Source organism: Bacillus sp. ok061 (assembly GCF_900108285.1).
GTDB lineage: Bacteria > Bacillota > Bacilli > Bacillales > Bacillaceae_G > Bacillus_A > Bacillus_A thuringiensis_S.
In genome coordinates, this window is sequence record NZ_FNUW01000001.1 from 163,215 (window position 1) to 219,924 (window position 56,710).

The window sequence follows — 56,710 nt, forward strand, 5'->3', positions numbered from 1 at the left end:
TCATCTTGCTTAGAGTTTTGCTGTTTATCTTGAGAAGAATCATCTCGCTCGTTATTTTTACCTTTAGTATGTTTCATACTTCTAGTCTGTTCGTTGTTATCGTCATCTGGATTGTTAGACTGCTGCTTCCAGTTATCGGCTTCTTTTGCCTCTGTTGTATTTGATTTTTTTTTCTTACGTAACCAATTCCAAATCATATGTATGCCCTCTTTAATTGTGTAATATAGTGCTATTTTGTGGCTAATTTTGTATATTATTCATTTATTTATGAAAAGAAGAAGGAGATTAGTTTGCATAGAAAAAAACCTTTAGTAAGCAGTTCATACTATAACGGGGAGAGGGAGAGGCTGTGCAAATTGTAAAAAAGGAGAAGTTTGTTTTAAAAGAGTTTACGTTTGAAAATGGCAGGGAAATGCCTGTTCAAATGGGATATGAGACATATGGTACGTTAAATAGAGAAAGGTCAAATGTGATTTTGGTTTGTCATTATTTTAGTGCAACAAGTCATGCGGCAGGAAAATATACAGTGCATGATGAGGAGTCTGGTTGGTGGGATGGGCTCATCGGACCTGGAAAAGCAATTGATACAAATAAGTATTTTGTTATATGTACGGATAATTTTTGTAATGTGCAGGTGAGAAATCCATATGTGATTACAACAGGACCGAAATCAATTAACAAAGAAACTGGAGAAGAATATGCTATGGATTTTCCGGTTTTTACATTTCTTGATGTGGCTCGTATGCAATATGAGTTAATAAAAGGTATGGGAATTTCAAGGTTACACGCTGTAATCGGACCGTCGGCGGGGGGAATGATTGCACAACAATGGGCGGTTCACTATCCATATATGGTAGAGCGGATGATTGGCGTTATTACGAACCCACAAAATCCAATTATTACGTCAGTAAACGTAGCACAAAATGCGATTGAGGCAATTCAACTGGATCCAAGTTGGAAAGATGGAAAATATGGAGAAGAGCAGCCGATAAAGGGGCTTCATTTAGCAAATAGAATGATGTTTATGAACGCGTTTGATGAGCATTTTTATGAAATGGCATTTCCTCGTAATAGTATAGAGATAGAACCTTATAAAAAGTTTTCTACACTAACATCATTTGAAAAAGAGATAAATAAAGCGACATATAGAAGTATAGAGTTAGTAGATGCAAATTCGTGGATGTATACTGCGAAGGCAGTTTTATTGCATGATATTGCATATGGGTTTTCTTCACTAGAAGAATCTCTTTCTAACATAGAAGCGAATGTACTTATGATTCCGTGTAAACAAGATTTGCTTCAGCCGTCTCGTTATAATTATAAAATGGTAGATATTTTGCAAAAACAAGGAAAATATGCGGAAGTGTATGAGATAGAAAGTATAAATGGGCATATGGCAGGAGCATTTGATATTCATTTATTTGAAAAAAAAGTTTATGAATTTTTGAATCGGAGAGTATCTAGTTTTGTGTAGAAGACAAATGATGGGGAAAAGGTGCAATGTTTGTAGTAGGCACCTTTTTTTACATAATTTGTAGACGGAAAATATATGTAGCGATTGCTATACCGAAAAACGCTATGCTAAGCAATAGAAATAAGAATGACATTTCTTGTGGGGATTTTATTTTTCTATTATTTTTCATACTAAGGGCAATAATTGCAGCGAGTAAGAACACAATGCCCATAATGAAAAGAAAAAGCGTCATTTTAATCGACTCCTTTCATAAAACAAGTATATTGAGGATACAATGTGCTAGTTATGTTTGTAAAGAATAAGTTTTGCGAGAAAATTGAGAAATAGCTTTTCGATTCTTTGCGTTCTTTCTTTTGCATGCTAAAATTGGTAGAGAATGTTTGTGGAAAAGAAACTAAAGGTTTTATTGTATATAAGGAGGAACTACATATGACAGAAGTTAAAACAATTACTACAGAAGAGGTACAAGAGCGTTTAGAAAATGGAGAAACGTTATTTCTAGTAGACGTAAGAGAAGATGAAGAAGTAGCGGCAGGAAAGATTCCAGAAGCTGTACATATTAAAATGGGCGATATCCCACATAAAGTAGAGTTCTTTAATAAAGAGAATGAATATATCTTTATTTGTCGTTCAGGAATGCGCAGTGAAAATGTATGTCATTATTTAAATGAGCAAGGATTTAAAACAGTGAACATGGTTGGCGGTATGCTTCAATATGAAGGTGAAACGAAATAGTTAATAGTTAAAAACTTGAAACGAGTCTGTTTCAAGTTTTTTTTTTTTGCATACAGTATAAAAAAGGAGGAGGGGTAAATGGGGATTAATTTGCGTAAAGTAAAAATTATTAATAATACAGGAGCTGTTAATGTCGGCGACTGCTATGATATCTCGCCTTTAGCTGTGGCGAAAGTATATGCAGGTGCTGGAGGATCGAGTGCTGCTATTTTTTTAAATGGAAAAAGGCAGCCAGAAGCGGTGATTAGAACATCGGTATTCCTTCCGCCTTTGGCAACGAGTACACGTACATTAGGTTCGTAAAGGAAAGGTAGAGTGTAATTATGCCTGCGCATATAAAAGAGTTTGTTATTGTGAATAACACTGGGAATATATTTACAGGTGATAATTTGAGTGATACTTCATTTACTGCTTCGAAATCATATAGTGGTTCAATGGGGTGCACCTGGATTGATGTTGTTACAGTAATAGGGACGGAGACAAAACTTTGTTTACAACCAGGAGATTCGGTGACGACGACATATACAAGGGGCACCCCTGCTGGTACTGTAACAGGAACAAATATGGGGCAAAGTGTAAATACATCGGGTATAGCGCAAGCTGTCCCTAATACAGATAATATGGATTCAATTGCAGGACTCCCTTAAGGAATTAAGGGAGTTTTATTTATTTGAAATAAAAATAGTCTTGGAGATTATTTTTGTAAATAGATTAAGAAGAGGTTTATTTATTATGAAAAAGACGTTTTGTAGGTGGTGAAAGTGTGAAGAATCGTGATAATAAAGGGAAACAACAATCTAATTTTAGAATCCCACCAGAACTTATTGGTCCTACTTTTCCTCCTGTTCCAACTGGATTTACGGGTATAGGGATTACTGGTCCAACAGGTCCACAAGGTCCGACTGGACCGCAAGGACCGAGAGGATTTCAAGGTCCAATGGGAGAGATGGGTCCGACTGGACCTCAAGGTGTGCAAGGGATTCAAGGTCCAGTTGGACCAATAGGTGCAACTGGACCAGAAGGGCAGCAGGGACCACAAGGATTAAGGGGGCCACAAGGGGAAACGGGAGCGACAGGTTTACAAGGTGTGCAAGGAATACAAGGTCCGATTGGTCCGACAGGAGCGACAGGAGCGCAAGGGATACAGGGAGTACAGGGATTACAAGGGCCGATTGGAGCTACTGGACCTGAGGGAACTCAAGGAATCCAAGGAATACAAGGGATACCGGGAGTAACTGGTCCTCAAGGAATTCAAGGAGTCCAAGGAATACAAGGGTCACAAGGACCAAGTGGAAGTACGGGATCAACGGGAGCAACAGGTCAGGGGATAACTGGCCCGACTGGAATAACAGGTCCAACAGGGATAACTGGACCATCTGGAGGACCTCCTGGTCCGACAGGGCCAACTGGTGCGACAGGGCCGGGTGGTGGACCGAGTGGAAGTACAGGCGCGACTGGAGCAACAGGTGCAACTGGAAATACTGGAGCAACAGGTCAGGGGATTCCTGGTCCGACGGGAAGTACAGGAGCAACAGGTGCGCAGGGGCTACAAGGAATTCAAGGAATCCAAGGGCCAATTGGCCCAACAGGTCCAGAAGGTCCGCAAGGAATTCAAGGTATTCCTGGTCCGACGGGAGTAACTGGTGAACAAGGAATCCAAGGGGTTCAGGGTATTCAAGGGATAACGGGAGCAACAGGAGATCAAGGTCCACAAGGTATACAGGGGGCTATAGGTCCTCAAGGGGCCACAGGAGCAACAGGAGATCAAGGTCCACAAGGAATACAAGGAGTACCAGGGCCATCAGGAGCAACAGGACCACAAGGAGTTCAAGGGATACAGGGTCCAATGGGTGATATAGGACCAACAGGTCCAGAAGGCCCAGAGGGACTTCAGGGCCCGCAAGGAATACAAGGAGTACCAGGGCCAGCTGGAGCAACGGGTCCAGAGGGGCAACAAGGGATACAAGGCATTCAAGGACCGGTAGGAGCAACGGGTCCAGAAGGTCCACAAGGAATTCAGGGAATTCAAGGTGTGCAAGGGATAACGGGAGCAACAGGAGTACAAGGAGCAACTGGAATTCAAGGGATACAAGGGGAAATAGGAGCAACGGGTCCAGAGGGTCCCCAAGGAGTGCAAGGTGCTCAAGGGGGGATTGGTCCAACAGGTCCGATGGGTCCCCAAGGAGTGCAAGGAGTACAAGGCATTCAAGGAGCGACGGGCGCACAAGGAGTGCAAGGTCCACAAGGAATTCAAGGAATCCAAGGTCCGACGGGGGCAACAGGAGATACGGGAGCAACTGGGGCCACAGGGGAAGGCACTACAGGCCCAACAGGAGTAACAGGTCCAACAGGGGTAACAGGCCCATCTGGAGGACCAGCAGGACCGACCGGCCCAACGGGGCCATCAGGTCCGGCGGGAGTAACAGGTCCATCTGGTGGACCACCTGGCCCGACAGGAGCAACCGGGGCGACAGGAGTAACAGGAGATACTGGGGCGACAGGCTCAACTGGAGTGACAGGAGCGACAGGAGAAACGGGAGCAACCGGAGTGACGGGTTTACAAGGTCCGCAAGGAATCCAAGGAGTGCAGGGAGAGATAGGTCCGACGGGTCCCCAAGGTGTTCAAGGTCCTCAAGGAATTCAAGGAGTAACGGGGGCCACTGGAGATCAAGGTCCGCAAGGGATTCAAGGCCCACAAGGCGACATAGGTCCAACCGGCCCACAAGGAATTCAAGGCCCACAAGGTTCTCAAGGAATCCAAGGAGCGACAGGGGGAACAGGAGCACAAGGCCCACAGGGAATCCAAGGTCCGCAAGGTGACATAGGTCCGACTGGGCCACAAGGTCCAACTGGAATCCAAGGGATACAAGGAGAGATAGGTCCAACAGGTCCAGAAGGCCCAGAGGGACTTCAGGGCCCGCAAGGAATACAAGGTGTTCAAGGGCCAGTTGGAGCAACGGGTCCAGAGGGTCCTCAGGGGATACAAGGCATTCAAGGACCGGTAGGAGCAACAGGCCCACAAGGTCCACAAGGAATACAGGGAATACAAGGTGTGCAAGGGATAACGGGAGCAACTGGAGCACAAGGAGCAACTGGAATTCAAGGGATACAAGGGGAAATAGGAGCAACAGGTCCAGAGGGGCCCCAAGGAGTGCAAGGTGTACAAGGGGCGATTGGTTCAACAGGTCCGATGGGCGCACAAGGAGTGCAAGGAATTCAAGGAATACAAGGAGCAACTGGAGCACAAGGAGTGCAAGGACCACAAGGAATTCAAGGGATACAAGGTCCGACGGGAGCAACAGGAGATACGGGAGCAACCGGAGCGACGGGAGAAGGACCGACCGGTCCAACAGGAGTAACCGGTCCAACAGGGGTGACTGGCCCGTCAGGAGGACCAGCAGGACCGACCGGCCCAACGGGGCCATCAGGTGCGACGGGAGTGACAGGTCCATCAGGTGGACCACCTGGCCCGACAGGAGCAACAGGTGCGACAGGAGTAACAGGAGATACCGGGGCGACAGGCTCAACTGGAGTGACAGGTGCGACAGGAGAAACGGGAGCAACCGGAGTGACGGGTTTACAGGGTCCGCAAGGAATCCAAGGTATTCAAGGAGAGATAGGTCCAACCGGTCCACAGGGTATTCAAGGTCCGCAAGGAATCCAAGGAGTAACGGGGGCAACCGGAGCACAAGGTCCCCAAGGAATTCAAGGCCCACAAGGCGACATAGGTCCAACCGGCCCACAAGGAATTCAAGGTCCACAAGGTCCTCAAGGAATTCAAGGAGCCACGGGGGCAACAGGAGCACAAGGCCCACAGGGAATCCAAGGTCCGCAAGGTGACATAGGTCCGACCGGCCCACAAGGCCCACAAGGAATTCAAGGCCCGCAAGGAATTCAAGGTCCAGCGGGAGCTACAGGAGCAACGGGAGCGACAGGTCCCCAAGGAATTCAAGGCCCACAAGGAATTCAAGGCCCGCAAGGAATTCAAGGTCCAACGGGAGCTACAGGAGCAACGGGAGCTACAGGTCCCCAAGGAATTCAAGGCCCACAAGGAATTCAAGGCCCGCAAGGAATTCAAGGTCCAGCGGGAGCTACAGGAGCAACGGGAGCGACAGGTCCCCAAGGAATTCAAGGCCCCCAAGGAATTCAAGGCCCGCAAGGAATTCAAGGTCCAACGGGAGCTACAGGAGCAACGGGAGCTACAGGTCCCCAAGGAATTCAAGGCCCGCAAGGAATCCAAGGTCCAACGGGGGCTACAGGAGCAACCGGTTCCCAAGGTCCAACTGGAGATACAGGTCCTCAAGGAATCCAAGGTCCAACCGGAGCTGGAGCCACTGGAGCGACTGGAGTCAGTACAACTGCAACGTATGCGTTTGCGAATAATACATCAGGAAGTGTTATTTCTGTTTTGTTAGGTGGCACGAATATTCCGTTACCAAACAATCAAAATATTGGACCAGGAATAACCGTTAGTGGTGGAAATACTGTATTTACAGTTGCGAATGCAGGAAACTATTATATAGCCTATACAATTAATTTAACGGCAGGATTACTTGTAAGTTCCCGTATAACTGTAAATGGCAGTCCGCTTGCGGGAACGATAAACTCCCCGGCAGTGGCTGCAGGTTCATTTAGTGCAACAATAATCGCTAACTTGCCTGCTGGAGCTGCAGTTAGCTTACAATTATTTGGAGTAATTGCGTTGGCTACATTATCTACAGCGACGCCAGGGGCTACTCTAACTATTATTAGATTAAGTTAATAAGCAGAAAACCTTGAAACTTTTATGTTTCAAGGTTTTTTTATCCTTGTATCTGGAAGTAAACCTCGTTAACCATGGGGAGTGGATACCCTTTAATTATTTAAAGTTTCACTTTATCCCTCGAGCTGCCTGTAAAAGCCCGATTGGTGAGGGCTAATAATCAGTGGGGGATGAACAAAACCCCCCACTGATTAAAGTTTCACTTTATTCACTTGAGCAAAAACATCGCAGTTCGAAAATATATTATAATAGAATGAAAAGAGAGAAATTTGGCAGAAAGGGAGGGTGGCGATGCAGGAGATGGTTACAGATTTTTTTGGACGCCCACTTCAAGATTTGCGTATATCTGTCATTGATCGTTGCAATTTTAGATGCACATATTGTATGCCAGCGGAAGTTTTTGGGCCAGATTATGCTTTTTTGAAAGATGAGTTTTTATTGACGTTTGATGAAATTGAACGTTTGGCAAAACTATTTGTTAGCATCGGTGTACGAAAAATTAGACTTACTGGTGGCGAGCCACTGCTGCGTAAAGATTTAACAAAACTTATTGCACGTCTCGTAAAAATTGAAGGGTTAGTAGATATAGGGTTAACGACAAATGCAATTCATTTAACGAAACAAGCAAAAGCATTAAAAGAAGCTGGATTACATAGAGTAAATGTTAGTTTAGATGCAATAGATGACGATGTATTTAAGGACATTAATGGCCGGAATATCAATACGAAACCTGTTATAAAGGGAATTATGGCTGCAAAAGAGGCCGGGCTTGATGTAAAGGTAAATATGGTTGTGAAAAAAGGGATGAATGACCATCAAGTACTTCCGATGGCTGCTTATTTTAAAGAGCAAGGAATCACACTTAGGTTTATTGAGTTTATGGATGTTGGTAGTACAAATGGATGGAACTTTGACCAAGTCGTTACAAAGCAAGAATTAATTGAAATGATTCATAGCGTGTATCCACTTGAGCCAGCTGAAGCGCATTATTTCGGTGAAGTTGCGAAGCGATATCGTTACGTTGGAACAAATGTCGAAGTCGGTTTTATTACTTCCGTTTCAGAGTCATTTTGTTCCTCTTGTACGAGAGCAAGAATTTCGGCAGATGGAAAGTTTTATACTTGCTTATTTGCGACAGAAGGATTGGATGTAAGGGAACTTCTTAGAGGAAATCTTTCAGATGATGAGTTAGTAAGCGTTATACAAAATGTATGGATGCATAGAAAAGACAGGTATTCGGATGAACGGACAGAAGAAAGTGCAAAGAATCGTCCGAAAATTGAAATGTCTTATATAGGAGGATAAGAAAGGGGGCTATCGTATGCAGGAGCGATATTCAAGACAAATATTATTTTCTGGTGTTGGAGAAGAAGGACAGAGAAAAATTAGAGAGAAGCATGTGCTTATTATCGGCGCTGGTGCTCTCGGTGCAGCGAATGCAGAAGCAATTGTTAGAGCAGGTGTTGGCAAAATAACAATTGCGGATCGTGATTATGTAGAATGGAGTAATTTACAAAGACAACAATTATATACAGAAGAAGATGCAAAGCAATACAAACCAAAGGCGGTAGCAGCGGCAGAGCATTTACAAGCGATTAATTCTGAGGTGAAAATAAATCCGGTTGTGACTGATGTAACAGTGCAAGAAATGGAAGAGCTAGTGAATGATGTAGATTTAATATTAGATGCGACAGATAATTTTGAAACGCGTCTTCTCATTAATGATATTTCACAAAAGTATAATATTCCGTGGATATATGGTGGTTGCGTCGGGAGTTACGGAGTAACGTATACAATTTTACCAGGAAAAACACCGTGTTTTCGCTGTTTAATGGAGCATCCGGCGAGCGGAGCAACATGTGACACAGCAGGTATTATACAACCGGCAGTACAATTAGTAGTTGCGCATCAAATTACGGAAGCGCTGAAAATATTAGTAGAAGACTTTGGGGCGCTTCGTGAAACGATGTTATCGTTTGATCTTTGGAATAATCAACAGATGGCATTTAAAGTGAATAGGCAGAAAAAAGATACTTGTTTATCTTGCGGAAGGTTACGTACATATCCGAGTTTAACATTTGAAGCACAAACAAAAACAGAAGTGTTATGTGGGCGAAATACAGTACAAATTCGCCCAGGTGTGCGGAAGAATTTTAATTTAGAAGAAATTAAAAAGCGCTTACAAAGAAGTGTAGAGATAAAGGCGACACCTTATTTATTATCATTTCTGGTAGAAGAATATCGTTTTGTTTTATTTACAGATGGCAGGGCGTTTATTCATGGGACGAATGATATGAATGTAGCGAAAAGTTTATATGCAAGATATATAGGTTGAACCTAAAGAAAATCCTTTAGGTTCAACGGAGAGAGGATTATGAATTTCTCGTATAATCTCCACTTTTTCCACCTGTTTTTTCAAGTAAGTACGTTTCGCCGATAATCATACCTTTATCGACAGCTTTACACATATCATACACAGTAAGAGCGGTAGCGGAAGCAGCTGTTAAAGCTTCCATTTCAACACCGGTGCTACCTTCTGTTTTAACCTTTACTTCAATGAGTAAACGATATTGTTCTTCTGATTGTTTCCAATCAAAAGAAACGTCAACACCTTTTAATAATAAAGGATGGCACATTGGGATAATATCAGAAGTTCGTTTCGCAGCCATAATGCCTGCGATTTGCGCAACTGCTAGTACGTCACCTTTCCCAATTTCATTGTGAGAGATTTTATCGTAAATTTCTTTTGTAACGACAATGCTAGAGCACGCAATTGCTGTTCGAACGGTTGCTTTTTTGTCACTTATATCAACCATCTTTGCGCGTCCTTGGTCATTAAAGTGTGTGAATGAAGACATGGAATTCCTCCTTGAAGTAATTTCTATTTAATATATAAAGTTTAATCGAGATAAAAAAAATTGCAAATATGAGGTGAGAAACGATGATAGAAAAACGAATTCCGATTCAAGTTGCTGAGGCAGTAGAGAGAGTAATGGAATATGCGAAGAATGGTGAAGTAGAAGAGGTTTCTATTACGGAAAGTTATGGGAGAATTCTTGGGGAGGATGTTGTCTCTGATCATGACGTTCCTCATTTTGATCGGTCTCCTTACGATGGTTTCGCAATTCGAGCAGAAGATACGGAAGAAGCGAATCAAGAGAATGCGATTGAGTTTGAAGTAATAGGGGAAATCGGGGCAGGATCTGTTTTTTTAGATGAAGTAGCGCCTTTTAAAGCGGTTCGTATTATGACGGGAGCAGCTATTCCAGAGGGTTGTAATGCAGTCGTAATGCTAGAGCTGACGGAGGGTTTTGAGAAGAACGGAAAAACATATATGAAGGTAAAGCGTCCGTTTAATAGTGGTGACAATGTGTCATTTAAAGGGGAAGATATAAAACAAAATCAAGTTCTCGTTAAGAAAGGCGTTGCAATTAATCCAGGTGTTGCGGCATTACTAGCAACGTTTGGATATAGCACTGTAAAAGTTGTAAAACAGCCTGTTGTCGGTATTGTAACGACAGGAAGTGAATTATTAGAAGTACATGAGCTGTTAGAACCAGGGAAAATTAGAAATAGTAACTCGTATATGATCGCAGCTCAAATTATGAAAGCTGGCGGGAAAGTTCGTTATTATGGTCAACTCGCGGATGAGTTAGATGCATGTTTTACAGCTGTTCAATCAGCGATGGATGAGGTCGACATTTTAATTACAACAGGCGGTGTATCAGTAGGAGATTATGACTACTTACCAGCTATTTATGAAAGATTACAGGCGAATGTACTCTTTAATAAAATAGCGATGAGACCAGGAAGTGTAACGACAGTAGCTGAAGTTGATGGAAAGTTACTTTTCGGCTTATCAGGGAATCCATCAGCTTGCTACGTAGGCTTTGAGCTATTTGTGCATCCGGTTATAAAGACATATTTGTATGTGAAAGAACCTCACATATATATAGCAGATGCTATTTTACAAAAAGATTTTCCGAAACCAAATCCGTTCACTCGTTTTGTAAGAGCAAAGGTAACAATCGCGGAAGGGGTATTACAAGCGATGCCGGTCGGTTTAGATAAATCGAGTGCGGTCTCTTCACTTGCCGATGCGAATGCTTTTATTGTATTGCCTGGAGGAACGAGAGGATTTGAAGCAGGGATGAAAGTATCTGTATTGTTGTTAGAGCACTCTGAGGGATGTGATTGGCCATGGGCAAAGCCCCTTCAATCTTACAAATAGTAGGGTATCAAAACAGCGGAAAAACGACACTTGTAGAGAAAATTGTGCATGTGTTAGCTGAAAGTGAAATGAAAGTTGCTACAATTAAACATCACGGGCACGGAGGTTTTCCGGAAGTAGCGCAAAAAGATAGCGAACGACACCGTAAAGCTGGTGCTATCGTAAGTGGTGTAGAAGGTGCTGGATTGCTTGCACTTTCTTCACTAAGAAAGAAATGGTCCTTGCAAGAAATTATTCGCTTATATGAGTTTTTTGAAGTGGATACAATTTTAATAGAGGGTTATAAAAAAGAGAACTATCCAAAAGTAGTGTTACTTCGTTCTGCGGAAGACGTTGAGCTTTTACATAAAGTAGAAAATATAGTAGCGATTATTACGTGGTATGATGCCCCGGCAAATATACGAGAAGAATATAAAGTATTTCATATAACAGAAGAAGAGTTGTACATAGACTGGTTTTTACAAACGGTTAGGAGTGCGAAATGACAAATATATATTATGAAGTAATTGATACAGAGATCTCGATTGAAGAGGTAACGAAGAAAGTAATTCGACGTGAATGCGGTGCTGTTACAACATTTATTGGAACGGTTAGAGAGTTTACGAAAGGCCGTCGTACATTATACTTAGAGTATGTTGCTTATAAGACGATGGCAGAAAAGATGCTAGAGAAAATTGGTCTGGAAGTGAAAGAGAAATGGCCAGGTACATATGTTGCGATTACACATCGCATCGGTACGTTGCAAATTTCTGATATAGCGGTTGTTGTTGCTGTTTCAACACCACACCGTAAAGCGGCTTATGAAGCGAACGAATATATTATGGAACGCATAAAACAAATTGTTCCGATTTGGAAAAAGGAGTTTTGGGAAGATGGTGACTCATGGATTGGTGATCAATTAGAAAAAACACCATATCCGGCGGGAGAGCCTGGGAAGGAGCTATAAGCATGATTCGAGTATTGTTATTTGCGCACCTGCAAGAAGAAGCAGGGACAAGTGAATTACGAATAGAGAAAGAAAATATTACGGTTGCACAGTTAAAAGATGTTGTTGCGAAAGAATATAATGTACCAGTTTCAGAGCCAATTATGGTTGCGATTAATGAAGAATACGCAAATGAAGATGACAGGGTCCAAGATGGTGATGTTGTTGCACTTATACCACCAGTGAGCGGTGGTTAATATTGGATTCATTAAAACGACTTTCCTACATAGGGAAAGTCGTTTTTTTATGGCAGTTTTGAGAACACTAATCTATAGAACAAGGAGGGAACTATGAAAAAAATATGTGTAGTTATCATAATGCTATGTGCGGCCTTTTTCTCTTCTCCAAGTGATTCTCTCGCGAAAGAATCAAGAGAACAGCTTTTAGAGAGTGCATTATCAAATAGGTACTATTCAGTTATTAGACAAGTGACAGAAGATCAATATGAATGTGTTTCAGTTATAAATATAAAGCGTCTCGGCAAGAAAGATGAATTTGTTCCTAGGTATGAAGTGAAGCTACAATTTCTTACATTTCAAGGAGCGCATAATCCGCCGAACGATAAAGTTACGCTTACTTTGGAAGATCATTTAGATCACGTAAAGATAAAGAAAGTGGAGCGAGAAAAGAAGGTTTCTGACGCTATTGCAGAAAAAGTTTGTGAACGGGAAAAAGAAAAAATAAAAGCTCACTCTAATGACTTAGAGTGATAACCTATGGCATTTAGTAAAGAAAGGTAATGAGTGATGGATATATTTTTAGCAATTTTACCAGCTATATTTTGGGGAAGTATTGTGCTATTTAACGTAAAACTGGGCGGGGGACCGTATAGTCAAACGCTCGGAACAACGTTTGGAGCACTTATTTTCTCAATTGTTGTTTATATTTTTATGAAGCCAGTATTAACACCTACCGTTATCGGAGTTGGAGTTGTGTCAGGTTTATTTTGGGCGCTTGGTCAGGCGAATCAATTGAAAAGTATTGATTTAATGGGTGTTTCGAGGACGATGCCAATTTCAACAGGACTTCAATTAGTCGCGACGACTTTATTTGGTGTTATCGTATTTCATGAATGGTCCACGACAATATCGGTCGTCCTTGGGATTTTAGCGCTCGTTTGTATTATTATCGGTGTTATTTTAACATCGCTTCAAAGTGAAGAAGAAAAGAATGCAGAGCAAGCAGCAAACTTTAAAAGAGGTATCGTAATTTTATTAATTTCAACAGTCGGTTATTTAGTTTACGTAGTAGTGATTAGGTTATTTAACGTAGATGGTTGGTCGGCTTTGTTGCCACAAGCAGTTGGTATGGTGTTAGGTGGGATTTTGCTTACCTTTAAGCATCATCCATTTAATAAATATGCAATTCGAAATATTATTCCAGGATTAATTTGGGCAGCTGGAAATATGTTTTTATTCATTTCGCAGCCGCGTGTTGGAGTCGCAACAAGTTTCTCGCTATCGCAAATGGGAATTATTATTTCCACGCTTGGTGGGATCCTTATATTAGGTGAAAAGAAAACGAAACGCCAATTAACGGGTATCGTTGTCGGTATCGTTTTTATTATCGCAGCCGGAATTATGTTAGGTATAGCCAAAAGTTAAAGGAGGTATGGAAATGTATAGTGATTTAGCAGGGAAAGTTGTCGTTATTACAGGATCAGCAACTGGTCTCGGAAGAGCGATGGGAGTGAGGTTTGCTAAGGAAAAAGCGAAAGTGGTTATTAATTATCGCTCACGAGAATCAGAAGCGAATGATGTGTTAGAAGAAATTAAAAAGGTAGGCGGAGAAGCGATTGCTGTAAAAGGTGATGTAACGGTCGAATCAGATGTGGCGAATCTCATTCAATCTGCTGTGAAAGAGTTTGGTACGCTTGACGTTATGATTAATAATGCAGGGATAGAAAACGCGGTACCGTCGCATGAAATGCCGCTTGAAGATTGGAATAGGGTAATTAATACAAATTTAACAGGTGCTTTTTTAGGAAGTCGTGAAGCGATTAAATATTTTGTAGAACATGATATTAAAGGGTCTGTCATTAATATGTCTAGTGTTCATGAGAAAATTCCGTGGCCACTATTTGTGCACTATGCAGCAAGTAAAGGCGGTATTAAACTGATGACAGAAACGTTAGCGCTAGAATATGCGCCAAAAGGTATTCGAGTAAATAATATTGGGCCAGGTGCAATTAATACGCCGATCAATGCAGAAAAATTTGCTGATCCTAAAAAACGTGCTGACGTAGAAAGTATGATACCGATGGGCTATATTGGAAAACCTGAAGAAATTGCAGCAGTAGCAACTTGGCTTGCTTCATCAGAGGCGAGTTACGTAACTGGAATTACGTTATTTGCAGATGGTGGAATGACTTTATACCCATCGTTTCAAGCTGGGCGTGGGTAATATGAAAAGGACAAAGAGTTTATCTCTTTGTCCTTTTTTTACAAAAAAAATAGCGTTTGGCTATTTAAAATTTAATGATTAATTGTATCTTGAAGAAATTCTGTTGCTTGATGTTCAGTAACATTTTGTACGAGCGCGACTTCGCTGATCATCATCTTTCGTGCATTATCTAGCATTTGTTTTTCGCTCGCATTTAATGCTCTCTCTTTATTACGGCGAAGTAAATCCCGAACCACTTCTGCGCTATCTTGTAAATTGCCATTTTTCATTTTTTCCATATTCATTGTATATCTTTGTTTCCATGAGAGTGATGGGTCTGCCTCCCCGTTTTGAAATTCAAGAAGTATATCATCTAACGTACCTCGATCAACGATATAACGAATACCTGATTTTTTTAATTGATCCATCGGAAGCATTACTTGCATATCTTTACTAATGATGCGTATCACACAATATTGACGTGAAGTACCTAATATTTCTTTCTCTTCAATTGCTTCGATGATTCCTGCACCGTGCATTGGATAAACGATTTTATCACCAATTTGAAACAAATCATCCACCTCCATATGTGGTAACCACTTTTAATGATAGCACACGTATGTAAAAATGTCAAATTTTATATAATAACATAATATTTATATTCGAGTCAATAATGTAAATTGCTTTTTTTATGTTTTTTTGGGATTTTATTTATAGTGATTTTTTTAGAAAAATAGTACAGGTGAAGAAAGAAGGCATATCCACTTATTTTTAAGCATAAAATGTAAAAGCGCTAATACAATATACCTAAATCCGTTCTTTGCAAAGGAGGGAGAGAAGGTGGGGCGCACAATAAAAATTGATATTACAAATAAAGTTGTAGCTAAATTTAGACCAAATTATTTGGAATTATATACGAGTAAATTTATGATAGGTAAGTTTTATGTCTATACTGAAGATAAAGAATATGTGTTAGAAGACGGATATATATATGAGAATGGAAAGTTTTATCGCATCATAGATACGCACCGTGGCAATAATCAAGCGGCGGAGGGCTGCGATCTAGGACGGTGTTAACATGATTCGTGTGAAAGTGTTTGATGAAAGTCACGAAAAAGACTTAGAAGATGCTGTAAATGTTTTTTTGAAAAAGATTGATGATAGCAACTTTGTAGATATTAAATATCAAGTTGGTGTTTCCATTAACGACGATGAAAACCAAATTTATTGTTTTTCAGCAATGATCGTTTATAAAGCATAAAAAAGAGCTGGGTGAGCCAGCTCTTTTTTATGCTTTATGTTGGGACAACATGTGTCGGTAATACGTTCATAATAGATTGGGTTGCGCCTAATTGCTTGGTCGTTAAAAGAGGCTCCCCTGTTTCGTGATTTTGGGCATCTTTACACATACCAAGGTGATAACGATCACCTAAAAATGGATCAATATAAAAACCATTTTTGAATACTTTATCATTTGGATGTTTTTCATGGTGAATATCAGAGCAGTTAATGCAATAGAACATAGCGTTCAACCCCTTTTTATTTTGTTTGAAAAAAGTGAGTTGGTAGTCATTTCGCTCCTAAGGAAATGTTGAGGAGAAGAGAAATAACTACCTACTCAAATGGTGGGCATATTCCTTCTGATTTGTCATATCTCGCGTATTGTCCCTGAGGGAAGGAGGAGAGACGAAGTACGCATGATATAAGTAAGGCGCTTCTTTCAATATGAATGATGGAGTTTCATGTTGAGAGAAGTTTTTATTTTGTATTGCCTTTGTGAGTATATTATGAGGAAATGCTAAGAGGGTGTTTGTCCTGTTGAAAAAATGTTGAGAATTTCTCAACAGTAAAAGAATTAGCGTTGACATGAAACTAAAAGGTGTTATATTATCAAAGTGTAACCAAAAGGTGTTATGTTATAACGCCGAGTAAAGGAGAATGAAAATGGAACAACAAAATACATTAAATGATATTAAACAAACAATCGTTTTTAACGCGTCTATTCAAAAGGTATGGAATGTAGTATCAACTGCAGAAGGGATCGCGTCATGGTTTATGCCAAATGATTTTGTATTAGAGGTAGGACATGAATTTCATGTGCAATCACCATTTGGGCCATCACCATGTAAAGTGTTAGAAATTGATGAGCCAAACCATTTATCTTTCTCATGGGATACAGATGGCTGGATTGTTTCATTTAATTTGAAAGACTTAGGAGATAACAAAACAGAATTTACGTTAATTCACGGCGGCTGGAAACATCCTGATGAAATTCTTCCGAAAGCAAATGCGAAGAGTTCTATTATTCGCGATAGAATGAGCGGTGGTTGGGTAGCGATTGTAAATGAAAAACTGAAAAAGGTTGTCGAAGGCTAAGTGTCCTCGTCAGCAGCGAAATATGATGTATTTCAAGCAATTGCTGATCCAACCCGCCGAGAAGTAATACGGTTATTAAGTGACAAAGAGTTACCGATTTCCAAAATAACGGATCATTTCCCGATGAGTCGTACTGCGGTTGTAAAGCACCTTCATATTCTTTCGGAAGCGAATTTAGTAAGTGGAAGAAAAAGCGGAAGAGAGAAGATATATCGTTTGCATCCAGAACCATTAGAAGAATTACAACAGTGGCTCTCGTATTATGAACGTTTTTGGGATAATAAATTATCCATGCTGAAACATATTGTGGAGAATGAAGAATAAAAAAAGGGTGACCAAAATGGTCATCCTTTTTATTGTTGCTCACTTGTTTGTGTAGCTGGCTTTAATAAAAGCCAAGCGATAATTAATGTAAATACTGCTAATACGAAAGTGCTCATATAAATGACGTGTACGCTTGATGCTAATGCGGATTGCGATTCGGTTACTACGTTTGCTGTAGTACCGCCATGTCCACCAGATACAAGATCAAGATTTTTAATACCACGTGCGTGAATCATCGTATTGAAGATTGTACCGAATATTGCAGCACCTAACGTTTGACTAAATGTATTAATAAATGTGTTTAAACCAACAGCTGTTCCGCGTGTATGAGCTGGTACGGCTGCTTGAATTGTTACCATGTAAATTGGTGTCACAAGCCCCATGCCTAAGCCGAATAATCCGACTGCTACATAAATAAGGAACGATGGTGAATTGGTTGATAGTGTAAATAATAAGAAGGTAGCGACTGATAAAATGCTAGCCCCAAGTAAAATGATTTGTTTCGTTTTTAATTTGCCTACTAAGTTACCAGAGAAAATAGCGCCAAATGTCCACATAACAGGGATTGGCATTAAAATAAGTCCAGCTTCTGTAGCATTTTTCCCTAATACACCTTGGCTCCAAATTGGAAGGTACATTGTAATACTAATAATCATTGCGCCAGCAATAAGAGTTAATATATTTATCGTAGATAATGTACGGTTAGAGAAAAGTGTTAAAGGAATTAATGGTTCCGGAGATTTTTTCTCGATGAACAAGAAAATAATGAATGAAATAGCGGCAAAGATTAATAGGCCGATAATTGTCATGTCTCCCCAGTTTTGCTTACTGCTACCTGTTAATAATGCATATAGTAGAGCGATTGTACTTAATGAGAAGACTGTTGCACCAAGATAATCGATATGATGTTTAGCAGGTTTAATAGATTCTTTGTAGTAAATTACAATCATTAAGCAAGCGATAATTCCGAATGGGACGTTTAAGAAGAAAATATAACGCCAAGAAAGAGAATCAACTAAAAATCCACCTACTAACGGTCCGATAACACCGGATACACCCCAAACGGCACTCATCCAACCTTGTGCTTTCGCGCGGTCTTTCGCTTCGCTATATAAGTCTCCAATAATCGTCATTGTGATTGGCATAACAGCACCAGCACCGATACCTTGAAGCGCGCGGAAGAAAATTAATTGTTCCATCGATGTAACGACTCCGCAAAGTGCAGAACCGACTAAAAAGATTGTAGCCCCGATTAGTAAAACCTTTTTACGACCGAATAAATCAGCGAGCTTTCCGTATATTGGAGTCGAAACAGCTGTTGCAAGCATATAAATTGCATATACCCAACTAACAAGTTCGACGCCTGACAAATCACTCGTTATACGAGGGATTGCTGTACTAACAATCGTTCCTTCTACCGCAGAAAGAAACGTCATTAACATTAAAGACATCATGACTTTTTTTCTCATTTGTTTTCCCCTTACCCTTTTTTAAATATTCAACAATATAAAATATAAAGGTACTAAGGTAAATAAAGCAACAAAAAAGCAATGGAAAGTTACATGGAGCAGATATTTGTCGCTTCTTGTCGGTAAGTCGATATATTTGAGAAATCGCTGATAAATTTGGAAAATCGCCGATATAATTACAGAATCGCTGATATATCTGTGGAATCGCCGATAATGATTTCATGGCAGTATTAAAAAAGAAACAGGAATCCCTGTTTCTTTTTTAATACTGCATTTTCGCGTTTTCTCCAGCAGTCGTTCCAGCAATTCTACCAGTAACAAGGGCTGATGTAATATTATAGCCACCAGTATAACCGTGAATATCAAGAACTTCTCCGCAGAAATATAAGCCGTTCGTGAATTTAGAAGACATTTCTTTCGGATTAATTTCTTTCACGGATACACCTCCGCCAGTAACGAATGCTTTTTCAATTGACTGCGTACCATTTACATTTACAGTAAACTCTTTAAAGTCTTTTACAAGTGCACGAATCTTTTCGTGAGAAACTTGTCCAGCTTGTTCACTACCGTCAATTTCATTTTTTTCCAATAAGAATAGGAAGTAACGTTCAGGGACATAACCTTTTAAAACGTTTTTAATTCCTTTTTTCGGATCTTCTTTCATTTGTTTCAGCATGCGCTGAAATAGTTGTTCACTATTTTCCTCTGGCAATGCATCAATACTCATTTGTATTGTATTCGTTTTAAACTTTTTCAGTGCTTTCACGACGAATTGACTACAGCGAAGAGCAGCAGGACCAGATAGGCCGAAATGAGTGAAGAGCATGTCCATTTTGTGAGAAATGATAGCTTTTCCTTTCGGGTTTAATACGCTTAAGTTTATATCACGTAAAGCAAGACCTTGTAATGAGCGATCACGTATAAACGGCTCGTTTGAAAGAATAGGTACTTCTGTTGGGAATAATTCTGTAATTGTATGACCTGCTTTTTCAGCCCAAGCGTATCCGTCTCCAGTGGAACCAGTTTGAGGAACGGATTTTCCGCCAACAGCGATAACGACGTGATTTGTTTCTAACACTTCGCCTGTTTGCAGTACAACTGCTTTCGTTTGACCATTTTCATATTCAATCGTTTCAACAGGCGTATTTGTACGGATTTTTACACCTAAGTTTTTTAATCGTATTAAAAGTGCGTCTACAACAGATTGCGCTTTGTTTGACACGGGGAACATGCGACCGTGGTCTTCTTCTTTCAATTTAACACCAAGATTTTCGAAGAATGTAATAATATCTTCATTATTAAAAATAGAAAAAGCGCTGTATAAGAAGCGACCGTTTCCTGGTATATGTTTAACAATTTCATCAAGTGGTAGACGGTTCGTTACGTTACAGCGCCCGCCACCAGAAATTGCAAGTTTACGCCCGAGTTTATTTCCTTTATCAAGAAGCAAGACATTTGCGCCTTCTTCTGCAGCACCAATTGCAGCCATTAGCCCAGAAGGACCGCCGCCGATGACAATAACATCATAATGCATAATATATCGACCTCATTTTCTACATTTCCTGCCTAAAAGAATAGCATGTTTTCCCTTAAAAGAAAAATAGAGTGAAGTACTGCTTAATGAGAGAATTGTGGTACAATACAAAAGTTAGAGTTCAGCACTATCCTGCTATTTGTAGGCGATAAGACTAAAACCTCAAGATTTAGGAGAAGTAAATAGGGAGTCTGTTAGCCTGTAAATGCTCGAATGGTTCAACTAATAAGGAGTAGGAGAGAAGTCTCCAACTAATTATAGTTTCACTTTATGTAGATGTAGGAGGATTTTTGTATGTCCGATTCGAAATTTCTGCGCGGAACGCTTATTGTTACGCTAGGGACATTTTTAGTAAAGTTCTTAGGCATGATTTACGTCTTTCCGTTTCATGCATTAGTAGGCACAGAAGGCGGAACGCTCTATACATATGGATACATTCCATATACGATCTTTTTAAGTATCGCAACGGCAGGTGTGCCGCTTGCTGTTTCAAAATTTGTTTCCAAATATAATGCGCTTGGCGATTATAAAACGAGCCGGAGAATGTTCCGCTCGGGAATGGTTATGATGATAGTAACAGGAATTCTTTCGTTCCTAGTACTGTACATGACGGCACCGTTGTTTGCAGAAGCGATGCTTGGTAAACAAAGTATACACAATAATGTAGGAGAAGTTACGACGATTATTCGTCTTGTAAGTTTCGCACTTATTGTTGTACCAGCAGCGAGTTTAATTCGTGGTTATTTCCAAGGTCACCAGTCTATGGGACCAACTACCGTTTCACAAATTATTGAACAAATTATTCGTATCGTCTTTTTATTAGCAGGTAGTTTTATCGTTATTAAAGTACTTGGCGGTACAGTTGCAACAGCAGTTGGAGTAGCAACATTTGCTGCGTTCGTTTCAGCGGTTGGAGCACTCGGTGTGTTAATTTGGTACTGGTTAAAACGTAAAAAATATTTGGATCAATATTTAATTGAACAAACTGTACCAGAATCAACAGTAAGTACTGTTCAATTGTTTAAAGAGTTATTCGCATATGCGATTCCTTACGTTGTAATTGGGTTAACAATTCCTTTATATCAACAAATTGATACATTGACATTTAACTCAATTATGCAGGCGATTGGTCAAGGGGATATCGCAGAGCGAGCGCTTGGTATTTTCACAATGTGGACGCATAAGTTAATTATGATTCCTGTATCACTTGCAACAGCGTTTAGTTTAACGCTTGTACCAGCAATTACAAAATCATTTACTGAAAAACAATACCGCTATTTGAAATTACAAATTACACAAACATTCCAGGCAAATATGTTTTTAACATTGCCAGCAGTTATCGGTATTTCAACACTTGCATATCCAATTTACACTGCTTTCTATGACTCAGATCCATTAGGTGGACAAGTATTAATGTGGTATGCACCAGTTGCATTGTTATTTGCTTTATTTACTGTAACAGCGGCAATTCTTCAAGGGATTAATCAGCAAAAGCATGCGATTGTCGCGCTTGTTATGGGTGTTATTTTGAAATTTGTATGTAACGTAATCTTTATTCGTTATTTCGGTACAGTAGGAGCAATTCTAGCGACCGCAGTTGGTTTCTTAGCTTCTGTTTGGTATACAAATCGACAAATTAAAAAATACGCACACTATTCATTCGGTGTTGTATATAAAAGAACATTCCAAATTGCAGTACTGACACTTATAATGGTCGTTGCTGTAAAACTATCACAATGGCTTCTATCCTTCATGATTTCGCCTGATGGCCGTATTGGTGCTCTTATAACAGTTGCGATTTGTGCAGGTATTGGTGGTCTTGTTTACGGATTGTTAGCAATTCGCACAGGAGTACTTGAAAGAGTATTTGGCGGAGAAGCATTAGATAAAATTCAACGTAAACTTGGTAGTAGATTTAAAATAAAGTTGAAATCAAGAGGGGCGTAATTACGTCCCCTTTTCTATGATAAATAAAGAAGGTGAAAAGCGTGAGATTAGATAAATTATTAGCGAATATGGGATATGGAAGTAGAAAAGAAGTAAAGAAATTATTGAAGGATGGCGTTGTGAAAATTGATGGAACGCCAGTAAAAGATGCGAAAGTTCATGTGAATGTAGAAGAGCAAGAAGTTATGATTCACGGTGAAGTTGTGGAATACAAAGAGTTTGTTTACTTAATGATGCATAAACCACAAGGTGTTATTTCAGCGACGGAAGATGATAACCATGAAACAGTAATAGATTTATTAGAATTAGAAGATGCAATCTTTGATCCGTTCCCAGTTGGACGACTTGATATCGATACGGAAGGTTTCTTATTGATAACAAATGATGGGAAGTTATCACATCAATTATTATCTCCGAAAAAGCATGTGCCGAAAAAATATTATGCACACGTTGCAGGAGTAGTAACAGAAGAGGATGTAAAAGAGTTTGCTAAAGGTGTTATCTTAGACGATGGCTATGAAACAAAGCCAGGTGCGCTTACAATATTGAAAAGCGATGATATTTCCGAAATTGAGCTTGTGATTACAGAAGGGAAATTCCATCAAGTGAAGCGTATGTTTGAAGCGGTAGGGAAAAAAGTAGTCTATCTAAAGAGAACAGAGATGGGTCCGTTAGTATTAGATGAAGAACTAGAACTTGGACAATACCGAGAGCTAACAGATGAAGAAGTAGAAATGTTAAAAACATATCAAGTAGATACTGAAAAGTAGTACTTTTATAGGCGCAGAAAAGACCCCTTTCTAATAGTTAGAAAGGGGTATGTATTTATTTACATACAATTATTTTTCGTTATGAGGTCATTCTCACTTTCTTTCCTGTTGTTGTCCACTTACCGCGGCAAGGGCTATACACGAGTTCATTAAACTGCAACACATTTAGATCACGTTGTATCGTTCGCGGTGTGATCCCGAACTCATCTACAAGGTCTTTCGTCGTTACCGTTCCGTTTTCATTGATGTACATATAAATTGATTTAATGCGTGTTAGCATACGAGTAGTTGTAGGTTTCAAGAGAAAACCACTCCTCTACTAGTTTTTTTGACCCCATTCAGGAAAGAAGGTCGTTACTACCATTGTACTCTACATGATAAAATTCATGCTTTAATCTACTTAAATTTTACAAAAGTTTAACAAAAATTCATATAGAAAAATATTGGTAGTTGACATTGTATATATGGTCAGTCAACTAACACATAAAATTCTACGTAAAACGCCAAATTCCTGCAAAATTTTTTGAAAAAACAAAAGAAAAACTAATAAGAAATGTCTGAAATATTACAATTGTTCGGTATTTATTTTTCGTGTATGGCATAAGGGATTTCGGTTTGCTATGATGAAAGAGATAATATAGTGAAGGATGGATGCGTGATGTCAGCGATTAATTGGACAGAAGAAGTGGCAAAACGAAAAGATGATTTAATTCGTGATACACAACAATTTTTACAAATTAAAAGTGTATGGGAAGAAGAATCGGCGAAAGAGGGCGCACCATTCGGTGAAGGTGTAGAAAAAGCGCTATCTTTCATGTTATATAAAGGAGAAGCTGAAGGTTTTGCTTCTAAAAATTTAGAAGGATACGCAGGTCATCTTGAAATGGGACAAGGAGAAGAATTAGTAGGTATTCTTTGTCACGTTGATGTTGTACCAGAAGGAGATGGCTGGACGACTCCCGCATATAGTGCGGATATTCGCGATGGAAAGATTTTTGCACGTGGTGCAATTGACGATAAAGGCCCAACGATGGCAGCATATTATGCGATGAAAATTGTGAAAGAATTAGGCTTACCTCTTTCAAAACGTGTTCGTATGATTATAGGAACAGATGAGGAAAGCAATTGGAAATGTGTAGATCACTACTTTAAAAACGAAGAAATGCCAACAATCGGTTTTGCACCAGATGCAGACTTTCCAATTATTAATGCAGAAAAAGGAATTTCTGATATACAAGTTGTGCAAAATGGAAGTGAAGAGAAAAAAGGTACATATGAACTTGTTTCATTTGATTCAGGGCGCCGTTTAAATATGGTTCCTGATTTTGCAGAAGTGGTTATTACAGGAGAAGATGTAAATGCACTTACAGTAGCATATGAAGAATATTTACAAACTGCTAAAAAAATAGGGAAATCGACTATAGAAGGAAATACAGTGACATTGCAAATAAAAGGAATTTCAGCGCACGGATCTACTCCTGAAAAAGGAGAAAATGCAGGTTTATTATTAGCAAACTTCTTAACTACAGTTTCACTTGATGGAAAAGCAACTGCATTTGCGACATTTGCAACAGAAACATTTACTGGTGATATTTTTGGTGAAAAAGCTACTATTGCTTATAAAGATGAAATTAGCGGTCCGTTAACAGTGAATGTCGGTCGCCTTTCTTATACGAAAGAAAATGGTGGTAACTTAGGTCTAAACGTACGTTACCCGGTTACAACTAACTTTGAAGAAACAATTGCGAAGTTGAAAGAGTATGTTGGTACGCATGCATTTGAAGTAGCTGACTATTCTAATTCACGCCCGCATCACGTTGATAAAGACCACGTATTAATTCGTACGTTGCAACGTGTATATGAGGAACAAACAGGTGAAAAAGCAGAACTATTAGCAATCGGCGGAGGTACTTATGCTCGCTCATTAAAAGCTGGTGTGGCATTTGGACCGCTATTCCCTGGAAAAGAAGAACTTGCGCATCAAAAAGATGAGTACATTGAAATTGAAGACTTATTAAAAGCAACAGCAATTTATGCGCAAGCAATTCATGAACTAGCGAAGTAAAGTGAAACTTTAATCGCCGATATATGAATAATGACCGCTCTCTACTTTAGAGGGCGGCTTCTTTTTAATTGAATGAGATAAGAAAGAAAAGCAACAATAGAAAGAAGGAGACGGTGTACATGGATAGGCATTATTTTGTCGCAATTACGTTACCAAATCATATAAAAGAAGTGCTGTCTAACTATAAAGAGGATACGAATGAGGAATTACGATTTCGCTCGTGGGTACATAAGGAAGATTATCATATTACCCTTTCCTTTTTAGGAGGTGCGACAGAAGAACAGTTAAAAGGGATAAAGAATGGATTACAAACACTTACAAAAACAAAAGAACTATCGTTCACGTTACAAGGTTTTTCAACGTTTGGTAGAGAAGATCAGCCCCGTATTTTTTGGGCGAAGGTAAGTGAGAATCACGATTTGTTTCAGTTGCAAAAGCAAGTACATGCCATTTGTGAAGAAAATAGTTTTTCTCTAGAAACACGCCCATATCATCCACATATTACTGTTGCTCGTAAATGGATAGGAGAAGAAAAGTTTCATTTAGAAAGTATAAAAGAAGTACCTGAAATATCATTTCAAGCAGATACAATTACTTTATACGAATCCCACGTGAAAGAAACCCCGAAGTATAAATCGATTGCTGAAATAAAATTACAAAAATAGAATGGTGAAAACGTTTTTTATGCAGGTGAATATACTATAGAGAAGAATGGAGTTACTGTATAGAGTCTTGTTGATAAGAAAAGCCTTATCATTTGCAGCTCATTTTATCTCGCTCATTAAAGTTTCACTTTATTTTAACTTTGAGAATGATGGTGATTTTTTTATGTTGAAAGTAAAACGTCCATTTGATGCCTATTTAGATGAAATGAATAAAATTACAATTTTGCTCCCACATGCGTATGGAACAAGTCGGACATTTCGTTTGCAAGAAGGAAGTAATGTGAAAGATTTACCGATTGCTCATACTATTGCGCTTCCAGATGCAACGAAGTATGAGTGCTTTATAGAAGAGCCGCTAGATGTGGGTAAGTATTATACAGTACGAGATGAACGGAATGAAGAAACGGATTTACAAATAGGTGCTGTTATTCGAACAACAATTTTCGATGAAAAGTATTATTACGAAGGTACAGATTTAGGTGCTGTGTATCAAAAAGAAGAAACGACATTTAAAGTATGGGCTCCAACCGCAAGGCTTGCGAAAGTAAGAATTTATAAGAGTGATAAAGAATATACCGATCATGAAATGTACAGAGAAGAAAACGGAGTTTGGATTCAAACATTACAAGGTGATTTAGACGGAGCACGCTATACATTTCTTGTTTGTATTAATTTAATATGGAACGAAGCTGTGGATCCTTATGCAAAGTCGGTGACGGTAAACGGAAAACACGGTGTTGTTATCGATTTAGAAAAAACGAATGTAACAAGACGAGAGCAATTACCACCATTACACGCAATGACAGATGCCATACTGTATGAACTGCATATTCGTGATGCCACTATTCATCAGGGCAGTGGAGTGAGTAAAAAAGGAACATATAAAGGGCTAATGGAAGAAGGGACAACAGGGCGAAATGGGACGTTAACAGGGTTGTCTCATATAAAAGATTTAGGTGTTACACATGTTGAACTATTACCTTTATATTGTTTCGGTGGTGTAGATGAGGCGAATCCTTCGTCCGCCTATAATTGGGGGTATAATCCATTATATTACAATGCACCAACAGGATTTTATGCTACAAATCCCTCTGATCCGTATAACAGGATAGTTGAGTGCAAACAACTAATTGAAACATTTCATGAACAAGGTATTAGGGTGATCATAGATGTTGTATATAATCATGTTTATGAAAGAGAGCTATCATCATTTGAAAAGCTTGTTCCAGGATACTATTTTCGTCATGGTGAAGATGGTATGCCTTCTAATGGGACGGGAGTCGGAAATGATATAGCGTCTGAACGGAAAATGATGAGGAAATTCATTGTAGAGTCTATTTTATATTGGCTTACTGAATACAATGTCGATGGATTCCGATTCGACTTAATGGGAATTTTAGATGTTGATACAATGAATATGATAGAAAAAGAAGTGCGAAACATAAAACGAGATGCTTTGCTATTAGGAGAAGGATGGGATTTACAAACACCGCTTCCTCTTGAGGAAAAAGCAACGTTAAATAATGCGAAGAAAATGCCACATATCGCGCAGTTTAATGATCAATTTCGTGATGGGATAAAAGGGAGTACATTTCATATAAACAAACGTGGTTTTGCATTTGGTGGGTCTGTAGACTGTAATCATTTGCAGTATATTGCAGCAGGAAGTCTTTTAAGTATGAAAGAAACAGGGCTGTTTCTAGAGCCGGCGCAAAGCATTAATTATGTAGAATGTCATGATAATATGACGATGTGGGATAAACTAGTGCGCAGTAATGAAGAATCAGAAGCGATTTTGAAAAAACGTCACCTGCTAGCGAGCGCAATGGTTATTCTTTCACAAGGCATTCCTTTCTTACATGCAGGACAAGAGTTTTATCGTACGAAGAAAGGAAATGAAAATAGTTATAATGCAAATGATGAGATCAATCAATTAGATTGGGATCAAAAAGAGAAAGAGATAGAGACCGTTAACTATATAAAAGGTTTAATTGCGATTCGTAAAGAGCATGGGGCATTCCGATTACAAAACGCAGACCTTATAAAAAAACATATGACTTTTTTACAAACATCTACAGAAGTACTTGCATACCACCTGCAAAATGTAAAATCATTTGGGCCGTGGAAAGAGATTGTCGTTTTATTTAATAGCGGTTTAGAAGCTAAAACGGTGCAACTTCCGAAAGAAGCAACGTGGGATGTGCTAGTAAATGAAAACGAAGCGAAAATAGATCCAATTTCTTCATTTAGAGGAAAGGAACTTAGGCTCCCTCCAATTAGCACGTATATATTGACGATAATGTGACAAATCGCTACTTGACGATGAGAATGTAATAAATGTAGAATTGACAAAGGTGACGATTTTGATAAGTTGTCATTCTATGACAGGTTTTGTAAAATAAAATAGAGGATTTTTGGCTTAGGCTAATTTTTCTTTTCATTTACAGTAAAATATATGAATCCACAACATGTGTAGAAATGTTGCGGTTTTTCTTTTCATAACTATAAAAGATAAGGATTTGTTAACGGGTAATGAATATGGAATGGTTGGAACAATTATTAGGAAAAGAGTGGAGTCTTGTACCGGCTGGTGGAGTAACGGGCGATGCGTATATTGCGCAAAACGGACAACAGAAGTTATTTTTAAAGCGGAATACATCGCCCTTTTTAGCGGTATTGTCAGCAGAAGGAATTGTTCCAAAATTACTTTGGACAAGAAGGGTAACGAACGGTGATGTAATTTCTGCTCAAAAATGGCTTCCGGGACAGAAGCTAGAGCCAGAGGATATGAAACTAGAACGTGTTGCGAAACTTTTGAAGAAAATTCACTCCTCTAAAGCGCTTGTACAGATGATTCAAAGACTTGGGAAGCAGCCGCTTCACGCACAAGAGTTATTACAACAACTGCAACTCGTTTTAAGAGGAGATATAAGGGATGATGAAACAATTCAGCAAGGCCTTCAATATTTAATGGATTCATTAAAAGCTATTGAATACAACGAATTCGTTGTATGCCATTGTGATGTAAACCATAACAACTGGATATTGTCGGATGAAGATGAGTTGTTTTTAATTGATTGGGATGGAGCTGTAATTGCTGACCCAGCTCTAGACCTTGGTATGTTATTATATTGGTACATTCCGCGCCAGGAGTGGAGTGAGTGGCTCGGTTTTTATGATATTGAAATGGATGAATCGCTGCTTAGGCGCATGAGATGGTATGTGATAGCACAAACGATTTTGTCTATTCAATGGCACACAACAAAAAAACAGCAAGCAGAAGCTGAATATTGGCATCAATATTTACAGCAACTACTTGCTTCAGAATAATACTTAAGAAAAATTGTCCATTCCAGCAATCCACTGAGTAAGTTGTTCTTGATTATTGGAAATATGGTTGTCCAAATTAGAGGAAGATTTACCCGATTGACTATAAGAATATACATCGTTTAGCATTGTTTTAGCGTCACTACTTATATTATCGTTTGCGAGTAACGATTGAATGAGGCGCTCTAATTGCTCGCATTCTGAAACTGTCCCGCAGCAATCACTTTGGTGGTTGACTAAAATATCTTTCAGCACTTCTAATTGATGTTGTTGATTAATTGGCATGAACGGATCATCCTTTCGATTGTTTTTCTCTTCAAATGTAAGAGAAAAAGCTGTTTCGTCATGGAATGTTTAATGCTGTATGTAGTTTTTATCAAAATGGTACATCTTATACTTGAAAGAAACGGACCGAGTGCTCGTACGTACTTGGTTTTTTGTTTGGTAGATTGATTAAAAAAAGAAAGAAGGAATTATTCCTTTAAAATAGTTTTGTAAAGAGAGGGAGACATCTATGCGTTTAAGACATAAACCATATGCAATGGATCGAATTAACGAGTATTCACATATCGTAATCGGAAACCCAGAGGAGCGCGCTGGTAACTGGAAAGAAGTATTTGGAAATGAACAACCAATTCATATTGAAGTAGGTACAGGTCGTGGCCGCTTTATGTATGATATGGCAAAAGCGAATCCACATATTAATTATATTGGAATTGAAAAATTCACAAGTGTTGTTGTAGATGCACTTGATAAATTAATTGAAGAAGAAGTGCCGAACTTAAAGTTAATTAATAAAGATGCTGAAGATTTAACAGTTTTCTTTGCAAAAGGTGAGATTGATCGCGTTTATTTAAATTTCTCAGATCCATGGCCAAAGAAGCGTCATACGAAGCGTCGTTTAACGTATAAAACGTTTTTACGTAATTATGAAGAAGTGTTAGTAGAAGGCGGAGAAATTCATTTCAAAACAGATAATCAAGGTTTATTTGAATATTCTCTTATGAGTATGGCTGAGTATGGTATGTTACTAACGTACTTAAGCTTAGATCTTCATAACAGTGACTTTGAAGGTAACATCATGACTGAATACGAAGAGAAATTCTCTAGTAAGGGTCATCGTATTTACCGAGTTGAAGCAAAATATCGTACAGAGCCTATGCAGTAATGCCATAGGTTTTTTTACGTCTAAAATAATCAGAATTTTATGTTAATATTAATTAAAAGGGGGATGTGTAATGGAACATTTACAAATTGGAGATATAAAAGTAACGTGGTTAAAAGGCGGAAATACACATTTAGATGGAGGGGCAATGTTTGGTGTTGTGCCGAAAGTACTTTGGTCACGTAAATATAAACATAATGACACAAATCATATTTACTTACGAACAGATCCGTTACTTTTACAAACGAAAGATGGAAATATGCTCATTGATTCAGGAATAGGAAACGGTAAGTTGGATGAGAAGATGAAACGAAATCAAGGTGTAACAGAAGAATCATCGGTGTATGAATCATTAGAAAAATTAGGATTAAAGTCTGAAGATATCGACTATGTCTTAATGACACATCTTCATTTTGATCATGCATCTGGTCTAACAAAATGGGAAAATGATCACCTTGTACCGGCATTTCCAAATGCGAAAATTTACGTAAGTGAAACAGAATGGAATGAAATGAGGAATCCAAACATTAGATCACGTAATACATATTGGAAGGAAAATTGGGAGCCAATTGTAGATCAAGTTGTTACGTTCCAGCAAGAAATAGAAATTACAGATGAAATTAAGATGGCGCATACGGGTGGTCATAGTGATGGACATGCAGTTATCGCTTTGGAGAGTCAAGGGGAAACGATGCTACATTTAGCAGATCTCTTGCCGACGCACGCGCATCAAAATGTATTATGGGTAATGGCATACGATGATTATCCGATGACCTCGATTGAAAATAAACAAAAGTGGATGAAGTATGGTGCTGACAAAGAGGCGTGGTTTACGTTTTATCATGATGCATATTATCGCGCTGTGAAGTGGAATGAGGAAGGGCATATCGTAGAAAAAATAGAACGGAAAACGAGTATAGAAGCTTAAAAAGAGGAGATTGTTCCATCATATTTGTTGGAGCAGCTTCTTTTTTATTATCGGATTTTGTCGGTAAGTCGATATATTCGGAAAATCGCTGATATAATTTTAATCAATACCCACAATTTCAAAAAAATAAGAGGTTCACCTAATGGGAACCCTCCTTTTTATGCTGCTATAACCTCTAAAACAGTACCTGTTTTAGCATCAACTAAAAATTCAAATCGTTCTTGTATATCATCTAACATTGTTGTAAGACCGCCGCGATAAACTTCATATGCGACATCATATTTTTCAAATGTCTCTGGAACCATATGTACCCAAGAGCCAGTAATTTCACCTTTATGACTTAATGCTTGTTTCACCATTTTCAATGCTTTTTCTGAAGAAATATGGGATTGTTCTTGTACTTTGTTTGCAACGAGATAACCAGCTGCGAATCCAAAGCCAAGACCTGCTACTAAACCTTTCCAGCTCATATATTCACCTCAATTCTATAAAATAAAAATAGTGTACCAATAATAATTATAAAGCAAATACAGTTAAAAAAGAAGAAACTAGAAACATTTCGAAAATTTCGTTACAATAAAAGAGGTATTCTACTAAGGTTTGAAAGAAGGGGACTTCGTGAATAAAGAGACATTACAATTATTTCGTACGTTAACAGAATTACAGGGTGCATCAGGTTTTGAACATGATGTACGCCGTTTTATGAAACAAGAATTAAGCAAATATGCGGATGAAATTGTACAAGACGGTTTAGGTAGCGTATTTGGTCTGAAAAAAGGGGACGAAACTGGCCCGCGTGTTCTTGTAGCAGGTCATATGGATGAAGTAGGTTTCATGGTTACGCAAATTACGAAAAACGGAATGCTTCGTTTTCAAACGTTAGGCGGCTGGTGGAGCCAAGTTCTATTAGCACAGCGTGTACAAGTTATGACGAAGAATGGTCCTGTTATTGGGGTTGTTGGTTCTATTCCTCCTCATTTATTAAGTGACGCGCAACGTGCAAAACCGATGGATATAAAAAATATGTTAATTGATATAGGTGCAGATAGTTATGAAGATGCGATTGAAATTGGTGTAAAACCAGGACAACAAATCGTGCCGATTTGCCCATTCACACCGATGGCAAATGAGAAGAAAATTATGGCGAAAGCTTGGGACAACCGTTACGGATGTGGTCTTGCAATTGAATTGTTAAAAGAATTAAAAGATGAAACATTACCAAACACATTATACTCTGGTGCTACTGTACAAGAAGAAGTAGGCCTTCGCGGAGCGCAAACTGCTGCAAATATGATTCAACCAGACATTTTTTATGCGCTTGATGCAAGTCCAGCAAACGATGCATCTGGTGATAAAACGCAGTTCGGTCAATTAGGAAGAGGTGCTCTTCTTCGTATTTACGATCGCACGATGGTAACACATAGAGGAATGCGCGAATTCATTTTAGATACAGCAGAAACAAACAACATTCCGTATCAATACTTTATTTCACAAGGTGGTACAGATGCGGGCCGTGTACATACAAGTAACTCTGGTATCCCATCAGCAGTAATTGGTGTTTGTGCACGCTACATTCATACACATGCTTCAATTTTACATGTTGATGATTATGCAGCGGCGAAAGAATTAATTACGAAGCTTGTAAGAACAACGGATAAAACGACGTTAGAGACAATTAAGAATAACGCGTAGAGAAGAAGGGCTGAAGAGCCTTTCTTTTTTTGGATTGAATAGATGACCCATCCATGAGTGGGAGCGGTCAGTGCTTAATGGGCGATCGAATGGTGTATTAAGAGCGCGGGTAGGAAGTGAGATAAAGACTATTTTTGTGTTCGAGGTCTGTAATTGAGGAAAGCTACCTTTCTTTTTGGATTGAATAGATGCCCAGCGGTGTGTGGTGGCGGTATGTGCTCGAATGGTGTATTAAGACCGAGGATAGGAAGAAAGAAGAAGCCTGTTTTTTTGTTTAGGACCAGTAATATTGTGGAAAGCCATCTTCTTTTATAGGTAGAAGGGATTCCACGGTGGTGTGTGATAGTGGTTGGTATTTAATATGTTCGGAAGCAGATATTGGAACAAAATGATGAATTTTTATAGAGGTGAACGAAATGAAGGTAGTAGTTGGATCGAAGAATAAAACGAAGGTTGGCGCTGTGGAGAAGGTTTGGAAAGATGCTGAAATTACATCTCTTTCTGTTCCTTCAGGAGTAGCAAATCAGCCGTTTTCAGATGAAGAGACGATGCAAGGAGCGATTAATAGAGCGAAGCGAGTGCTAGAGGAAGGAGAAGCTCCAATTGGTATTGGGCTAGAAGGCGGTGTGATGAAAACGGAGCACGGTTTATTTATGTGTAACTGGGGTGCGTTAGCAACAAGTGATGGGAAAGTATTCGTGGCTGGAGGAGCGCGTATTAAGTTACCAGACGATTTTTTAGCACCTCTTGAAGATGGCAAGGAGTTAAGTGAAGTGATGGAAGAGTTTGTACATAGAAAAGATATTCGTAGTCACGAAGGTGCGATTGGTATTTTTACAGATGATTATGTCGACCGCACGGAATTATTTGTACACGTTGTTAAGTTACTTGTTGGGCAATATAAGTATGACAAAAAGCAAGCATAAACCTTGCACCATGCGCGATGTATGGTAGTATAAAAGAAAGATTATAACATGAAAAATGCACCCGTTAGAGGAGGAAATATAGATGAAGTCATTAGAAAGCATGGAGCAATTCCAACAATTAAAAAATGAAGAGAATGTAGTCTTTATGTTCTCAGCAGAATGGTGCCCAGACTGCCGCTTTGTAGACCCATTTATGCCAGAAGTAGAAGAGAAATATAGTGATTTCTCATTTTACTATGTAGATCGTGATGAGTTTATTGATCTATGTGTAAAATTAGACGTATTTGGCATTCCGAGCTTTGTAGCGTACAATAAAGGTGAAGAAACTGGTCGCTATGTAAACAAAGATCGTAAAACACAAGAACAAATCGAAGAGTTCATTGAAGGTTTAAAGTAAGGCAATTTGCCAATTGAATTGTAAAACAACCTCTACCTTCGCGGGGGAGGTTATTTTTTTGGAAGGGAGGAAAAAGAGATGAAGATGACAAGTAAAAAGATGAAAGAAGAGTTAATGAAGAAATTATCTCGTCCAGAATGGGACTTTCAGTATGATAGCGAGAAAGAGGTTCTACGTATAGAACAGAAAGACTCGAAAAAAGGTATTAACGTATCGCTTCCAGGAGTTGTGGCAAAATGGGAAGTGAACAAAGAAAAGGCAATTGAAGAAGTTGCTTATTACGTACAAGAAGCGCTAATTGCGATGCATAAAGAAGAAAATAGCGGAGCAAAAATTTTACCTGTTATTCGTTCTACTTCTTTCCCGAAACAAGCAGAAGAAGGAAATCCGTTTATTATGACGGATCATACGGCGGAAACACGTATTTACTATGCGTTAGATTCGAATAAAACGTATCGACTAATTGATGAACGTCTATTACAAAAATTAGAACTTACAGAGCAACAAGTGCGGGAAATGGCATTATTCAACGCACGCTCATTAGGTTATGAATTTAAACAAGATACAGTAGCGGGGAATACATTCTACTTTTTAAACACAAATGATGGGTATGATGCGACTCGTATTTTAAACGAATCGTTACTACAATCGATGCGTGAGAAGATTTCTGGTGACATGGTTGTTGCTGTTCCTCACCAAGATGTATTAATTATTGCTGATATCGTCAACGAAATCGGTTATGATATTATTGCACAAATGACAATGAAATTTTTTGCCGAAGGGCATGTTCCGATTACATCACTTTCATTCGTATATGAAGATGGAGAATTTGAACCAATCTTTATTTTAGCGAAAAATCGGAAGAAGACAGATGGAAAAGAGAAAGGATGAACGAAGTGAACGTTTTTTACAACCTTGAAGGAATTGGTGACACTTTAATTGTTGCCTTACAAGATATTACTTTAGAGAACCGTACTTTTGATCGCAAAGGAGATGTTGCACGCGTATACGATCGTGAAAGCAATGTAACAGCAGGATTCAACATCTTTAATGCATCTTCTTACTTAGAAGTAAAAGAAAAAGGAAACCTTACATTAACGAAAGAGCTTGTAGAGAAAATCAACGAAATTTTAGCGAAGAATGGCTTTGAAGAGACAGTAGAAGCAGATCTTTCTCCGAAATTTGTTGTAGGCTATGTAGCTGAAAAAGAAAAGCACCCAAATGCTGATAAGTTAAACATCTGTAAAGTAGAAATTGGTACAGAAACATTACAAATCGTATGTGGTGCACCAAACGTTGATGCAGGACAAAAAGTTGTCGTTGCAAAAATCGGTGCTGTAATGCCAAGCGGTATGTTAATCAAGCCAGCTGAGCTTCGCGGTGTTCCTTCTTCTGGAATGATCTGCTCTGCACGTGAATTAGAGCTTCCAGACGCTCCACAAGAAAAAGGTATTCTTGTATTAGAAGATAGCTTTGAAGTTGGACAAGAATTTAAATTTTAATTGATATAAGAAAAGAGAGGTTGTCCTTTTGGGCAGCCTCTCTTTTTTGTCATTTTTGTTGGTAAGTCGAAATTTCGTGTTGAATCGTTAATATATTGAGAGTTGTGATAGATATACTCCAAAAATCGTAAATATGATAAAGGTGTCACCTTTTGTCTTAAAATCTATATTGTATTTTATAAACAAACTAGTTAAAATTTAGAAAAATAGAAGGGGATAGACGTATGAAACAACAACCAAAAATCGCAGAACTTCTAAAACGAATTGAAACTTCAAAACAGCAAGATGTTGAGCTAGGTACTTATGAAATATATGTGTTTAGTGAAAGTGAATTAGAAAAAGGACAAATCGGTTACCGATATGATAAACATAAAAAGTCATTAATAAGTGAAGAAAACGGAAAGTGGCAAGAAGGATGGATTGCAATTGGATATGAAACGGATATGGGCGATCCAGTTTTCGTAAATATAGATGATGACGCTTATCCAGTTTATACTGCAGAACGTGGTACAGAAACATGGCAGCCAGTTTATATTGGAAATATGGATGAGATTATAGGGCAATTATAAGAAAAACTTTGAATCCGGTGCAAAGTGATGGGAGAGAAGTATGAAGTATATAAAAATAATGAGCATGATTGCATTCATTGGAATATATATGGCCGGTTGTTCACAAGAGCAGTCGAAAAAAGAAACTACATCTTCTATACAAGAGAAAAACAAAGATACCAAAGAAGACGCACCGGTAGAAAAGCTGCAAGAACAAGAAAAGAACGAAGAATCGCAAGCAATTAAAACGAATGAGCAAGTGGAGCATAAGCAGGAGGAAATGCCGGCTGAAGAAAAGATAGAGGAAACTACACCGGTGCTGCCAACTGAGCAACCAGTGCAAAATAATGAACAAAAAGTAGAGAGTAATGAAAAACAAGAGAAGTTTCTTGTCGTTATTGATCCAGGGCATCAACAAAAAGCGAATTTAAATTTAGAGCCGATTGGGCCAGGGGCAACAACACAAAAATATAAAGTGACAGATGGTACAACTGGTGTTGTGACGAAAAAAAGAGAGGCCGTACTTGTATTAGAAATGGCTTTCGTATTAAAAGAAAAGTTAGAAGCAAAGGGAATGCAAGTATTAATGACGAGAACGTCACAAGACGTTGATATAAGTAATAAAGAACGGGCGACATTCGCAAATAATCATAAGGCAAATTTATTTTTACGTCTTCATGCAGATGGTTCTGAAAATCCAAACCAAAGTGGATTTGCTGTATTGACGCCAGCAGAAGACAGTCCGTATACGAAAGAGATTTATGCGGAAAGTCTTCAAATCTCTCAAATGATTGTAAATAAAATGAGGGAGAACCAGCAAGTGAAAGTAAATGGAATTAAATTCAGGGATGATCTTTCTGGATTTAATTGGTCCAAAGTACCTGGTGTACTATTAGAACTTGGGTTTATGTCAAATCTTGAAGAAGATAAAAAATTATCTGACCCGCAGTATGTAAATTCTTTATTGCAAAGTGTAACGGATAGTATAGATGCATATCGGAAGCGTAAAGCTTAAGCGCAGTCTTACATGAAAGGCTGCGTTTTTCCATATGAAACACTCGTAAATTAGAATATTGTGGATAAATATGACATGCTTAATTTTACCTGCACTTTTTGCCGAATGCTGATACAATAAAGGATGTTACTATTTAGTAGAAAGAGTGGTAAGCATGTTAGATTGGATGAAAAAGTTGTTTAACAAAGAGGAAGAACAAACAGCGTTGAATAAAGAAGTACAAAAGCAAATTGAAAGTCAGCCGAAAATTCCTCGTGTAAACCACTACACTGAAGCAAGAGAAGCACAAATGGCAAGTAGGAATGCAGGTAAATGCCGTTTTCCTTTAGTACCGGATAATGGGTTCGATGAAGAGGATGAAAGAGAAGTAGATCGCTTCGAAGAACAACCTGTTCAAGGAGTAACATATGAAGAACCGACTGCTCAAAGAGGAATACAGGTGGAAAGAAGCAGACGACCGTATGTGGAAAAGGTAGTTTCTACATATGAAGAACCGGAAGTACAATATGAACCGGTGCGAGAGGCTGTCGTTAAAAAGGCATCTGCACCTTCGCAAGAGAGTAACCGTAGACCATTTCGTCCAACAGAAATGATTTCGCCAATTTATGGATATAATCGTCCTTCAGTAGAGAAAAAGGTTGAAAAGCAGGAGGAAGTAAAAGAAAGAGAAGATCTTGAAATATCTGTAGAGGGCAAAGCAGTTGTTGATGCATGGTTAGAGAAAAAAGGATATACATTATCAGATTTCTCAGAAGGGCAAGCAACGTCTTCTTCGCCTAGTCATGAATCGGTTGGCCAACAGGATAAAAAGCAAGAAAAATCAGTTGTTGATCAATGGCTAGAGAAAAACGGTTATGAAATCGAACGCCAAGAGCCTTTAGTAGAAGAAAAAGAAGTGATTCAAGGAATGAGTACACCGCAGGAAGTTTCAGCGGATGAATTACTTCATAAAACAGTAGCTGAGCAGATGGAAAGTGCTAAGCTAGAAAAAGATGTAGTGGTGTTAAACGAAAACAATCTACAAGAAGAATTAGTGGCTTCTAAAGTAGAGCACGAGGATACAATATTATCAGAAGAAATTAAACGTAATACAGAAATAAAACAACCTACTATTGAAGTAGAAAAGCAAGCTCCAGAAGAATCAGTGATTGTCAAAGCAGAAGAAAAACTTGAAGAAACAATCATTGTGGAAATACCAGAAGAGCTAGAAGAAGTGGAAGTAATTGCGGAAACAGAAGAATCAGAAGAAGTGGAAGTAATTGCAGAAACGGAAGAGTCAGAAGAAGTAGAAGTAATCGCAGAAGCAGAAGAGTCAGAAGAAGTGGAAGTAATTGCGGAAACAGAAGAGCTAGAAGAAGTAGAAGTGATTGCGGAAACTGAAGAGCTAGAAGAAGTAGAAGTGATCGCAGAAACAAAAGCGCCTGTAGTAGAGACATTTGTAGCACTTGAGGAAATTCAGCAAGAAGATGAAGCGATTGAACAAAAGAGTGAATTCATACATGTAGCTGAGATTGATGAACAGACAAAGAACGACGTTCAAAGCTTTGCGAATATTTTACTTACAGAAACAGAAGAAAATAAACGAGTTGTAGAAGAAGCGCCAGTCGCAGAAGAACAACCAGTTGTAAAAAAAGAAGAACCAAAACGTGAGAAAAAGCGTCATGTACCATTTAATGTTGTTATGTTGAAACAAGATAGAACACGATTAATGGAAAGACATGCAGCTAGAGCAAATGCAATGCAGCATTCTGTTAATGTACGAGTAGAGAATAAGCCAGTGCAACAAGTAGTAGCAGAACCACAAGTGGAAGAACAACCAATGCAGCAGGTGGTAGTAGAATCACAAGTGGAAGAGCAACCAATGCAGCAGGTGGTAGTAGAATCACAAGTGGAAGAGCAACCAATGCAGCAGGTGGTAGTAGAATCACAAGTGGAAGAGCAACCAATGCAGCAGGTGGTAGTAGAATCACAAGTGGAAGAACAACCAATGCAGCAGGTGGTAGTAGAATCACAAGTGGAAGAGCAATCAGTGCAGCAAGTAGTAGCAGAACCACAAGTGGAAGAGCAACCAATGCAGCAAGTAGTGGTAGAGCAAGTACAAAAGCCAATTTCAAGTACGGAAGTACAAGAGAAAGCATATGTTGTAAATCAAAGAGAGAACGATATGCGAAATGTATTGCACACACCACCGACATACACTGTTCCGCCATTAGCGCTGTTGTCGATTCCACAGCAATCAGCGCTAGATAATACAGAATGGTTAGATGAGCAAAAAGAATTATTAGATACAACGTTTAATAATTTTCATGTTGGAGCACATGTTATTAATGTCTCGCAAGGGCCAGCAGTAACTCGTTTTGAAGTGCAACCAGACCCAGGCGTGAAAGTAAATAAAATTACAAATTTAAGTGATGATATTAAGTTAAGTTTAGCTGCGAAAGATATTCGTATTGAAGCGCCGATTCCAGGGAAGAGTGCAATTGGAATTGAAGTTCCAAATAAAGAAAGTAAGCCAGTATTTCTTCGTGAAATTTTAAGAAGTCCTGTATTCACAAAGAGTGAATCACCGCTTACTGTTGCGCTTGGACTTGATATTTCAGGTGATCCAATTGTAACAGATATTCGAAAAATGCCGCACGGACTTATTGCGGGTGCAACGGGTTCAGGTAAAAGCGTGTGTATTAACGCGATTTTAACGAGTATTTTATATAAAGCGAAACCGCATGAAGTGAAGTTAATGTTAATTGATCCGAAGATGGTTGAGCTTGCACCATACAATTCTGTTCCACATCTTGTAGCACCTGTTATTACGGATGTAAAAGCAGCGACAGCGGCTTTAAAGTGGGCAGTCGAAGAGATGGAACGCCGTTATGAATTGTTTGCGCACGCTGGTGCTCGTGATTTAACTCGTTACAATACGATTGTAAGTGAGCGAGAAATTCCAGGAGAAACATTACCTTATATCGTTATTGTCATTGACGAGTTAGCCGATTTAATGATGGTAGCACCTGGTGATGTTGAGGAAGCGATTTGTCGTATTGCGCAAAAAGCACGTGCTTGTGGTATTCATTTATTAGTAGCGACGCAGCGTCCATCTGTAGATGTTATTACAGGTTTAATTAAGTCAAACATTCCAACGCGTATTGCGTTTACTGTATCATCTCAAGTTGATTCGCGTACGATTATTGATATTGGAGGCGCGGAGAAATTACTTGGCCGTGGTGATATGTTATTTTTAGGGAACGGTACATCTAAGCCAGTTCGTGTACAAGGTGTATATGTATCGGATGATGAGATCGAAAAGACAGTTGATCATGTGAGAAAGCAAATGAAGCCGAATTACTTATTTAAGCAAGAGGATTTATTAGCGAAAACAGAACAGGCTGAGTCGGAAGACGAATTGTTCTTTGAAGCATGTCAATTTGTTGTAGAACAAGGGGGAGCGTCCACATCTTCTGTACAGCGAAAATTCCGCATCGGTTATAATCGCGCGGCACGTCTCATTGAGGAGATGCAATCGCAAGGAATTATTTCTGAAGCAAGAGGGACGAAGCCAAGAGATGTCCTTATTTCTGAGGATGAATTTGCTGCTATGCAGGAAACGAATGTATAGTCCACGGTTTTGCTGTATACTAATAGAAAATGTTGGATAGTAAAGTAGGGAGTAAAGCGACATGAAAGAAATTGAATTAAAATTAAAAGGTGAAATAAATCGACTAACAAATAAAACATTTAAATTTGACGAACGAGTTGGAGAAGGTTGGTTCTCCGCCGTTTACTTTTTAAAAACTAGAGAAATTATTGAAGAATTTCGCCCGAAAAGTGTTGTAACGATGCAATTTTTCCAAAAAGAAAATGCAGTTCTTTGCGGAACAGATGAAGTAATTGCATTGCTACAAACATTCGCTAAAAATCCTGAGGAACTTGAAATTAACTCTTTAAAAGATGGCGATAAAATTAGTCCATTTGAAACAGTGTTAACAATTCATGGTCCTTATGAGAATTTCGGATTTTTAGAAGGTGTTATTGATGGGATTTTAGCTCGTCGTACATCGGTTGCAACAAACGTATATAATGTTGTCCAAGCTGCACGTAGTGTAGATAAAGAAAAACCAGTTATTTTCATGGGAGATCGTGACGACCATTATACACAACAAGCTGGTGACGGTTATGCAGCATACATCGGAGGTATGAGCGCACAAGCGACGCATGCAATGAATGAATGGTGGGGCAGAAGTGGTATGGGAACAATGCCTCACGCATTAATTCAAATGTTTAATGGTGATGTTGTAGAAGCGGCAAAAGCATATCATAAGAAATTCCCAGAAGATGAATTAGTTGTACTAATTGATTACAATAATGATGTTATTACAGATGCACTTCGTGTAGCGCGTGAATTTGGATCAACATTAAAAGGTGTGCGTGTAGATACGTCTCGCACAATGATTGATCAATACTTTATTCGCCACCCAGAAGTACTTGGAACATTTGATCCACGTGGTGTAAATCCATCGCTTGTATTCGCACTTCGCAAGGCGCTTGATGAAGAAGGATTCCAGCATGTAGACATCGTTGTAACTGGTGGATTTGATGAAAAGCGTATTCGTGAATTTGAAGCTCAAAAGGTACCTGTTGACATATACGGGGTAGGGAGTAGCTTGTTAAAAATGAATATAGGCTTTACTGGTGATAATGTAGAATTAAATGGGAAACCAGAAGCAAAAGCTGGTCGTAAATATCGTCCCAACCCACGTTTAGAGCGTGTTCAATTAGAAAAAAGAGAAGAGATGTAAAAGAGAGAAAAACTGATAGGTGATTGACCCTATCAGTTTTTCTGTTATCATAGTATAGCGGCTTCTTTTTTGCTATAATGGACTTGTTATGGACATATAAAGAAGTACGTACGAGTTTATCCTGATAAGTGAAGGGAAAGAATAACTTCACTACATCAAAAATGTATGATGATTACCAAAATAAGAAAAGATTCATATACTGTCTTATAGATAGGCCGTTGTATTAGTTCGAAATGTTGGAGGTTCTTTAAGATGACAGTTTACCATTTTGTAGGAATTAAAGGAACAGGAATGAGTTCATTAGCGCAAATTCTTCATGATATGAAGCATACTGTTCAAGGGTCTGATTATGAAAAGCGTTTCTTTACACAAACAGCGTTGGAAAAGCGTAGTATCTCGATCCTTCCTTTTGATAAGAATAATGTAGAAGAAGGACAAGTGATTATTGCAGGAAATGCATTTCCTGATACGCATGAAGAAATTGTAGCAGCAAAAGAATTAAACATCCCAGTCCATCGTTACCATCACTTCTTAGGTGACCTTATGAACCAATACACAAGTGTTGCTGTAACTGGTGCACATGGAAAAACATCAACAACTGGTTTGTTAGCCCATGTAATGCAAGGTGCACACCCGACATCTTACCTTATTGGAGATGGAACAGGGCATGGGGTAGAAAATAGTAAGTATTTTGTATTTGAAGCTTGTGAGTATCGTCGTCATTTCTTGTCTTACAATCCAGACTATGCAATTATGACGAATATTGATTTTGATCATCCAGATTATTTTGCAGACATCAATGATGTATTCAGTGCATTCCAAGAGATGGCATTGCAAGTGAAAAAAGGCATTATTGCATGTGGAGATGATGAAGAACTTCAAAAAATTCAAGCGAAAGTACCTGTTATTTTCTATGGATTTGGAGAAGATAATGATTTCCAAGCACGTAACATCCAAAAGAGAACAGATGGCACGATATTCGATGTATTCGTTCGTAATACGTACTATGACACGTTCAAAATTACAGGATACGGCAATCACAGCGTATTAAATGCGTTAGCAGTAATCGCGCTTTGTCACTATGAAAACGTTGATGTAGAAGCAGTAAAACATCAATTAACAACTTTTGAAGGCGTAAAACGTCGCTTTAATGAAAAGCCGATGGGAGAGCAAGTAATCATCGATGACTACGCACACCATCCGACAGAAATTAATGCAACGATTGAAGCTGCTCGTCAAAAACATCCAGAGCGTGAAATTGTCGCTGTATTCCAGCCACACACATTCTCACGTACAGAAAAGTTCTTAGATGAGTTCGCAGAAAGCTTAAGTAAAGCTGACCAAGTATACTTATGTGATATTTTCGGATCAGCACGCGAAAACAAAGGTGAATTAACAATCGAAGATCTGCAAAAGCGTATTGACGGTGCAGAACTAATTACAGATACAACAACGGATGTATTAAAGAAACATAAAAACGGCGTTCTAATTTTCATGGGCGCAGGTGACATCCAAAAATTCGAAGCAGCTTACGTAAAAGAAGTTCAAGTTGCAGAGAAATAATAGAAAAGACGCATAGCTGTGGCTGTGCGTCTTTTTTGTTGTGTTCAATTTTTATCCCGCTATTTGCCGGGCAGTGAGACCCCCACCTTAAAATTCAGCGAAAGCAAAGAAGTTAGGTAGGGGTCGTGCTGCCCGTAAAAGCCCGATTGGTGTGGGCTAATAATCAGTGGGGGATGAACAAAATCCCACTGATTAAAGTTTCATTTTATTTATGTATTGACCTAGAGCTAACTCTAGGTTGTAAGATGAAAATGTAAAAACAAGGGGGAGAGAACATGTATAAAATCGGCGAAGTAGCAGAATTAACAGGGATGGGCATTCACACTTTACGCTACTATGAGAAATTAGGTTTATTACCACCACCAACGCGAAATAGCGGTATTCGTCAGTATACAGAAGGTGATGTACGTTTATTAAAATTTTTATATTCATTAAAACAAACTGGGATGTCATTAGAAGAGATGGCTGAATTTGCAAGTGATGGGTGCATTATAGAGGAAATTAGGCAGAAGAAAGAGGAAGTACCAGCGAAAGTAAAAAAGAGAATTTCCATTTTAGCAACTCACTTGGAGCGATTAAAAGAACAGCAGGAACAATTGCAAAAAGTTGTTCAGCTAACGGAGGAGAAGTTAGAAATTTATTACGGTTTTCTAGAAGAAAAAGACTTGGAGGCCGGCAATGAAAAATAAAGTATATGCGCAGTTATTAGGTTTTGCAATATTTACTGGTGGGACATTTAATGCTTCGAAATATGCGGTGCAGTATTTCGAAGCAATTCATATAGCAGCATGGCGTTTTGGGATTGCTGCATTTGTGATGTTATGTTTGTTAAAAATACGAAAAGATTTTGACTTGGAAGTATGGATGCAGAATAGGACCTATTACCTTTTGCTAGGTATTGTTGGTGTATTCGGTTTTAACTTCTTTTTCTTTTCAGGAATGAAATATACAGAAGCTATTAATGGTGCACTTATTATGGCGACAAATCCTCTCGTTACGACGCTGTTAGCAAGTGTCATTTTACGAGAGAAAATAGTGAAGCGCCAAGCAATTGGAATGTTACTTGCACTAATTGGAGTTGTTTTTGTACTTACACAAGGTTCGTTTACAATACTACAACATGTATCATTTTCAAAAGGGGATTTTTATATTTTATTAGGGAATATTTGCCGGGCGTTATACGGCGTGCTAGGCAGAAGGTTTATTAAAACTGGTATTCCAATACAAACGACGACATATACGATGACTATTGGTGCACTTGCCTTTATTATCATATCTTCTACACAAAAAAGTATAGTACCAGTTTTAGAAATTCCTTTGTTTGCATGGGGAGCGATTCTCTTTATGGCAATTGGAATGAGTGTGCTTGGTTACTTATGGTGGAATAATGGAATTGCTCAAATTGGGGCAGCAAGGACATCTTTATTTTTTAATCTAGTGCCTGTTGTTACAATGCTTATTTCTTTTATTGAAGGAGTCAATATAACACCTGCACAATCTGTAGGAATGATATTAGTTGTTACGGGAGTATTGTATTCTTCTGGTTTTATACAAAGAAAATCAAAAGAAAGTGTGAATATTTAACATTTTGCATCCACAAATGTTAGAATAATAAGAAAACTAAAAAGGGGACTAAAAAAATGTTCACACTCCGAGTAGACGACGAAATTGAACTACAATTATTAGAAAAACATCATAAAGAGGAATTATATCAATTATTAGATCAAAACCGTAATCATTTACGAAAATGGCTCCCTTGGGTGGATGGGATGAAATCTGCTGATGCTTATGATGAGATTTTTCCGATGTGGTTAAAGAAATTTGCAGAGGGAGACGGTTTTGAAAGTGGTATACGTTACAAAGGAAAGCTCGTTGGGATGGTGGGTATTCATCCAGTAAGCTGGGGGAAGAGAGCGGCGAGTCTTGGGTATTATCTTGCAGAAGATGCTGGAGGAAAAGGCGTTATGACGCGTAGCGTGAAGGCTGTGCTTCAATATGCATTTGAGAATTTAAAATTAAATAAAATGGAAATCCGATGCGGTGTTGAAAATGTGAAAAGTCGTGCTATTCCAGAGCGTTTAGGGTTTAAGTTAGATGGTATTTTACGAGATGAAGAATGGTTATATGATCATTTCCATGATGTCGCTGTATATAGTTTATTAGCTTCAGAGTGGAAAGAAATTCGATGAACGAGAAGATTCGTATTGTTCCGTATGAAAGTATGTTTCAAGAGGAAGTAGTAGATCTTATCGTTCATATTCAGCAAAAAGAGTATAATGTTCCCATTACGAAAGAAGAACAACCGGATTTACTTCAAATAGAAACATTCTATCAAAAGGATCACGGAAACTTTTGGGTAGCACTTTATGATGGGAAAGTAGTTGGAACAGTAGCTTTATTAGATATTGAGAATCATCAAGTCGCGCTAAGAAAAATGTTCGTACAAAAAGAGTTTCGTGGAAAAGAATGGGGCGCGTCACATATGTTGCTTCAAACAGCAATTTCATGGGCTGAGGATAAAAAGTTGAAAGATATTTATTTAGGAACAACAGTAAAATTTTTAGCGGCACATCGCTTTTATGAAAAGAATGGTTTTCAAAGTGTGAGTATAGATGAGTTGCCGAAAAACTTTCCAGTGTTACAGGTAGATAAGAAATTTTATAGGTACATTGTGAAAAAGGTCATCTAGAAATGGCCTTTTTCTATGAAGCAAAATGGAAATAGTGGTATAATTTGGATTAGGGGGTGTAGGTATGAACTTTCCAATTCAAAGAAGTAAGTCAGTAGTCATTTTCGTTTGTCTTACGTTAGCTTTTATGTGTATATATCCAATTGTCATGCTTTTCACTAATAAAGCGCATTGGATGTCAGCGTTGATTGGGATGGGTTTATGCTTCATTGTAAATGTACCACTTGTTTGGGAGGTATTTATTAAAAAACATAAAATAGAAAATGGCGTATTAAAGTACGGTATTCTAAATGATGATGTTGTATTAAAAGATATAAGAGTTGTTCGTCAAGTTGGAAAGTATCTTGAAATTACGACGAATGCATATAAAGTACATATGGTTGCGATGCCGCAAGATATGGGTGAATTCTTGGCGCTTATCGAGAAAGAAAATCCACATGTGAAAATGGAAATGGTAGGGAAGAAATAAAAAAACGCTCGGATATAATTCCGAGCGTTTTTCATTATTTTAAGTTCTCTGGATTTAAAGCTTCTAGTTCAGGTACAACGAAGCGTCCGTCTTTACGGATTAGTACGTCGTCGAAGTAAATTTCGCCGCCGCCGTATTCAGGGCGTTGGATGCATACTAAGTCCCAATGGATGTTCGAGTTGTTACCGTTCCATGCATCGTCGTAAGCTTGTCCAGGAGTGAAGTGGAAGCTGCCATCGATTTTTTCATCGAATAGGATGTCTCCCATTGGATGTAAGATGTATGGGTTTACGCCGATTGCGAACTCACCAACGTAGCGTGCGCCTTCGTCTGTATCGAAGATTTTGTTAATGCGTTCTGAATCGTTTGCAGTTGCTTCAACGATTTGACCGTTCTCGAACTTAAGTTGTACATTTTCAAATGTATAACCGTTGTAAGGAGATGGTGTGTTGTAAGAAACTGTACCGTTAACAGAATCACGAACTGGTGCAGAGTATACTTCACCGTCTGGAATGTTTAAATGACCTGAGCATTTAATTGCTGGAATGTCTTTAATAGAGAATGTTAAGTCAGTTCCAGGACCAGTTAAACGAACTTTATCTGTTTTATTCATTAATGTAACAAGGCTATCCATCGCCTTATCCATTTTACCGTAGTCTAAGTTACATACTTCGAAGTAGAAGTCTTCGAAAGCTTCTGTACTCATTTTAGCAAGCTGTGCCATAGAAGCATTTGGGTAGCGAAGAACAACCCAACGTGTTTTTGGAACGCGAATGTCTCTATGAACTTTTTTACCAACTGTTTGGCCATGAACTTTCATGCGCTCACTTGGAACGTCAGCTTGTTCATTAATATTATCGCCAGAGCGAAGACCGATATAAGCGTCCATGTCTTTCATTACGCTTGCTTCATATGCAGCGATTTGTTCGAAATGTTCTTCAGTAGCACCCATTAATAAAGAGCGATCTACTTGATGATCTTTTAAAGAGACGAATGGAAAACCACCAGCTGCATATGCTTCTTTTACAAGTGCAGTTACAAGTTCTTTTTGTAAGCCAAAGTTTTCAATTAATACTTTTTCACCTTTTTGTAAGCGGATAGAGTAGTTAATTAAATTGTATGCTAACTTTTCAATACGTGGATCTTTCATATGTAAAGCCTCCCTACTAATTATGTATCCTCTCCTATTGTAACCTACTTAGTGGAATTTGTTGAATGATTTATGTTACAGTTAACGAATAAGTATGAAAATTCTAATGATGAGATAGGGATTAGAATGAAACGGAAAATGATTGTATAATAGGAGAAAGTATGAAAAAGATAAAGGAAGTGATGAAATGCAAGTTCTTTTATATGTAAGTGCGGCTATTATCGCGGTTGCTTTCGCAGTATTAGTTGTGTATGTATGCAGAACGTTGTTATCGGTTCAGAAGACGTTAGAAAACGTTGCAAGCACGTTAGAAGGTTTAGAAAAACAAATGCAAGGAATTAGCGTAGAGACAGAGCAATTATTACATAAAACGAATGCGTTAGCTGATGATATTCAACAGAAGTCACAGTCATTAAATAAAGTGGTAGCGGGTGTAGATGGGATTGGAACGACAATCCAATCTTTAAATACGAAGCTTCGTAATGTATCAGACTCTGTAACGGACGAAATTGAAAATAACGCTGATAAAGTAGCGCAAGTTGTACAGTGGAGCAGTGCGGCGATTGAAGTATACAATCATTACCGTGCGTCGAGACAAGAGAAGAAGGTTGAAAAAGAAGAGCGTAAATTAGAAAGAGTTGAGAAAAACGCTGAAAAGAAAGAGAAGCGCTCTAGATTTCGTATGAGAGGTGAATCGTGATGAATATGACAAAGCTTGAAACAATTGAAGAGCTTGAAGTCTTAGTAGAAAAGAATGAGCCGTATGTTCTTTTTAAACATAGTACGACATGCCCGATTAGTCACGGTGCATACACAGAATTTCAAGCGTATTGCAGTGAAGAAAGAGAAGTGCCAGCGTATTACTTATACGTACAAGATGCGAGAGATGTGTCAAATCGTGTTGCAGAACAATACAGTATTAGACATGAATCACCGCAAGTGTTATACATAAAAGATGGGATGGTAGTATGGAATACATCTCATTGGAATATTAAAAAAGATGCTTTAGAAGAGAATATAAAGTAAAAAGAAGCAAGCTAAAGGTGCTTGCTTCTTTTTTTTTGTTTTTGTTGAAATATATTTAGTGGTACACTATTAATAGTTCAAACTAAATAACTAGATTGTTGAAAGTAGGTTTTAAGTAATGAAGAAAATGGCATTATCCTTCGCAGTCGTAAGTTTATTACTGGGAGCTTGTAGTAACAATAGTAATACGATTAGTAAGAAGGATGAAGTTATACAAAAAGATACAAAAGAAAAAAGTATGATTCCGAGAACTGCTGTTTCTAAAGATTATTATAGAACTGTTATTCCTTTAAAAGAACAAAAGGTTATTAATACAGCTAATATAAAAACAAATTCTAAATTGGATTTAGCAGAGTATGAAAATGGTTTAATAAATATTGCAACGCAGCAATTTGATACAGAGAGTCACGTACTGCAATTAAATCAGTATATTCCAGAGAAACTAGTTGATGAACTAGTTGCGAAAGTAGAAGCGCCAGTTTTGACGAATATTATAGAACAAGACTATTTCGGAAAACAGAATTCAAATGAATTAAGTTTATCTGGTGTTATGATTGGCTTAGCTATGTCTTCAAGTGTATCGAATGAAGAAGCTATGTCTAAAGGGTCTGAAGTTGCTAAACAACTTATTGAAGCTATTAACAAAAATGATAAATATAACAAATCTCCAATTACGTTTGCTATCTTTAAGCAAGAAAGTACAAGTTCTTTAAAAAATGGTACGTATATTGCTAGTGCTACTGTTCAAAAGAATGATACGAACCTTGGAAATTGGAGTACAATTGATGAAAAGTCGTATTCATATCCTTCTGATGAATTTACACAAGCACATGGAGAAGATAATACAAAAATAAATAACTTTGCTAAGGAAATAAAAGGTTTTTCTAATGGAGATTTTATTCCAGTCAACGCAAAAGTTTCTTATAAGAAAGATCAAATGGATACATTAAATATGAATATTGTTATTAAATATAACGGTAAAACAGAATTAATGGCTCTTACCCAATTGGCTGCTCAAGGTATGTTAGACAAATTGCCTAAAGATGCGAAAGTACAATTACAGATCAAGTCCGAGAGTAAAATTGAGGCCGTTATTATAAAAGAGAAAAACAGTGATAAACCGTTTGTTTCCTTCTTGTAAAAAAGACAGTATGTAAACTGTCTTTTTTTATTTTAAATGAAAATATAAAATGTTTTTTGATGGTAATTCATTGCTGTATATCGTGTGACAATCGTATATGTATCAACTATAATAAGTTATCTTAAAAAAAGTAATATATAGGAATTTGAAAGAGGTGGCTTTCTTATGGCATCACAACAATTAGGTCGTTTACGTTCTGAAATTGATCAACTTAATTTACAAATATTAGAGTTACTAAACGAAAGAGGTCGTCTCGTACAAGAAGTTGGTAATTTAAAAGAAGTATAAGGTGTGAAACGTTTTGATCCTGTACGTGAAAGAAATATGCTGGATTTAATTGCAGAGAATAATAATGGTCCATTTGAAACTTCGACTTTACAACATATTTTCAAACAAATTTTTCAAGTTGGTTTAGAGTTACAAGAAGAGGATCATCGTAAAGCAATACTTGTTTCTCGTAAGAAAAAAACAGAAGATACGATTGTTGAAATTAATAGTGAAAAAATTGGTGACGGAAATCAGCATTTTATTATGGGACCGTGTGCAGTGGAAAGTTATGAACAAGTACGTCAAGTTGCTGAAGCAATGAAAGAGCAACGCGTAATACGCTTGATATTTCCGCTGTACCGATTTTAAAGAAAGAGGCACATTTACCTGTCGTTGTTGATGTAACGCATTCTACAGGGAGACGTGACCTTCTCTTACCAACTGCAAAAGCAGCGATGGCAATTGGTGCAGACGCAATTATGGCTGAAGTAGATTCAGATCCGGCTGTAGCTTTATCAGATGCGGCGCAGCAAATGAATATACCGCAGTTCAATGATTTTATGAATGAATTAAAATCATTTGGAAGTAAATTATAAGAACTTTTAATGAGCTGTTCCAAAAAGGCATTTTGGGACAGCCTTCTCTTATTGTATAGCGACTGTCATTGTCGATTTTTGTTGGGAAGTTGGTATATTAAAAAAATCGCTGATATAATTAGAGTTGTGGTCGATATATTTGGAAAATCGCCGATATATTTCGAGTTACGGTTCATATATTCGAAAAGTCGCCGATATAAATTTCATTTACTATCGTACTGCTTAAAATAAGATTTCTACTTAGGAAATATCTATTTTTTTACAAAAAATGCCCTTTTTTCATAAAAAATACGAAAATACGAGAAAAGAAGCGAATTTTTTCGAAACTTTTGCGGGAAAATATTGTATGAGCCTGCGTTTATATCGTATCATTAGTAAAAGGAAGAACTCGGGACGATTGGTGGCATCTGCAAATAGAGTTGATGTCTTTTTTTCATTCAAGTAACCGATACATAAAAATAGATAACAAAAATAGAAGGAGTGTGCGATGAGATGAACGTAACAATCTATGATGTAGCGCGCGAAGCGAACGTTTCAATGGCTACCGTATCACGCGTTGTGAACGGTAACCCAAATGTAAAGCCTACAACAAGAAAGAAAGTATTAGAAGCAATTGATCGTTTAGGATACCGCCCAAATGCGGTAGCACGTGGACTAGCAAGTAAGAAGACAACTACAGTAGGTGTTATTATTCCTGATATCTCAAATACGTTTTATGCAGAACTTGCACGTGGAATTGAAGATATCGCAACAATGTACAAATATAACATCATTTTAAGTAACTCTGATCAAAACAAAGAGAAAGAGTTCCATCTATTAAATACGATGCTTGGAAAACAAGTGGACGGAATTGTTTTCATGGGTGAAGATATTACAGACCTTCACATTGAAGAATTTAAAAAATCTCCAGTACCAATTGTATTAGCAGCGTCATTTGATGAGCAAAATGAAACGCCATCAGTAAATATTGATTATACACAAGCAGCTTACGATGCAATGAAGCACTTTATCGAGCAAGGACATAAACGTATCGGTTTCGTCTCTGGTCCATTCATTGATAAAGCGGGAAGCGCGAAGAAGTTACAAGGTTATAAAAAAGCTTTAGAAGAAGAAGGTATTTCATATGATGAAAATCTTGTAATCGATGGAGATTACACATATGACTCAGGTATCGAAGCATTCGAAAAGCTTTGGAGCAATGATGAAAAGCCAACAGCAATCTTCGTGTCTTCTGATGAAATGGCACTAGGTGTAATCCATGCAGCACAAGACGCTGGATTAAACGTACCAACTGATGTAGAAGTACTTGGTTTCGATAATACACGCCTTGCATTAATGGTTCGTCCGCAGCTTTCAACAGTTGTACAACCAATGTATGATATCGGTGCAGTAGCAATGCGTCTATTAACAAAGTATATGAACAAAGAAAAAGTGGAAGATCACACTGTTATCTTACCTCACCGTATCCAATTTAGAGATTCAACGAAGTAAGTATAAAAAAGCTCACAGCGATTGCTGTGAGCTTTTATTTGTATTCAGGATAATATTTTTCAATTACTGTATCTACAGTTTCATTTTTCTTAACGTGCAAAAATCTTGCGTACAATTCTTTTCCAGTTTCAAATGGCGTATCGTCTAATTCAAACACATGTAACACTTTTCGGAACGTCCATGTGATTTGCTCATCATACATATTATCGTATGTGTGCTCCGATTGTATAGCTATCTTTTCACCTAGTTCATGAGCTTCTTCTAAACTGTTTGCTTTAACAAGAATAATACTTTCTTCAAAAAGTGTATCCTGATTCTCTTCATAATGCTCATCCATTTTCGTAGGATGAGGCTCACCAGAATGAACAGACTCAAACAATAATTTTACAGCGTACATATTATGCTGCATGTTTCACTTTATAAATAATACTTGCGATAAGCGAAGCAGGTATTGTAAATACGTTACTTTGATAATGGTAATGTACTTGGGATTCTTCATAAGACATGTTGTCATATAGTTCGTTTTGTGAGACACTCATTTTTTTCTGTTTTTCTTTGAGCATTTTAATGTAGTTGTATTGTATTGGGACGAGAATGATGAAATAAGCTAATACGATTAGTGAAATCCAAATCATTATGAACACTCCCTTACAAAGAATATTTATATATGGTAATTATATCAATTTATATGAAAAATATCCATTTTTTATATAAATTGATTCTTTTTTTAAATGAAAAAAATTCTTCTTGGTTTCGTAAATCATGTTCAAGGCATGTTTATGCATTGCGTTTAAAACTTTGTATTAACTGTTCTAATCTAGAAGGATCATATTGTTTCACGTTGTTGGCAATAATACTTGCATCTTTGTCTAAGTTAACTGTAATATAATCGAATCGCTCTACTTGTTTAAAAACTTTATAATATTATATTAGAATTTATTTATTAAAAGACTTCTCTATAGATTTTATTATTCCGTGTTATATGTCACATAAGTGCAAATTTAACTATTATAGGGCAATGTCATGTATAATAGAAAGAAAAGGCTTGTGAGGGGGGAAAAGAGATGATCGTTCTTTGGATAATTACGCTTTGTATGACTGCTATTTTTGCATATATGACGTTAAAACAAAATGGTTTAAAGCGATTTGTTCCAGGAAGTATTCTTGCAGGAATTGCCCTTATCACGTATGTAATTTCTATTTTTATTGAAAGTGTATCAGTAGATATGAGCACAAGTTTAATGTTTATTGGTATTACACTATTTGCAGGTAGCATTATGGTACTTATGGTTGCTGGTATTATTTTATTTATTCATATGAATTCGGAAACGTTATAGCATATAGAAAAGGCATGTCCCGAGGGACATGCCTTTTTATCCGTTCAATTATGCTCTATCTTTAGAAGAATTTTGTTGTTTTAATAAGTCACGAATTTCGCCAAGAAGAACTTCTTCTTTTGTTGGTTCTGGAATTTCTTCCTCTTTTTCGTCTTCTTTTTTAGATGTTAGTTTGTTGAAAACTTTAACAAACATAAAGATAGAAGCTGCGATAATTAAGAAATCAAAAATTGTTTGGATGAAGTTACCATACATAACAGCTGATTTACCGTATCCAAAGTGCAAATCTGTAAAGTTAACGCCACCTAATACCATACCAAGTAATGGTGTAATAATGTCTTTTACTAAAGAACTAACGATTTTACCGAATGCAGCACCGATTACAACCCCGACAGCTAAATCAACGACATTCCCTTTGAAAGCGAACTTTTTAAACTCGTTCCACATGTGTCAATCCCATCCTTTCCACGATTCATTATGAAATTTATAATTCCTATCAACATATTCTATAGAAATTTACGAGAGAAATAAAGGGGAAATGGGAATGAAAGTAAATTCTGAAAAATGTATCCGTTTTAATTTTTGTTTACATCATCTAGTAAAGATTGTAGCATTTGCTGCGTTTTTAATCCTTCTAATCCATCTACAACAGGCTTTGTATCTCCGTGTACACATTCAATAAAATGATGAACAGCATCTTCAAAACCACGTTGTTTTAACGTCGTATCCCATGATGGAGAACCGCTTTGTGAAACTGAGTTTTCCTGTTCAATTTCAAATGTATTCATATTTTTTACGCGAATGATTTTCCCTGGCGTTACAAGTTCAATTTGTTCTAAATTTGTACCGGCATGGCGATGCATTGCAGTAGAAAGTAACAGTCCACTTGGAGTTGTATATGTATGATGTCCGTAAAGAAGTTCATTCTTTTCATTGATTTGCATCATATTGTGAACGACGTTAAGGTCATCATTAGCTAACCAGCGAGCGGTATCTACAATGTGTAAATAATCATCTAACATAGTGAAGTCGTACGTATATGGCCCGACTTTATTTGTGCGATGCTTTTCAATTCGAATCCATGAAATATCATTAGCCTGTTCTTTGGCAGCGACATACATAGGAACGAATCTGCGATTAAATCCGACCATTAACTTTCGGTTATACTTCTCGCTCAACTCGACTAGTTGCTCAGCTTGTTCCACAGTAGCTGCTAACGGCTTATCAACATAAACGTCGATTCCTTTTTTCAAAAGCTCAGAAACGATTTCATAATGCGATGCAGTTGAACTATGAACGAAGATTGCATCACATTCCGAAGCTAACGTTTCAATAGAATGAAAGTCTTGAATTCGGTATTGCTGGCAAACTTGTTTTCTTTTCTCTGCGTTAGGTGTAAACGCCCCAACAAAGTTCCAATCTGTTTCTTTTGTAAGTGTTGGAAGATAGACCTTTTGCGCAATACTTCCAAGTCCAATCATCCCAATTTTAGGTTTATTCATATGTATTCCCACCCTATTAATATTAATGTAACGGCTTAAATGTAGCATAGGGTGGGGGAGGAAGGCAAAAATTAGCTTTTTACTTGCGTCCTTCTAACAAAATCTTCTCTATTTCTTTAAAGTGATGAGCGCGAGCATGCTCTAACGGGGTAACACCATCATTATCTGGAATATTTACATCTGCACCGTGCTCAATAAGAAGGCGAATGACTTGTTGCTGTGTTTCGTTTCCGTTACTTAGTACGATGGCTTCCATTAAAGCTGTCCATCCTAGGTTATTTACATGATTTACATCAATATTTGTTCGAGTGAGGATTTCTTTTATAACGTCAATATAGCCATGTTCTGAGGCTGGGATAAGAGCTGTTCCGCCGTAACGATTTGTAATCGTAGGATCTGCACCAGCATCAATTGTTAGCTTTAAAATGTCTAAGTAACCTTCCGCACCGGCGTATAGAAAGGGATTGTTTTTCATGTCATCTTGGATATTTACGTCAGCACCAGCTTCGATAAGTGCCTTTGCAGTTTTTATATCATTTTTGTATGTAGCAATCATAAGAGAGGTACGTCCTTGATTATCCGTCGCATTTATATTTGCACCTTGTTTTAGTAAAGATATAACAGTATTCGTTTCATTTTTTTCAGTAGCTGCTAGTAGTGCAGTCTCCATGTTTGTCATCTCCTTTTTTACTTCTTGTTCTTGCGAGCATCCGTGTAAAAAAATTACGCAACATATCATACTGAATGTTTTTTTGAACATGGAATTTCAACCTCCTAATTTCAACTGTAAAATAGGAACATTAAATTTTTATAAACTGACGCTAAAATTACTATAAAATCGCTTGAGTATTTGAACATATATTTTTATGCTTATGAATATGAAGGATGGGTAAAGTGAAACTTTAATCAGTGGGGGGCATCCCCACTGATTATTAGCTCACACCAATCGGGCATTAACGGGCAGTTTTACTACCTGTTAATGCGGAATAAAGTGAGGATGTAAATTATGTCTATTAAAACAAGGTTTTTATTTTCTTATATTGCTGTCATTCTTGTTTCTATTACGCTCATATTAGTCGCGGGATTTTTAATTGTTTTTTCAATAACAGGTGATTTGGAAGCAGTGAAAAATTTCTATAAAAGTTCTTACATTCAAAAGCCGCTTACACCAGAAGAAGAAAATGCCTATCTTGAATTAAAATTAGCGGCAAAGCAACATCAATCTCAATTATTAGATGAATCGTTCGTTTCATCAATTGAAAAAGAAGGTGTGAAAATAATTGTAAGAAAGGGAGAAAACATTTCTTATGCTAATAAGGAATTTGAAAGTTCGACTTTAACAGAAGCCCTTCCGAAATTTGAAGCGGCAAATATTAATAGTCGTGGTACAACCGAACTAGGCGATACATTTTATCGATATGTAAAATTTGATTTTTATTTTCCCGAGAAAGAAGAAGGGAGTATATT

General features: G+C 38.0%; 64 protein-coding genes and 2 pseudogenes (1 of these 66 running past the window's edge). 50 read left to right on the top strand and 16 right to left on the bottom strand.

The window, feature by feature from the left end; translation table 11 throughout:
- Nucleotides 1–197, bottom strand: a pseudogene (locus tag C4S65_RS00945) (spore germination protein); the annotation flags it as partial.
- Nucleotides 198–349: 152 nt separating this feature from the next.
- On the opposite strand from C4S65_RS00945, the gene C4S65_RS00950 reads away from it, so the two are divergent.
- Nucleotides 350–1,474, top strand: a complete 1,125-nt coding sequence (locus C4S65_RS00950) for a homoserine O-acetyltransferase (protein ID WP_061667146.1) — start codon at nt 350–352, stop codon at nt 1,472–1,474.
- Between the two features lie 49 nt (nt 1,475–1,523).
- Here the strand turns inward: C4S65_RS00950 and C4S65_RS00955 are convergent, their stop codons facing one another.
- Entirely contained in the window at nt 1,524–1,706 is a 183-nt protein-coding gene (locus C4S65_RS00955) for a hypothetical protein (protein WP_000171888.1), read from the bottom strand.
- A gap of 197 nt (nt 1,707–1,903) precedes the next feature.
- Between C4S65_RS00955 and C4S65_RS00960 the strand changes: the two genes are divergently transcribed.
- The 6 genes from C4S65_RS00960 (at nt 1,904) to C4S65_RS00990 (ending at nt 9,306) form a co-directional block, all read left to right on the top strand.
- Nucleotides 1,904–2,209: a rhodanese-like domain-containing protein gene (locus tag C4S65_RS00960; protein ID WP_000141209.1), complete on the top strand. Its 306-nt coding sequence runs from the start codon at nt 1,904–1,906 to the stop codon at nt 2,207–2,209.
- Nucleotides 2,210–2,287: 78 nt separating this feature from the next.
- Nucleotides 2,288–2,512 carry a spore germination protein gene (locus C4S65_RS00965; RefSeq protein WP_000512463.1) on the top strand — a complete coding sequence of 75 codons (225 nt, stop codon included), beginning with the start codon at nt 2,288–2,290 and terminating at the stop codon, nt 2,510–2,512.
- Between the two features lie 20 nt (nt 2,513–2,532).
- Complete coding sequence (locus C4S65_RS00970) at nt 2,533–2,856, top strand: hypothetical protein (protein WP_001110855.1); 324 nt, start codon at nt 2,533–2,535, stop codon at nt 2,854–2,856.
- Nucleotides 2,857–2,972: 116 nt separating this feature from the next.
- Complete coding sequence (locus C4S65_RS00975) at nt 2,973–6,971, top strand: BclA-related collagen-like exosporium protein (protein ID WP_103945094.1); 3,999 nt, start codon at nt 2,973–2,975, stop codon at nt 6,969–6,971.
- A 291-nt stretch (nt 6,972–7,262) separates the two neighbouring features.
- Nucleotides 7,263–8,276, top strand: coding sequence for a GTP 3',8-cyclase MoaA (moaA, locus tag C4S65_RS00985; protein ID WP_001157139.1), 1,014 nt, complete (start codon nt 7,263–7,265; stop codon nt 8,274–8,276).
- Nucleotides 8,277–8,292: 16 nt separating this feature from the next.
- Nucleotides 8,293–9,306, top strand: coding sequence for a molybdopterin-synthase adenylyltransferase MoeB (locus tag C4S65_RS00990; RefSeq protein ID WP_098838539.1), 1,014 nt, complete (start codon nt 8,293–8,295; stop codon nt 9,304–9,306).
- A 37-nt stretch (nt 9,307–9,343) separates the two neighbouring features.
- On the opposite strand, the gene moaC is transcribed toward C4S65_RS00990, so the two are convergent.
- A complete protein-coding gene (gene moaC, locus C4S65_RS00995) occupies nt 9,344–9,829 on the bottom strand; it encodes a cyclic pyranopterin monophosphate synthase MoaC (RefSeq protein WP_000094146.1) in 486 nt (161 codons plus the stop codon).
- Between the two features lie 83 nt (nt 9,830–9,912).
- On the opposite strand from moaC, the gene glp reads away from it, so the two are divergent.
- The 7 genes from glp (at nt 9,913) to C4S65_RS01030 (ending at nt 14,590) form a co-directional block, all read left to right on the top strand.
- The gene (gene glp / locus C4S65_RS01000) at nt 9,913–11,202 is read left to right on the top strand and encodes a gephyrin-like molybdotransferase Glp (RefSeq protein ID WP_061667148.1); all 1,290 of its coding nucleotides are present in this window, start codon (nt 9,913–9,915) and stop codon (nt 11,200–11,202) included.
- Nucleotides 11,172–11,687, top strand: a complete 516-nt coding sequence (gene mobB / locus C4S65_RS01005) for a molybdopterin-guanine dinucleotide biosynthesis protein B (RefSeq protein WP_000513627.1) — start codon at nt 11,172–11,174, stop codon at nt 11,685–11,687. The genes glp and mobB overlap by 31 nt, the downstream gene beginning before the upstream one ends.
- Complete coding sequence (gene moaE, locus C4S65_RS01010; protein WP_061667149.1) at nt 11,684–12,148, top strand: molybdopterin synthase catalytic subunit MoaE; 465 nt, start codon at nt 11,684–11,686, stop codon at nt 12,146–12,148. Before mobB ends, moaE begins: the two co-directional genes overlap by 4 nt.
- A gap of 2 nt (nt 12,149–12,150) precedes the next feature.
- Nucleotides 12,151–12,384, top strand: a complete 234-nt coding sequence (moaD, locus tag C4S65_RS01015; protein WP_000621782.1) for a molybdopterin converting factor subunit 1 — start codon at nt 12,151–12,153, stop codon at nt 12,382–12,384.
- A 93-nt stretch (nt 12,385–12,477) separates the two neighbouring features.
- Nucleotides 12,478–12,897 carry a DUF3888 domain-containing protein gene (locus C4S65_RS01020; RefSeq protein WP_061667150.1) on the top strand — a complete coding sequence of 140 codons (420 nt, stop codon included), beginning with the start codon at nt 12,478–12,480 and terminating at the stop codon, nt 12,895–12,897.
- A gap of 36 nt (nt 12,898–12,933) precedes the next feature.
- Nucleotides 12,934–13,791, top strand: coding sequence for a glucose uptake protein GlcU (gene glcU, locus C4S65_RS01025; RefSeq protein WP_000350861.1), 858 nt, complete (start codon nt 12,934–12,936; stop codon nt 13,789–13,791).
- A gap of 13 nt (nt 13,792–13,804) precedes the next feature.
- Nucleotides 13,805–14,590: a glucose 1-dehydrogenase gene (locus C4S65_RS01030; protein WP_061667151.1), complete on the top strand. Its 786-nt coding sequence runs from the start codon at nt 13,805–13,807 to the stop codon at nt 14,588–14,590.
- Nucleotides 14,591–14,661: 71 nt separating this feature from the next.
- Here C4S65_RS01030 and C4S65_RS01035 read toward each other — a convergent pair whose 3' ends face one another.
- Nucleotides 14,662–15,156, bottom strand: coding sequence for a CarD family transcriptional regulator (locus C4S65_RS01035; protein WP_000451440.1), 495 nt, complete (start codon nt 15,154–15,156; stop codon nt 14,662–14,664).
- A 253-nt stretch (nt 15,157–15,409) separates the two neighbouring features.
- Here C4S65_RS01035 and C4S65_RS01040 point away from each other — a divergent pair, with 253 nt between their 5' ends.
- Complete coding sequence (locus C4S65_RS01040; RefSeq protein ID WP_000533803.1) at nt 15,410–15,646, top strand: DUF2553 family protein; 237 nt, start codon at nt 15,410–15,412, stop codon at nt 15,644–15,646.
- 1 nt (nt 15,647) lies between these two features.
- A complete protein-coding gene (locus tag C4S65_RS01045; protein ID WP_000621751.1) occupies nt 15,648–15,830 on the top strand; it encodes a sporulation protein Cse60 in 183 nt (60 codons plus the stop codon).
- 34 nt (nt 15,831–15,864) lie between these two features.
- On the opposite strand, the gene C4S65_RS01050 is transcribed toward C4S65_RS01045, so the two are convergent.
- Nucleotides 15,865–16,092 (bottom strand): DUF3973 domain-containing protein, encoded by a 228-nt coding sequence (locus C4S65_RS01050; protein ID WP_000498991.1) that lies wholly within the window; start codon nt 16,090–16,092, stop codon nt 15,865–15,867.
- Nucleotides 16,093–16,513: 421 nt separating this feature from the next.
- Between C4S65_RS01050 and C4S65_RS01060 the strand changes: the two genes are divergently transcribed.
- Together C4S65_RS01060 and C4S65_RS01065 are read left to right on the top strand one after the other, a co-directional pair.
- Nucleotides 16,514–16,945, top strand: coding sequence for an SRPBCC domain-containing protein (locus C4S65_RS01060; RefSeq protein WP_000437760.1), 432 nt, complete (start codon nt 16,514–16,516; stop codon nt 16,943–16,945).
- On the top strand, nt 16,946–17,269 hold the full coding sequence (locus tag C4S65_RS01065) for a metalloregulator ArsR/SmtB family transcription factor (protein WP_000098837.1): 324 nt from the start codon (nt 16,946–16,948) through the stop codon (nt 17,267–17,269).
- A gap of 29 nt (nt 17,270–17,298) precedes the next feature.
- On the opposite strand, the gene C4S65_RS01070 is transcribed toward C4S65_RS01065, so the two are convergent.
- Complete coding sequence (locus C4S65_RS01070) at nt 17,299–18,738, bottom strand: MDR family MFS transporter (RefSeq protein ID WP_001228031.1); 1,440 nt, start codon at nt 18,736–18,738, stop codon at nt 17,299–17,301.
- Between the two features lie 262 nt (nt 18,739–19,000).
- Nucleotides 19,001–20,272, bottom strand: coding sequence for an NAD(P)/FAD-dependent oxidoreductase (locus C4S65_RS01075; protein WP_086405801.1), 1,272 nt, complete (start codon nt 20,270–20,272; stop codon nt 19,001–19,003).
- Between the two features lie 294 nt (nt 20,273–20,566).
- Here C4S65_RS01075 and C4S65_RS01080 point away from each other — a divergent pair, with 294 nt between their 5' ends.
- Nucleotides 20,567–22,219, top strand: a complete 1,653-nt coding sequence (locus tag C4S65_RS01080; protein ID WP_061667153.1) for a polysaccharide biosynthesis protein — start codon at nt 20,567–20,569, stop codon at nt 22,217–22,219.
- A gap of 41 nt (nt 22,220–22,260) precedes the next feature.
- Nucleotides 22,261–22,989 (top strand): pseudouridine synthase, encoded by a 729-nt coding sequence (locus C4S65_RS01085; protein WP_001234947.1) that lies wholly within the window; start codon nt 22,261–22,263, stop codon nt 22,987–22,989.
- Nucleotides 22,990–23,068: 79 nt separating this feature from the next.
- On the opposite strand, the gene C4S65_RS01090 is transcribed toward C4S65_RS01085, so the two are convergent.
- Nucleotides 23,069–23,290, bottom strand: coding sequence for a DeoR family transcriptional regulator (locus C4S65_RS01090; protein WP_000805512.1), 222 nt, complete (start codon nt 23,288–23,290; stop codon nt 23,069–23,071).
- A gap of 357 nt (nt 23,291–23,647) precedes the next feature.
- Between C4S65_RS01090 and pepV the strand changes: the two genes are divergently transcribed.
- The 4 genes from pepV (at nt 23,648) to C4S65_RS01110 (ending at nt 29,049) form a co-directional block, all read left to right on the top strand.
- Complete coding sequence (pepV, locus tag C4S65_RS01095) at nt 23,648–25,054, top strand: dipeptidase PepV (RefSeq protein ID WP_061667154.1); 1,407 nt, start codon at nt 23,648–23,650, stop codon at nt 25,052–25,054.
- 119 nt (nt 25,055–25,173) lie between these two features.
- A complete protein-coding gene (gene thpR, locus C4S65_RS01100; RefSeq protein ID WP_098323883.1) occupies nt 25,174–25,719 on the top strand; it encodes an RNA 2',3'-cyclic phosphodiesterase in 546 nt (181 codons plus the stop codon).
- 163 nt (nt 25,720–25,882) lie between these two features.
- On the top strand, nt 25,883–28,024 hold the full coding sequence (gene pulA, locus C4S65_RS01105; RefSeq protein ID WP_061667156.1) for a type I pullulanase: 2,142 nt from the start codon (nt 25,883–25,885) through the stop codon (nt 28,022–28,024).
- 227 nt (nt 28,025–28,251) lie between these two features.
- Nucleotides 28,252–29,049, top strand: coding sequence for a phosphotransferase family protein (locus tag C4S65_RS01110; RefSeq protein ID WP_002094168.1), 798 nt, complete (start codon nt 28,252–28,254; stop codon nt 29,047–29,049).
- 3 nt (nt 29,050–29,052) lie between these two features.
- Here the strand turns inward: C4S65_RS01110 and C4S65_RS01115 are convergent, their stop codons facing one another.
- Nucleotides 29,053–29,331, bottom strand: coding sequence for a YtzH-like family protein (locus tag C4S65_RS01115; RefSeq protein WP_001122235.1), 279 nt, complete (start codon nt 29,329–29,331; stop codon nt 29,053–29,055).
- Nucleotides 29,332–29,560: 229 nt separating this feature from the next.
- Between C4S65_RS01115 and trmB the strand changes: the two genes are divergently transcribed.
- A complete protein-coding gene (gene trmB, locus C4S65_RS01120) occupies nt 29,561–30,214 on the top strand; it encodes a tRNA (guanosine(46)-N7)-methyltransferase TrmB (protein WP_001239383.1) in 654 nt (217 codons plus the stop codon).
- 70 nt (nt 30,215–30,284) lie between these two features.
- Nucleotides 30,285–31,139 (top strand): MBL fold metallo-hydrolase, encoded by an 855-nt coding sequence (locus C4S65_RS01125; RefSeq protein WP_086405805.1) that lies wholly within the window; start codon nt 30,285–30,287, stop codon nt 31,137–31,139.
- A gap of 158 nt (nt 31,140–31,297) precedes the next feature.
- Here C4S65_RS01125 and C4S65_RS01130 read toward each other — a convergent pair whose 3' ends face one another.
- A complete protein-coding gene (locus tag C4S65_RS01130) occupies nt 31,298–31,609 on the bottom strand; it encodes a PepSY domain-containing protein (RefSeq protein ID WP_000118535.1) in 312 nt (103 codons plus the stop codon).
- A gap of 148 nt (nt 31,610–31,757) precedes the next feature.
- Between C4S65_RS01130 and C4S65_RS01135 the strand changes: the two genes are divergently transcribed.
- The 15 genes from C4S65_RS01135 (at nt 31,758) to C4S65_RS01205 (ending at nt 46,733) form a co-directional block, all read left to right on the top strand.
- A complete protein-coding gene (locus C4S65_RS01135) occupies nt 31,758–32,831 on the top strand; it encodes a M20/M25/M40 family metallo-hydrolase (RefSeq protein ID WP_001031518.1) in 1,074 nt (357 codons plus the stop codon).
- Nucleotides 32,832–33,247: 416 nt separating this feature from the next.
- Nucleotides 33,248–33,757 carry a DUF84 family protein gene (locus tag C4S65_RS01140; protein WP_000869933.1) on the top strand — a complete coding sequence of 170 codons (510 nt, stop codon included), beginning with the start codon at nt 33,248–33,250 and terminating at the stop codon, nt 33,755–33,757.
- Nucleotides 33,758–33,839: 82 nt separating this feature from the next.
- Entirely contained in the window at nt 33,840–34,154 is a 315-nt protein-coding gene (locus C4S65_RS01145; protein WP_000838193.1) for a thioredoxin family protein, read from the top strand.
- Between the two features lie 78 nt (nt 34,155–34,232).
- Nucleotides 34,233–35,045, top strand: a complete 813-nt coding sequence (locus C4S65_RS01150; protein ID WP_000784615.1) for a DUF1444 domain-containing protein — start codon at nt 34,233–34,235, stop codon at nt 35,043–35,045.
- Nucleotides 35,042–35,656, top strand: coding sequence for a YtpR family tRNA-binding protein (gene ytpR / locus C4S65_RS01155; RefSeq protein ID WP_086405806.1), 615 nt, complete (start codon nt 35,042–35,044; stop codon nt 35,654–35,656). The genes C4S65_RS01150 and ytpR overlap by 4 nt, the downstream gene beginning before the upstream one ends.
- Nucleotides 35,657–35,880: 224 nt before the next feature.
- Complete coding sequence (locus C4S65_RS01160) at nt 35,881–36,225, top strand: hypothetical protein (protein WP_000813348.1); 345 nt, start codon at nt 35,881–35,883, stop codon at nt 36,223–36,225.
- A gap of 40 nt (nt 36,226–36,265) precedes the next feature.
- Entirely contained in the window at nt 36,266–37,219 is a 954-nt protein-coding gene (locus tag C4S65_RS01165; protein WP_116366206.1) for an N-acetylmuramoyl-L-alanine amidase, read from the top strand.
- Nucleotides 37,220–37,373: 154 nt separating this feature from the next.
- Nucleotides 37,374–40,832, top strand: a complete 3,459-nt coding sequence (locus tag C4S65_RS01170) for a DNA translocase FtsK (protein ID WP_103945095.1) — start codon at nt 37,374–37,376, stop codon at nt 40,830–40,832.
- 61 nt (nt 40,833–40,893) lie between these two features.
- Nucleotides 40,894–42,012, top strand: a complete 1,119-nt coding sequence (locus tag C4S65_RS01175; RefSeq protein WP_000658373.1) for a nicotinate phosphoribosyltransferase — start codon at nt 40,894–40,896, stop codon at nt 42,010–42,012.
- A gap of 252 nt (nt 42,013–42,264) precedes the next feature.
- On the top strand, nt 42,265–43,575 hold the full coding sequence (gene murC / locus C4S65_RS01180; protein WP_000219467.1) for a UDP-N-acetylmuramate--L-alanine ligase: 1,311 nt from the start codon (nt 42,265–42,267) through the stop codon (nt 43,573–43,575).
- Between the two features lie 275 nt (nt 43,576–43,850).
- Nucleotides 43,851–44,264 (top strand): MerR family transcriptional regulator, encoded by a 414-nt coding sequence (locus C4S65_RS01185; RefSeq protein WP_000276600.1) that lies wholly within the window; start codon nt 43,851–43,853, stop codon nt 44,262–44,264.
- Nucleotides 44,254–45,159, top strand: a complete 906-nt coding sequence (locus tag C4S65_RS01190; protein ID WP_098838540.1) for a DMT family transporter — start codon at nt 44,254–44,256, stop codon at nt 45,157–45,159. Before C4S65_RS01185 ends, C4S65_RS01190 begins: the two co-directional genes overlap by 11 nt.
- A 56-nt stretch (nt 45,160–45,215) precedes the next feature.
- Nucleotides 45,216–45,764: a GNAT family protein gene (locus tag C4S65_RS01195; protein WP_061666043.1), complete on the top strand. Its 549-nt coding sequence runs from the start codon at nt 45,216–45,218 to the stop codon at nt 45,762–45,764.
- Nucleotides 45,761–46,264: a GNAT family N-acetyltransferase gene (locus tag C4S65_RS01200; protein ID WP_061666044.1), complete on the top strand. Its 504-nt coding sequence runs from the start codon at nt 45,761–45,763 to the stop codon at nt 46,262–46,264. The genes C4S65_RS01195 and C4S65_RS01200 overlap by 4 nt, the downstream gene beginning before the upstream one ends.
- A gap of 64 nt (nt 46,265–46,328) precedes the next feature.
- The gene (locus C4S65_RS01205; RefSeq protein ID WP_001010621.1) at nt 46,329–46,733 is read left to right on the top strand and encodes a PH domain-containing protein; all 405 of its coding nucleotides are present in this window, start codon (nt 46,329–46,331) and stop codon (nt 46,731–46,733) included.
- A 34-nt stretch (nt 46,734–46,767) separates the two neighbouring features.
- Here C4S65_RS01205 and C4S65_RS01210 read toward each other — a convergent pair whose 3' ends face one another.
- Nucleotides 46,768–47,883 carry an aminopeptidase gene (locus C4S65_RS01210; protein WP_000654729.1) on the bottom strand — a complete coding sequence of 372 codons (1,116 nt, stop codon included), beginning with the start codon at nt 47,881–47,883 and terminating at the stop codon, nt 46,768–46,770.
- A 187-nt stretch (nt 47,884–48,070) separates the two neighbouring features.
- Between C4S65_RS01210 and C4S65_RS01215 the strand changes: the two genes are divergently transcribed.
- The 7 genes and pseudogenes from C4S65_RS01215 (at nt 48,071) to ccpA (ending at nt 52,404) form a co-directional block, all read left to right on the top strand.
- Complete coding sequence (locus C4S65_RS01215; RefSeq protein ID WP_098838541.1) at nt 48,071–48,583, top strand: DUF948 domain-containing protein; 513 nt, start codon at nt 48,071–48,073, stop codon at nt 48,581–48,583.
- Entirely contained in the window at nt 48,583–48,909 is a 327-nt protein-coding gene (gene ytxJ, locus C4S65_RS01220) for a bacillithiol system redox-active protein YtxJ (protein ID WP_001057469.1), read from the top strand. The genes C4S65_RS01215 and ytxJ overlap by 1 nt, the downstream gene beginning before the upstream one ends.
- A 118-nt stretch (nt 48,910–49,027) precedes the next feature.
- Complete coding sequence (locus tag C4S65_RS01225; protein WP_000738028.1) at nt 49,028–50,050, top strand: CamS family sex pheromone protein; 1,023 nt, start codon at nt 49,028–49,030, stop codon at nt 50,048–50,050.
- Between the two features lie 165 nt (nt 50,051–50,215).
- Nucleotides 50,216–50,338, top strand: a complete 123-nt coding sequence (locus tag C4S65_RS35020) for a chorismate mutase (protein ID WP_000168202.1) — start codon at nt 50,216–50,218, stop codon at nt 50,336–50,338.
- Nucleotides 50,339–50,581: 243 nt separating this feature from the next.
- A complete protein-coding gene (locus C4S65_RS35640) occupies nt 50,582–50,686 on the top strand; it encodes a hypothetical protein (RefSeq protein WP_327895838.1) in 105 nt (34 codons plus the stop codon).
- Nucleotides 50,644–50,913, top strand: a pseudogene (locus C4S65_RS35030) (chorismate mutase); the annotation flags it as partial. The gene C4S65_RS35640 and the pseudogene C4S65_RS35030, both read left to right, overlap by 43 nt.
- Nucleotides 50,914–51,405: 492 nt before the next feature.
- Nucleotides 51,406–52,404 carry a catabolite control protein A gene (gene ccpA, locus C4S65_RS01240; protein WP_001103313.1) on the top strand — a complete coding sequence of 333 codons (999 nt, stop codon included), beginning with the start codon at nt 51,406–51,408 and terminating at the stop codon, nt 52,402–52,404.
- 34 nt (nt 52,405–52,438) lie between these two features.
- Here ccpA and C4S65_RS01245 read toward each other — a convergent pair whose 3' ends face one another.
- On the bottom strand, nt 52,439–52,801 hold the full coding sequence (locus tag C4S65_RS01245) for a DUF4288 domain-containing protein (protein ID WP_140337641.1): 363 nt from the start codon (nt 52,799–52,801) through the stop codon (nt 52,439–52,441).
- Nucleotide 52,802: 1 nt separating this feature from the next.
- Nucleotides 52,803–53,039 carry a DUF3949 domain-containing protein gene (locus C4S65_RS01250; protein WP_000637901.1) on the bottom strand — a complete coding sequence of 79 codons (237 nt, stop codon included), beginning with the start codon at nt 53,037–53,039 and terminating at the stop codon, nt 52,803–52,805.
- 429 nt (nt 53,040–53,468) lie between these two features.
- Here C4S65_RS01250 and C4S65_RS01255 point away from each other — a divergent pair, with 429 nt between their 5' ends.
- A complete protein-coding gene (locus C4S65_RS01255; protein WP_000636589.1) occupies nt 53,469–53,741 on the top strand; it encodes a DUF3917 domain-containing protein in 273 nt (90 codons plus the stop codon).
- Between the two features lie 48 nt (nt 53,742–53,789).
- On the opposite strand, the gene mscL is transcribed toward C4S65_RS01255, so the two are convergent.
- The 3 genes from mscL to C4S65_RS01270 form a co-directional block, all read right to left on the bottom strand.
- On the bottom strand, nt 53,790–54,188 hold the full coding sequence (gene mscL / locus C4S65_RS01260; RefSeq protein WP_000267016.1) for a large conductance mechanosensitive channel protein MscL: 399 nt from the start codon (nt 54,186–54,188) through the stop codon (nt 53,790–53,792).
- Between the two features lie 128 nt (nt 54,189–54,316).
- Nucleotides 54,317–55,243, bottom strand: a complete 927-nt coding sequence (locus C4S65_RS01265) for a Gfo/Idh/MocA family oxidoreductase (RefSeq protein ID WP_103945096.1) — start codon at nt 55,241–55,243, stop codon at nt 54,317–54,319.
- 79 nt (nt 55,244–55,322) lie between these two features.
- Nucleotides 55,323–56,003 carry an ankyrin repeat domain-containing protein gene (locus C4S65_RS01270; protein WP_098838542.1) on the bottom strand — a complete coding sequence of 227 codons (681 nt, stop codon included), beginning with the start codon at nt 56,001–56,003 and terminating at the stop codon, nt 55,323–55,325.
- Between the two features lie 246 nt (nt 56,004–56,249).
- Between C4S65_RS01270 and C4S65_RS01275 the strand changes: the two genes are divergently transcribed.
- Nucleotides 56,250–56,710, top strand: partial view of a HAMP domain-containing sensor histidine kinase gene (locus C4S65_RS01275; RefSeq protein ID WP_098838543.1) — the beginning only. It continues 994 nt past the right edge of the window; 461 of the gene's 1,455 nt are visible here — the first part of the coding sequence; the start codon lies at nt 56,250–56,252; its stop codon lies off the right edge, out of view.

Bases quoted from the DNA above. Each gene is read 5' to 3' on its own strand.
- C4S65_RS00955 (WP_000171888.1), bottom strand. From the start codon at position 1,706: ATGACGCTTTTTCTTTTCATTATGGGCATTGTGTTCTTACTCGCTGCA.
- C4S65_RS00960 (WP_000141209.1), top strand. From the start codon at position 1,904: ATGACAGAAGTTAAAACAATTACTACAGAAGAGGTACAAGAGCGTTTA.
- C4S65_RS00965 (WP_000512463.1), top strand. From the start codon at position 2,288: ATGGGGATTAATTTGCGTAAAGTAAAAATTATTAATAATACAGGAGCT.
- C4S65_RS00970 (WP_001110855.1), top strand. From the start codon at position 2,533: ATGCCTGCGCATATAAAAGAGTTTGTTATTGTGAATAACACTGGGAAT.
- moaA (WP_001157139.1), top strand. From the start codon at position 7,263: ATGCAGGAGATGGTTACAGATTTTTTTGGACGCCCACTTCAAGATTTG.
- C4S65_RS00990 (WP_098838539.1), top strand. From the start codon at position 8,293: ATGCAGGAGCGATATTCAAGACAAATATTATTTTCTGGTGTTGGAGAA.
- moaC (WP_000094146.1), bottom strand. From the start codon at position 9,829: ATGTCTTCATTCACACACTTTAATGACCAAGGACGCGCAAAGATGGTT.
- glp (WP_061667148.1), top strand. From the start codon at position 9,913: ATGATAGAAAAACGAATTCCGATTCAAGTTGCTGAGGCAGTAGAGAGA.
- mobB (WP_000513627.1), top strand. From the start codon at position 11,172: ATGGGCAAAGCCCCTTCAATCTTACAAATAGTAGGGTATCAAAACAGC.
- moaE (WP_061667149.1), top strand. From the start codon at position 11,684: ATGACAAATATATATTATGAAGTAATTGATACAGAGATCTCGATTGAA.
- moaD (WP_000621782.1), top strand. From the start codon at position 12,151: ATGATTCGAGTATTGTTATTTGCGCACCTGCAAGAAGAAGCAGGGACA.
- C4S65_RS01020 (WP_061667150.1), top strand. From the start codon at position 12,478: ATGAAAAAAATATGTGTAGTTATCATAATGCTATGTGCGGCCTTTTTC.
- glcU (WP_000350861.1), top strand. From the start codon at position 12,934: ATGGATATATTTTTAGCAATTTTACCAGCTATATTTTGGGGAAGTATT.
- C4S65_RS01030 (WP_061667151.1), top strand. From the start codon at position 13,805: ATGTATAGTGATTTAGCAGGGAAAGTTGTCGTTATTACAGGATCAGCA.
- C4S65_RS01035 (WP_000451440.1), bottom strand. From the start codon at position 15,156: ATGGAGGTGGATGATTTGTTTCAAATTGGTGATAAAATCGTTTATCCA.
- C4S65_RS01045 (WP_000621751.1), top strand. From the start codon at position 15,648: ATGATTCGTGTGAAAGTGTTTGATGAAAGTCACGAAAAAGACTTAGAA.
- C4S65_RS01050 (WP_000498991.1), bottom strand. From the start codon at position 16,092: ATGTTCTATTGCATTAACTGCTCTGATATTCACCATGAAAAACATCCA.
- C4S65_RS01060 (WP_000437760.1), top strand. From the start codon at position 16,514: ATGGAACAACAAAATACATTAAATGATATTAAACAAACAATCGTTTTT.
- C4S65_RS01070 (WP_001228031.1), bottom strand. From the start codon at position 18,738: ATGAGAAAAAAAGTCATGATGTCTTTAATGTTAATGACGTTTCTTTCT.
- C4S65_RS01075 (WP_086405801.1), bottom strand. From the start codon at position 20,272: ATGCATTATGATGTTATTGTCATCGGCGGCGGTCCTTCTGGGCTAATG.
- C4S65_RS01080 (WP_061667153.1), top strand. From the start codon at position 20,567: ATGTCCGATTCGAAATTTCTGCGCGGAACGCTTATTGTTACGCTAGGG.
- pepV (WP_061667154.1), top strand. From the start codon at position 23,648: ATGTCAGCGATTAATTGGACAGAAGAAGTGGCAAAACGAAAAGATGAT.
- thpR (WP_098323883.1), top strand. From the start codon at position 25,174: ATGGATAGGCATTATTTTGTCGCAATTACGTTACCAAATCATATAAAA.
- pulA (WP_061667156.1), top strand. From the start codon at position 25,883: ATGTTGAAAGTAAAACGTCCATTTGATGCCTATTTAGATGAAATGAAT.
- C4S65_RS01110 (WP_002094168.1), top strand. From the start codon at position 28,252: ATGAATATGGAATGGTTGGAACAATTATTAGGAAAAGAGTGGAGTCTT.
- C4S65_RS01115 (WP_001122235.1), bottom strand. From the start codon at position 29,331: ATGCCAATTAATCAACAACATCAATTAGAAGTGCTGAAAGATATTTTA.
- trmB (WP_001239383.1), top strand. From the start codon at position 29,561: ATGCGTTTAAGACATAAACCATATGCAATGGATCGAATTAACGAGTAT.
- C4S65_RS01125 (WP_086405805.1), top strand. From the start codon at position 30,285: ATGGAACATTTACAAATTGGAGATATAAAAGTAACGTGGTTAAAAGGC.
- C4S65_RS01130 (WP_000118535.1), bottom strand. From the start codon at position 31,609: ATGAGCTGGAAAGGTTTAGTAGCAGGTCTTGGCTTTGGATTCGCAGCT.
- C4S65_RS01140 (WP_000869933.1), top strand. From the start codon at position 33,248: ATGAAGGTAGTAGTTGGATCGAAGAATAAAACGAAGGTTGGCGCTGTG.
- C4S65_RS01145 (WP_000838193.1), top strand. From the start codon at position 33,840: ATGAAGTCATTAGAAAGCATGGAGCAATTCCAACAATTAAAAAATGAA.
- C4S65_RS01150 (WP_000784615.1), top strand. From the start codon at position 34,233: ATGAAGATGACAAGTAAAAAGATGAAAGAAGAGTTAATGAAGAAATTA.
- ytpR (WP_086405806.1), top strand. From the start codon at position 35,042: ATGAACGAAGTGAACGTTTTTTACAACCTTGAAGGAATTGGTGACACT.
- C4S65_RS01160 (WP_000813348.1), top strand. From the start codon at position 35,881: ATGAAACAACAACCAAAAATCGCAGAACTTCTAAAACGAATTGAAACT.
- C4S65_RS01165 (WP_116366206.1), top strand. From the start codon at position 36,266: ATGAAGTATATAAAAATAATGAGCATGATTGCATTCATTGGAATATAT.
- C4S65_RS01170 (WP_103945095.1), top strand. From the start codon at position 37,374: ATGTTAGATTGGATGAAAAAGTTGTTTAACAAAGAGGAAGAACAAACA.
- C4S65_RS01175 (WP_000658373.1), top strand. From the start codon at position 40,894: ATGAAAGAAATTGAATTAAAATTAAAAGGTGAAATAAATCGACTAACA.
- murC (WP_000219467.1), top strand. From the start codon at position 42,265: ATGACAGTTTACCATTTTGTAGGAATTAAAGGAACAGGAATGAGTTCA.
- C4S65_RS01185 (WP_000276600.1), top strand. From the start codon at position 43,851: ATGTATAAAATCGGCGAAGTAGCAGAATTAACAGGGATGGGCATTCAC.
- C4S65_RS01190 (WP_098838540.1), top strand. From the start codon at position 44,254: ATGAAAAATAAAGTATATGCGCAGTTATTAGGTTTTGCAATATTTACT.
- C4S65_RS01195 (WP_061666043.1), top strand. From the start codon at position 45,216: ATGTTCACACTCCGAGTAGACGACGAAATTGAACTACAATTATTAGAA.
- C4S65_RS01200 (WP_061666044.1), top strand. From the start codon at position 45,761: ATGAACGAGAAGATTCGTATTGTTCCGTATGAAAGTATGTTTCAAGAG.
- C4S65_RS01205 (WP_001010621.1), top strand. From the start codon at position 46,329: ATGAACTTTCCAATTCAAAGAAGTAAGTCAGTAGTCATTTTCGTTTGT.
- C4S65_RS01210 (WP_000654729.1), bottom strand. From the start codon at position 47,883: ATGAAAGATCCACGTATTGAAAAGTTAGCATACAATTTAATTAACTAC.
- C4S65_RS01215 (WP_098838541.1), top strand. From the start codon at position 48,071: ATGCAAGTTCTTTTATATGTAAGTGCGGCTATTATCGCGGTTGCTTTC.
- ytxJ (WP_001057469.1), top strand. From the start codon at position 48,583: ATGAATATGACAAAGCTTGAAACAATTGAAGAGCTTGAAGTCTTAGTA.
- C4S65_RS01225 (WP_000738028.1), top strand. From the start codon at position 49,028: ATGAAGAAAATGGCATTATCCTTCGCAGTCGTAAGTTTATTACTGGGA.
- C4S65_RS35020 (WP_000168202.1), top strand. From the start codon at position 50,216: ATGGCATCACAACAATTAGGTCGTTTACGTTCTGAAATTGATCAACTT.
- C4S65_RS35640 (WP_327895838.1), top strand. From the start codon at position 50,582: ATGGGACCGTGTGCAGTGGAAAGTTATGAACAAGTACGTCAAGTTGCT.
- ccpA (WP_001103313.1), top strand. From the start codon at position 51,406: ATGAACGTAACAATCTATGATGTAGCGCGCGAAGCGAACGTTTCAATG.
- C4S65_RS01245 (WP_140337641.1), bottom strand. From the start codon at position 52,801: ATGTACGCTGTAAAATTATTGTTTGAGTCTGTTCATTCTGGTGAGCCT.
- C4S65_RS01250 (WP_000637901.1), bottom strand. From the start codon at position 53,039: ATGATTTGGATTTCACTAATCGTATTAGCTTATTTCATCATTCTCGTC.
- C4S65_RS01255 (WP_000636589.1), top strand. From the start codon at position 53,469: ATGATCGTTCTTTGGATAATTACGCTTTGTATGACTGCTATTTTTGCA.
- mscL (WP_000267016.1), bottom strand. From the start codon at position 54,188: ATGTGGAACGAGTTTAAAAAGTTCGCTTTCAAAGGGAATGTCGTTGAT.
- C4S65_RS01265 (WP_103945096.1), bottom strand. From the start codon at position 55,243: ATGAATAAACCTAAAATTGGGATGATTGGACTTGGAAGTATTGCGCAA.
- C4S65_RS01270 (WP_098838542.1), bottom strand. From the start codon at position 56,003: ATGTTCAAAAAAACATTCAGTATGATATGTTGCGTAATTTTTTTACAC.